The sequence below is a fragment of the Pseudonocardia sp. Ae717_Ps2 genome (genome assembly GCF_001932475.1).
GTDB lineage: Bacteria > Actinomycetota > Actinomycetes > Mycobacteriales > Pseudonocardiaceae > Pseudonocardia.
Genome location: NZ_MCIS01000018.1, coordinates 110,577 through 150,951, shown reverse-complemented (window position 1 = coordinate 150,951; position 40,375 = coordinate 110,577). Strand labels below are relative to the sequence as shown.

The 40,375-nt window shown below is 69.6% G+C and carries 37 protein-coding genes and 5 pseudogenes (1 of these 42 running past the window's edge); 15 read left to right on the top strand and 27 right to left on the bottom strand.

From position 1 onward, the window contains the following. Both Ae717Ps2_RS39760 and Ae717Ps2_RS34200 read right to left on the bottom strand, forming a co-directional pair. A partial coding sequence (locus Ae717Ps2_RS39760) for a hypothetical protein (RefSeq protein ID WP_233147895.1) occupies positions 1 to 449 on the bottom strand: 449 nt, incomplete at its 3' end. A 213-nt stretch (positions 450 to 662) separates the two neighbouring features. Next, positions 663 to 1,198: pseudogene (locus Ae717Ps2_RS34200) on the bottom strand (plasmid pRiA4b ORF-3 family protein). Positions 1,199 to 1,688: 490 nt separating this feature from the next. Between Ae717Ps2_RS34200 and Ae717Ps2_RS34195 the strand changes: the two are divergent. Then, positions 1,689 to 2,441 (top strand): annotated as a pseudogene (locus Ae717Ps2_RS34195) (transposase); the annotation flags it as partial. A gap of 145 nt (positions 2,442 to 2,586) precedes the next feature. On the opposite strand, the gene Ae717Ps2_RS40790 reads toward Ae717Ps2_RS34195, so the two are convergent. The 4 genes and pseudogenes from Ae717Ps2_RS40790 to Ae717Ps2_RS34180 form a co-directional block, all read right to left on the bottom strand. Beyond that, complete coding sequence (locus Ae717Ps2_RS40790; RefSeq protein WP_158071637.1) at positions 2,587 to 3,138, bottom strand: DDE-type integrase/transposase/recombinase; 552 nt, start codon at positions 3,136 to 3,138, stop codon at positions 2,587 to 2,589. Then, positions 3,126 to 3,533: an IS3 family transposase gene (locus tag Ae717Ps2_RS37015; RefSeq protein ID WP_143510949.1), complete on the bottom strand. Its 408-nt coding sequence runs from the start codon at positions 3,531 to 3,533 to the stop codon at positions 3,126 to 3,128. The genes Ae717Ps2_RS40790 and Ae717Ps2_RS37015 overlap by 13 nt, the downstream gene beginning before the upstream one ends. Further along, positions 3,530 to 3,841 (bottom strand): transposase, encoded by a 312-nt coding sequence (locus tag Ae717Ps2_RS34185; protein ID WP_158071584.1) that lies wholly within the window; start codon positions 3,839 to 3,841, stop codon positions 3,530 to 3,532. The genes Ae717Ps2_RS37015 and Ae717Ps2_RS34185 overlap by 4 nt, the downstream gene beginning before the upstream one ends. A 70-nt stretch (positions 3,842 to 3,911) precedes the next feature. Next, positions 3,912 to 4,300 (bottom strand): annotated as a pseudogene (locus Ae717Ps2_RS34180) (RtcB family protein); the annotation flags it as partial. A 6-nt stretch (positions 4,301 to 4,306) separates the two neighbouring features. On the opposite strand from Ae717Ps2_RS34180, the gene Ae717Ps2_RS34175 reads away from it, so the two are divergent. Both Ae717Ps2_RS34175 and Ae717Ps2_RS34170 read left to right on the top strand, forming a co-directional pair. Then, positions 4,307 to 4,843: an ISAs1 family transposase gene (locus Ae717Ps2_RS34175; protein WP_075313183.1), complete on the top strand. Its 537-nt coding sequence runs from the start codon at positions 4,307 to 4,309 to the stop codon at positions 4,841 to 4,843. A gap of 866 nt (positions 4,844 to 5,709) precedes the next feature. Beyond that, on the top strand, positions 5,710 to 6,681 hold the full coding sequence (locus tag Ae717Ps2_RS34170; protein WP_075313287.1) for an IS30 family transposase: 972 nt from the start codon (positions 5,710 to 5,712) through the stop codon (positions 6,679 to 6,681). 273 nt (positions 6,682 to 6,954) lie between these two features. Here the strand turns inward: Ae717Ps2_RS34170 and Ae717Ps2_RS34165 are convergent, their stop codons facing one another. After that, positions 6,955 to 7,287, bottom strand: coding sequence for a hypothetical protein (locus tag Ae717Ps2_RS34165; RefSeq protein ID WP_143510876.1), 333 nt, complete (start codon positions 7,285 to 7,287; stop codon positions 6,955 to 6,957). On the opposite strand from Ae717Ps2_RS34165, the pseudogene Ae717Ps2_RS37010 reads away from it, so the two are divergent. Continuing rightward, positions 7,270 to 7,419: pseudogene (locus Ae717Ps2_RS37010) on the top strand (IS5/IS1182 family transposase); the annotation flags it as partial. The gene Ae717Ps2_RS34165 and the pseudogene Ae717Ps2_RS37010 overlap by 18 nt on opposite strands. Here the strand turns inward: Ae717Ps2_RS37010 and Ae717Ps2_RS34160 are convergent. From Ae717Ps2_RS34160 to Ae717Ps2_RS34115, 10 genes are all read right to left on the bottom strand, one after another. Continuing rightward, positions 7,409 to 7,879, bottom strand: a complete 471-nt coding sequence (locus Ae717Ps2_RS34160; protein ID WP_075334812.1) for a hypothetical protein — start codon at positions 7,877 to 7,879, stop codon at positions 7,409 to 7,411. The pseudogene Ae717Ps2_RS37010 and the gene Ae717Ps2_RS34160 overlap by 11 nt on opposite strands. A 49-nt stretch (positions 7,880 to 7,928) precedes the next feature. Beyond that, positions 7,929 to 8,330: an RRQRL motif-containing zinc-binding protein gene (locus Ae717Ps2_RS34155; RefSeq protein ID WP_198932386.1), complete on the bottom strand. Its 402-nt coding sequence runs from the start codon at positions 8,328 to 8,330 to the stop codon at positions 7,929 to 7,931. Further along, positions 8,327 to 10,420, bottom strand: a complete 2,094-nt coding sequence (locus Ae717Ps2_RS34150) for a hypothetical protein (protein ID WP_158071619.1) — start codon at positions 10,418 to 10,420, stop codon at positions 8,327 to 8,329. The genes Ae717Ps2_RS34155 and Ae717Ps2_RS34150 overlap by 4 nt, the downstream gene beginning before the upstream one ends. Before the next feature lie 230 nt (positions 10,421 to 10,650). Then, positions 10,651 to 11,979 carry a hypothetical protein gene (locus tag Ae717Ps2_RS37860; protein ID WP_158071620.1) on the bottom strand — a complete coding sequence of 443 codons (1,329 nt, stop codon included), beginning with the start codon at positions 11,977 to 11,979 and terminating at the stop codon, positions 10,651 to 10,653. 7 nt (positions 11,980 to 11,986) lie between these two features. Further along, positions 11,987 to 12,418 (bottom strand): hypothetical protein, encoded by a 432-nt coding sequence (locus Ae717Ps2_RS34140; protein WP_075334824.1) that lies wholly within the window; start codon positions 12,416 to 12,418, stop codon positions 11,987 to 11,989. Between the two features lie 24 nt (positions 12,419 to 12,442). After that, the gene (locus tag Ae717Ps2_RS34135) at positions 12,443 to 12,883 is read right to left on the bottom strand and encodes a hypothetical protein (protein WP_075334806.1); all 441 of its coding nucleotides are present in this window, start codon (positions 12,881 to 12,883) and stop codon (positions 12,443 to 12,445) included. A gap of 124 nt (positions 12,884 to 13,007) precedes the next feature. Continuing rightward, positions 13,008 to 13,313, bottom strand: a complete 306-nt coding sequence (locus Ae717Ps2_RS34130; RefSeq protein ID WP_075334805.1) for a hypothetical protein — start codon at positions 13,311 to 13,313, stop codon at positions 13,008 to 13,010. Next, on the bottom strand, positions 13,310 to 14,707 hold the full coding sequence (locus Ae717Ps2_RS34125; RefSeq protein WP_075334917.1) for a hypothetical protein: 1,398 nt from the start codon (positions 14,705 to 14,707) through the stop codon (positions 13,310 to 13,312). The genes Ae717Ps2_RS34130 and Ae717Ps2_RS34125 overlap by 4 nt, the downstream gene beginning before the upstream one ends. A 5-nt stretch (positions 14,708 to 14,712) precedes the next feature. After that, positions 14,713 to 15,054: a hypothetical protein gene (locus tag Ae717Ps2_RS34120; protein WP_075334826.1), complete on the bottom strand. Its 342-nt coding sequence runs from the start codon at positions 15,052 to 15,054 to the stop codon at positions 14,713 to 14,715. Next, positions 15,051 to 15,368: a WhiB family transcriptional regulator gene (locus Ae717Ps2_RS34115; RefSeq protein ID WP_083702748.1), complete on the bottom strand. Its 318-nt coding sequence runs from the start codon at positions 15,366 to 15,368 to the stop codon at positions 15,051 to 15,053. The genes Ae717Ps2_RS34120 and Ae717Ps2_RS34115 overlap by 4 nt, the downstream gene beginning before the upstream one ends. A 548-nt stretch (positions 15,369 to 15,916) precedes the next feature. Between Ae717Ps2_RS34115 and Ae717Ps2_RS40785 the strand changes: the two are divergent. The 6 genes and pseudogenes from Ae717Ps2_RS40785 to Ae717Ps2_RS34085 form a co-directional block, all read left to right on the top strand. Beyond that, a pseudogene (locus Ae717Ps2_RS40785) lies at positions 15,917 to 16,096 on the top strand (helix-turn-helix transcriptional regulator); the annotation flags it as partial. A gap of 138 nt (positions 16,097 to 16,234) precedes the next feature. Beyond that, positions 16,235 to 17,164 carry a hypothetical protein gene (locus tag Ae717Ps2_RS34105; RefSeq protein WP_233147893.1) on the top strand — a complete coding sequence of 310 codons (930 nt, stop codon included), beginning with the start codon at positions 16,235 to 16,237 and terminating at the stop codon, positions 17,162 to 17,164. Positions 17,165 to 17,212: 48 nt separating this feature from the next. Then, positions 17,213 to 17,866 (top strand): dihydrofolate reductase family protein, encoded by a 654-nt coding sequence (locus Ae717Ps2_RS34100; protein ID WP_083702754.1) that lies wholly within the window; start codon positions 17,213 to 17,215, stop codon positions 17,864 to 17,866. After that, the gene (locus tag Ae717Ps2_RS34095; RefSeq protein WP_075334913.1) at positions 17,863 to 18,357 is read left to right on the top strand and encodes a deaminase; all 495 of its coding nucleotides are present in this window, start codon (positions 17,863 to 17,865) and stop codon (positions 18,355 to 18,357) included. The genes Ae717Ps2_RS34100 and Ae717Ps2_RS34095 overlap by 4 nt, the downstream gene beginning before the upstream one ends. A gap of 723 nt (positions 18,358 to 19,080) precedes the next feature. Next, entirely contained in the window at positions 19,081 to 19,599 is a 519-nt protein-coding gene (locus Ae717Ps2_RS34090; RefSeq protein ID WP_143510947.1) for a hypothetical protein, read from the top strand. Between the two features lie 70 nt (positions 19,600 to 19,669). After that, positions 19,670 to 20,323, top strand: a complete 654-nt coding sequence (locus Ae717Ps2_RS34085) for a hypothetical protein (RefSeq protein WP_075334911.1) — start codon at positions 19,670 to 19,672, stop codon at positions 20,321 to 20,323. A gap of 727 nt (positions 20,324 to 21,050) precedes the next feature. Here the strand turns inward: Ae717Ps2_RS34085 and Ae717Ps2_RS34080 are convergent. After that, entirely contained in the window at positions 21,051 to 21,596 is a 546-nt protein-coding gene (locus tag Ae717Ps2_RS34080; protein ID WP_075334910.1) for a hypothetical protein, read from the bottom strand. Then, complete coding sequence (locus tag Ae717Ps2_RS34075) at positions 21,596 to 22,498, bottom strand: ParA family protein (RefSeq protein WP_158071636.1); 903 nt, start codon at positions 22,496 to 22,498, stop codon at positions 21,596 to 21,598. Before Ae717Ps2_RS34075 ends, Ae717Ps2_RS34080 begins: the two co-directional genes overlap by 1 nt. A 182-nt stretch (positions 22,499 to 22,680) precedes the next feature. Here Ae717Ps2_RS34075 and Ae717Ps2_RS34070 point away from each other — a divergent pair, with 182 nt between their 5' ends. The 3 genes from Ae717Ps2_RS34070 to Ae717Ps2_RS37005 all read left to right on the top strand — a co-directional run bounded on the left by Ae717Ps2_RS34070 (position 22,681) and on the right by Ae717Ps2_RS37005 (position 25,196). Next, on the top strand, positions 22,681 to 23,913 hold the full coding sequence (locus Ae717Ps2_RS34070; protein ID WP_075334909.1) for a hypothetical protein: 1,233 nt from the start codon (positions 22,681 to 22,683) through the stop codon (positions 23,911 to 23,913). 10 nt (positions 23,914 to 23,923) lie between these two features. Then, the gene (locus Ae717Ps2_RS34065; protein WP_075334908.1) at positions 23,924 to 24,757 is read left to right on the top strand and encodes a hypothetical protein; all 834 of its coding nucleotides are present in this window, start codon (positions 23,924 to 23,926) and stop codon (positions 24,755 to 24,757) included. Positions 24,758 to 24,914: 157 nt separating this feature from the next. Next, positions 24,915 to 25,196 (top strand): hypothetical protein, encoded by a 282-nt coding sequence (locus Ae717Ps2_RS37005; RefSeq protein ID WP_075334918.1) that lies wholly within the window; start codon positions 24,915 to 24,917, stop codon positions 25,194 to 25,196. 273 nt (positions 25,197 to 25,469) lie between these two features. On the opposite strand, the gene Ae717Ps2_RS34060 is transcribed toward Ae717Ps2_RS37005, so the two are convergent. Together Ae717Ps2_RS34060 and Ae717Ps2_RS34050 are read right to left on the bottom strand one after the other, a co-directional pair. Next, the gene (locus tag Ae717Ps2_RS34060; RefSeq protein WP_075313287.1) at positions 25,470 to 26,441 is read right to left on the bottom strand and encodes an IS30 family transposase; all 972 of its coding nucleotides are present in this window, start codon (positions 26,439 to 26,441) and stop codon (positions 25,470 to 25,472) included. A gap of 376 nt (positions 26,442 to 26,817) precedes the next feature. Further along, positions 26,818 to 28,236 (bottom strand): CitMHS family transporter, encoded by a 1,419-nt coding sequence (locus Ae717Ps2_RS34050; protein WP_233147827.1) that lies wholly within the window; start codon positions 28,234 to 28,236, stop codon positions 26,818 to 26,820. 1,408 nt (positions 28,237 to 29,644) lie between these two features. On the opposite strand from Ae717Ps2_RS34050, the gene Ae717Ps2_RS34040 reads away from it, so the two are divergent. Next, positions 29,645 to 29,944, top strand: a complete 300-nt coding sequence (locus Ae717Ps2_RS34040) for a sigma factor-like helix-turn-helix DNA-binding protein (protein WP_075334906.1) — start codon at positions 29,645 to 29,647, stop codon at positions 29,942 to 29,944. A 2,767-nt stretch (positions 29,945 to 32,711) separates the two neighbouring features. Next, entirely contained in the window at positions 32,712 to 33,659 is a 948-nt protein-coding gene (locus tag Ae717Ps2_RS34035; protein WP_075334905.1) for a replication initiation protein, read from the top strand. A 444-nt stretch (positions 33,660 to 34,103) separates the two neighbouring features. Here the strand turns inward: Ae717Ps2_RS34035 and Ae717Ps2_RS34025 are convergent, their stop codons facing one another. The 6 genes from Ae717Ps2_RS34025 to Ae717Ps2_RS34000 all read right to left on the bottom strand — a co-directional run. After that, positions 34,104 to 34,946: an IS5 family transposase gene (locus tag Ae717Ps2_RS34025; RefSeq protein WP_075329730.1), complete on the bottom strand. Its 843-nt coding sequence runs from the start codon at positions 34,944 to 34,946 to the stop codon at positions 34,104 to 34,106. 161 nt (positions 34,947 to 35,107) lie between these two features. Next, positions 35,108 to 36,337, bottom strand: a complete 1,230-nt coding sequence (locus tag Ae717Ps2_RS34020) for a DUF3631 domain-containing protein (protein WP_233147892.1) — start codon at positions 36,335 to 36,337, stop codon at positions 35,108 to 35,110. Next, positions 36,334 to 36,753 (bottom strand): hypothetical protein, encoded by a 420-nt coding sequence (locus Ae717Ps2_RS36995; protein WP_143510943.1) that lies wholly within the window; start codon positions 36,751 to 36,753, stop codon positions 36,334 to 36,336. Before Ae717Ps2_RS36995 ends, Ae717Ps2_RS34020 begins: the two co-directional genes overlap by 4 nt. Then, positions 36,750 to 37,094 carry a hypothetical protein gene (locus Ae717Ps2_RS34010; RefSeq protein WP_075334902.1) on the bottom strand — a complete coding sequence of 115 codons (345 nt, stop codon included), beginning with the start codon at positions 37,092 to 37,094 and terminating at the stop codon, positions 36,750 to 36,752. The genes Ae717Ps2_RS36995 and Ae717Ps2_RS34010 overlap by 4 nt, the downstream gene beginning before the upstream one ends. A gap of 285 nt (positions 37,095 to 37,379) precedes the next feature. Then, the gene (locus Ae717Ps2_RS34005) at positions 37,380 to 39,695 is read right to left on the bottom strand and encodes an FtsK/SpoIIIE domain-containing protein (protein ID WP_075334901.1); all 2,316 of its coding nucleotides are present in this window, start codon (positions 39,693 to 39,695) and stop codon (positions 37,380 to 37,382) included. After that, positions 39,692 to 40,375: the 3' portion of a hypothetical protein gene (locus Ae717Ps2_RS34000; protein WP_075334900.1), read on the bottom strand. It continues 600 nt past the right edge of the window; 684 of the gene's 1,284 nt are visible here — the last part of the coding sequence; its start codon lies beyond the right edge, outside the window — the gene reads right to left on this strand; its stop codon occupies positions 39,692 to 39,694. Before Ae717Ps2_RS34000 ends, Ae717Ps2_RS34005 begins: the two co-directional genes overlap by 4 nt.

The following is a 40,375-nucleotide window of genomic DNA, read 5'->3' as shown; positions in this document are numbered from 1 at the left end:
AGCCGTCGGAGCCGGTCCAGTGTCCGTCGGGGGTGAACTCGACGAACGCTCGCCCTGCGGGTGGTGTCGTCCGCGGGGGTCCAGTGGCCGATCAGGGCCTGCTGCAGGGGATGCGCGGGGGGCATCGGTCGGCATCGGCAGCGTGGTAGCCGCGGCCGGGTCGGTCGGTGTGGTGAGTGCGGCGGGTGTGGCGGGGAGGGGTCCGACGGCGTGGGGGCCGTCGGTGTCGGTGGTGGTGGTGTCGGGTCGGGGCACGTGGACTCCTGCGGTGGGGTGCGGGGGCTGTGCTGTCCGGGTTCCCAGACCTCGTAGTAGGGCTGCTCGGCCGCGGCGGGCTGGGTGGCGTCGGCGGTGGCGGTGCTGGTGGTGAGTGCGCCGGCGGTGGTGAGGGCGACGGCGGCGAGGAGCGCTGCGGCACCGGCGCGTCGTGCGCGGGAAGTCGTGTGCATGGGTTTCATTCCAACACGGTTACTGACGGGTAGGTCCAGCCGACAGTAGGTGACCTCGCCGCCTGCGGCGGAGCGACGGTAGGTGACCGCGAAGCCTTCGGCGGTGTCGCTGCTGCGGGCCGCGTCTCGGGACGCGGGGGCGAGCCTCCTGGTCGCAGCCCCGGGCTCAGGCGGTAGGGCCCAGGTCGGCGTCCTCGGCACGGCCTGCGGGTGTCACAGCGTCAGGAGGGCGGTGTTGGTGGCGTCGAGGTCGAAGTGGTGGGGGTCGTACTGGTCTGATCCCCACCATTGGACTCGGTCGGTGTGTTCGGGGTGGTCGGGGTCGGCGAGTGCGTCGAGGAATGCGGCGTAGCCGTGGTGCCGCCGACGTCTTCGGGTGGGCAGGCGCCGCGGCCGTCGATACAGCGTGGGTAGCGCACTGCGGGCTCGGCGGTGGTGAGCGCGGTGACGGTCAGGGTGTGGTGCCAGTTGTCGCCGAAGTCGTAGACGTAGTCGGCTTCCTGCCCGACCTGGAAGAGCTGGGCGAGGGTGACGGCCTGCTCGTCGTGGGTACGGTCGCCGAGGTCCCAGGCGGGGTCCCAGTCCGGGTCGGGGATGCCGTAGCAGGTGTCGTTGATGGTGAACTTGTGCAGGTGGGAGCTCTCCCACCCCATTGCTTCCTGGATGACCTGGTGCAGGACGGCGAGGGTGACCTCGGCGGGGACCTCGACGGTCCGGTGGACCTCGAGGTCGACCTCGAGTAGTGCGATCCCGATCCGGAAGATCGCCGACCGACCCGCCTCGGCGCTGTCGAGGGAGCGACCGCGGGCACTGCCGCCGGTGCCGTGGTGTCTGTGTGGGGCATGGCTGCGATGGTCTCACCGTCTCGACCCAGCGGCAGGGCCTGGGTTCCGCAGTTGTCGCTCGGTGAAGTGGAGCAATGCTTGAGACCTGTGGATGACTGTGGAGGGGCCGTACCCTTCCGGTGATCTTGAAGGCTCTCAAGCAAGACCGGCGCAGCAACGCTGGTCGGAAGGGCACGACCCATGCTCAGCGTAGTCCCGAGGCCGGATCCGTGACGAGCCCGTGTGCAGGAGGGGCCGGCGTTGATCGACGAGCTCGTCCGCGAGGCGCCCGCCGGATGCTCGCCCAGGCTCTGCAGGCCGAGGTCGACGACTACATCACCCGCCACAGCAAACGAACGCGACGCCCACGGGCGGCGTCTGGTGGTGCGCAACGGCTCCCACGAGCCTCGCGAAGGTGGTGACAGCCGCGGGCGCGGTGGCGGTGCGGGCGCCGCGGGTCGACGACCGCCGGATCGACCCCCGCGACGGGCGAGCGGCGCCGGTTCTCCTCGGCGATCCTGCCGTCCTGGTGCCGCAGGACGCCGAAGATCACCGAGGTGCTGCCGCTGCTCTACCTGCACGGCCTCTCGTCGGGGACTTCGTGCCCGCGCTGGGGCAGTTCCTCGGCTCCAACGCGGGCCTGTCCTCATCGACGGTCACCAGGCTGACCGAGACCTGGAAGACCGAGCAGCAGGCGTTCTCCCACCGGGACCTGTCCGGGGTGGACTACGTGTACGTGTGGGCCGACGGCATCCACGTCACCATCCGCCTCGCCGAGCACAAGTTGTGTCTGCTCGTGCTCATCGGAGTCCGCGCCGACGGGCACAAGGAGCTCGTCGCCCTCGTCGACGGCTACCGGGAAGCGACCGAGTCCTGGGCGGACCTGCTGCGCGACTGCGCGCGGCGCGGCATGCGCGCCCCCGTCCTGGCCGTCGGGGACGGCGCGCTCGGGTTCTGGGGCGCGCTACGGGAGGTGTTCCCCGAGACCCGTGAGCAGCGCTGCTGGGTGCACAAAACCGCCAACGTCCTCGCCGCCCTGCCCAAGTCGGCGCATCCGGGAGCGAAGAAGGCGCTGACCGAGATCTGGAACGTCGAAGACAAACACAAGGCCCTCGACGCCGTGACCTGCTTCGACGCCGCCTACGGGGCAAAGTTCGGCAAGGCCGTGGCGAAGGTCCGTGACGACCTCGATGAGTTGCTCGCCTTCTACGACTTCCCCGCCGAAGCACTGGCAGTACCTACGCACCACGAACCCGATCGAGTCCACGTTCGCGACCGTCCGCCACCGCACCCGCGTCACCCGCGGGCCCGGCTCACGCACCGCCGGGCTCGCGATGGCGTTCAAACTCATCGAAGCCGCCCAGGACCGCTGGCGCGCCGTGAACGGCCCGCACCTGGTCGCGCTCGTCCGCGCCGGAGCAGTCTTCGAGGCCGGACGACTCGTTGAACGACCCGACGACCACACCCACACCGAAGCCGCCTAAAAGATCTTCATCCACAGGTCTTGACGATTGCTCGCCGGCGGATCCGGCGCGCGCCTGGGGTGCGGGCTGATCATGGTCTACCGCGACAGCATCGAGCGCCGTATGTCCGACGTTGGACCCGGTCGACGGGGCGACACCGGCGTCGACCAGGCGCTGGGTGAACCGCAGCGCTGTGTACTGGGCTCCCTTGTCGCTGTGGAAGATCAACTGGCCGGGGCGCAGGTCCCGCGAGCGCAGGGCGTGGTTGAGCGCGGTGAGCACCAGCGCGGTCGTCGCACGGGAGTCGGTGGCCCAGCCGACGACCCGGTTGGAGAACGCGTCACGCACCGAGGCCATCCACAACACGCCCTCGCCGGTGACGATCCGGGTCAGATCGGCCACCCACACCCGGTTCGGCGCGGCCGCGGTGAAGTCGCGTTCGAGCAGGTCCGGCGCCGGCCGGTGGGCGGGTTCTGCCGGGTCGAGCCGCCCTTCCAGCCGCGGCGCAGGTGGGCGCCCTGCAGGCCGTGCTCGCGCATGATCCGCTCGACGCGCTTGCGGCCGACGTGCACGCCTTGGCGGCGCAGCTCGAGCCAGACCCGCGGGGATCCGTAGGCGGTGGCGAACTCGCTGACCGAGCGGATCTTCACGATCTGTTCGAGGAGCACGGCGTCGTCGAGGTGGCGCTGAGAGGGGTTCGCGCGGCGGGTGCGCCAGTCGTAGTAGGTCGAGACCGGCACACCAAGGACCCGTAGTACGAGACCGGCGGGGAAGCCATGGGCGTCGACGAAGCTCATGACCACCTCCGGGTCGGGCCGATCTCGGAGGCGAAATAGGCGCTCGCCGCGCGCAGGACCTCGTTGACCCGCCGCAGCTCGGCGTTTTCCTTCGCCAGCCTGCGGTTCTCGGCGAGCATGTCGGTCGACGGCCGATCATGGCGCTCGCCGGTGTCGGCCTCGGCTTGGCGGACCCAGCTGCGCAGGGCCTCGTGATGCACCCCGAGCTGCTGCGCGAGCGTCCGGAACGTCGGGCGAGGGTCGGACTCCCGATACAGCCGAACCGCCCGTTCACGCAGCTCATCGGGGTACTTCTTCGGTGCAGTCACCAGTGCCTTCCTTCCTGGCTCTCAAGATCGAACCAGTGTTCAGACACTCCGGCAAAGCGGGGGAACCTCACAGCTCGATCATCACCCGCCGGTTGAGCCGCGCGTACTCCTGCGCCCAGTGCAGGTCGGCCCGGTAGGCGTCCATCTGCGGGGTGCCGGCGAGGAACACGGCCAGGTCGCGGTCGGGCAGCTCCTGGTTGTGCGGCAGCACCTTGGCCTTCTCGATGTGCAGGTTGGCCAGGATGTTGCCGATCCCCCGCGACCCGGAGTGCAGCATCAGCCAGACCCGGTCGTCGCCGTCGAGGCAGAGCTCCACAAAGTGATTTCCGCCCCGAGCGAGCCGAGCTGCTGGTGGGCCTTGCCACGCAGCTTGTCCTCGCTGGTCCAGGACGCATCGCGCAGATGGTGCAGCCGGTCGAAGCCGCGCCAGAACCCGGCCCAGTCGAGCTCGGTGGGCACTACCTGATGACGGTCAAGGCTAACCAGCCCACGCTGCTGGCCCGGCTGCGTGCGCTGCCCTGGAAGATGACCGGGCCGGCCGCCCGGCAGCGGGCCCGTGGCCACGGGCGGGTCGAGACCCGCACGATCAGCGTGCTCTCCCTGCAGCGGTGCCCGGACCGGGGCGGGGAGTTCTTCCCACACGCCGCCCAGGCCATCCGGCTCATCCGCCGGCGCCGCCCGCTACGTCCGGGCGCACGGTGGAAGACCGTGACCGTCTACGCGATCACCAGCCTGACCGCGTTCCAGGCAGACCCGATCTTGCTGGCCCGCTGGATCCGCGGGCACTGGAACATCGAGAACCGGCTGCACTGGGTCCGGGACGTCTCCTTCGACGAGGACCGCTCCCAGACCCGCACCGCAGCCGGACCGCAGGTCATGGCCGCCCTGCGCAACCTCGCGATCGCCGCACTCCGACTGACCGGGACCACCAACATCGCCGCCGGACTACGCCACCACGCCCGAGACGCCCACCGGCCCTTGACCACCTACAAGATCATCTGACGACTTTGCCGGGGCCCTGGCTGCGCCCCAGCTACACTCCAAGAACTATTCGAATCCCCCCAGGAGATCCAACTTCCGCCGCAGTCCAGGACAACGGCATGCGACCGGCAACGCTAACTCGATAGACCTTGTTTTTCAAAACGCCATCAACCTTAAAGCTAAATTGACACGAACTCCCCACAATGATAGAGTCGCTTAGTCGCCCGGAGCCTATCAATTGCCTCTTCGAGTTCAGCACGGAAATCAGTCCTCCCGCCCGCACTCCTTTGAATTCTCCAGACCCTGCGCAGCCACCGGAAGAGAGAGGGAAGAAGCCGTCCACAACCTTCCGAGAAGGCGATGTCATCAATCCCACGACCTTTCCCTCTACGGTGACTCTACCTTCTTCTGTCATGACCAGAAGTCCTGTCACTGCAAGCAAGATAAATAATATCGACCCGGTCGATACTGCGACAACTCGGAATCGCCTCGAGCGGCCACTAATGACTCTTAAGAGACGCTCCCGAGTTCGCAATGTAACCGTATCCTGATCATCACTTCGCAGTAGCCCCGAACCTTCTCCGCGACTCTCCGACCTCTCGCCTTGACCCATCGGATCAAAAAGACTCACTACTCAGTCCTCATTTCTTTACAGGACTCCATGCCATCTAGGCTGGCCGCTCGGTGTCCTGGGCTCGGTGCGACGGTGCGGTCAGTCGGATTGCGCGTTCTCGGTCCTGTCTGCTAGAAGGAATAGGGCCGCGGTGATTACTGCGGCGACTACAAGTAGAGTATAGGTGACGTCCCATCCGTAGCGTTCGGTGAGTTCAGCCGGTCGTAGCACTTGATCTTGGTTGTTCGGCGGGACAGGATGTTCCGTGCGTGAGATGTTGATGTTGTCGGATCGGGAGGAGATCTCGAGGGGTCTCGCGGAGGGCTTGTCCTACAAGCAGATCGCCTCGGTGGTGGGTCGTGATCGGTCGGTGATCTCTCGTGAGGTCCGTCGTCACGGCGGACGCTACGAGTACCGGGCCGCGGCAGCGCAGGAACGGGCCCTGGCGGCGCGGGAGCGGCCGAAGCAGTTCGCGGTGGACCGTCACCCGCGGTTGCGCGGGATCGTGCATGCTCTGTTGCGTGGTGGCTGGTCACCGGCCTCGATCGCGGGCCGGTTGCCGACCGAGCACCCCGATGACGAGGCTTGTCGGGTGTCTCACGAGGCGATCTACCAGTGGATCTATGCCACCCCGGTGTCCACGCTGGCCCGCGAGCTGCTCGCGCTACGGTCCGGGCGCACCGCCCGACGAGGCGGCGCCAAGCCCCCACCGGCCCCGCGGATCAAGGACCCGACCTACATCGACGCCCGCCCCGCCGACGCCCAGGGGCGCGCCGTGCCCGGCCACTGGGAGGGTGACCTGGTCATCGGCAAGAACGGCAAGACCGCCGTCGCCACGCTGGTCGAGCGCACCTCCCGGTTCCTGGTCCTCGTGCCCCTGACCGGCCGCGACGCGCTCACCGTCGGCCGTGGGGTCATCGCCGCCACCAGCGGTCTGCCCGCGCACATGCGGGCCTCACTGACCTGGGACTGCGGTGCCGAGATGGCCGGCCACGCCACCGTCACCAAGGGCTCGATGCCGGTGTACCTCGCCCACCCACACTCGCCGTGGGAACGCGGCAGCAACGAGAACCTCAACCGCATCGTCCGCGAGTACTTCCCGAAAGGCACGGACATCACCTCGGACCCGAAATACCTGGCGATGGTGGCTTGCGACATCAACGACCGACCCCGTAAAATCCACAACTGGAAGAAGCCCTCCGAGATATTCGCCGAACTCGTTGAGCTAGATGCTTCAACCGCCTGAATTCGCCCACAACTCGGATACGTTCGATACACCGCCGCGCCGACAGCCCGCGGCACGCTGCGGATCTGTAGCGTGCCGCGGGCTGCACCGTGGGCGGAGAACCGCGGGCGATCTCGACGCCGGCGACGTGTCCGGGCATGCCGGACCTCGGGCCGCCGCCCATCGATCACTCCACACCCGGCCGCGGTGAGCTACCCAGCCAGGCCACCGTCATCAACATCGGACGGGAAGCGCCGCAGTACCACCACTCGTACCTCGGCCCCGCGGGTTCGGCTACTCGAATTCTTCCTCGGTGGACCGCCACGCCACCCGGCCGGTGCCCACAGCCACGATTCGTACTTCGTCGATCTCGACGTCGTCGACGCCCTCGATCGCGACCGGGATCGCTGCCTCCACCGTCGGATAGATCGTCGTGAACGCCGCGGCTGGTAGCCAGCCTTTTTCAACCTGACCGAGGACCCGCCGCGAAGCGGCGGCAGGGGCCCCGTCGGCAGCGGCCAGATCCCCGATGATGCAGGTCAGGCCGCCGCGCGGTCGCGGTCCGGGGAGGCCCACTCGACGGCTTGACCAGCACAAACGCCAGGTTGAAAAAGGCTCACTGCCCATGCCGAGGCCATGATCCAGTTCGCGATGATCCGGCTGATGGCCGCCCGCCTGGCCGGCGAGGAACTCGCCCCACCGACCAGCCCGGTCGAGATCGAAGCCGCCCGCCGGCTAGCAGAGGACCTCAAGAACTGATCGCCCAGGTTCCACAACACGCTCTCAGGGGGAGCTGGCTGATGTAGTCGATCCAGGCCCGGGCGTGATCGCCCTCGGGGCTGAAACGGGTCAGCGGGTGCTCTGAGTAGGCGAGGGCGGCCAGGCAGCGGTGCGCGGCGACCCGGGCGGCCGGATCGGTCCCGCGCCACCGCCAGGTCCTGAACAGGTCGTGTACCAGCCCTGCCGCCTCGATGAGGGTTCGTCCCTGCGGGGTCGTCGCGCCGTAGTTGGTGACCGCGTCGAGCAGCAGGAAGTGGACGTTGCTCAGGTCCTCGGGGTGGTCGACCTGTAGAAGTCGGGTCTGGCCGCCGAGTGCGTCGAGGACCGTGGTCCGGGTGTCGGGCGTGCGCCGACGTCCGAGCAGTCGTGCAAATCCGTTTTCCATGATGCTGCCTTTCTTGATTGCGGAAATGTTGGCGTGTGTGTTCGTGCTGTTCATCGGTGCTCCTCGGGTTGGTGGGCGGGCCGGGTGGCGCTGGGCTGGTCGGTCAGGCGGCCGTGGGGGTGGCGGTGCAGGGGGAGGCGCACTCCAGGCAGGAGCCGATCGAGCGGGGGATGCAGTAGCCGGCGTCGAGCCGGCAGATCGGGCAGCGCCGTCGTGCGGCCAGGGCCCGGTCCAGCGCTGCGAGCTGAGCCGGGGACGGGACCCGCTTCGGCCCCAGTTCGGCGGGATCCCACAGCAGCGCCCACCGGCGTCCGCGGCGGCACACGACCTGCGCGACCGGGGCGGCTCCGCAGGGTGCCAGTCCGGCGGCACGCATCTGGCGGCGGGTCATCAGCCCGGCCGGAGCGGCGCGCCACCGCCAGGTCGGGAGCCCGTCCTGCAGCCACGCCGTCGGCTGCCAGCCCCACCGCTCGGTCATGACTCCGGCCCCCCGTCGCGCGCTCATCGCTGCTGCCCGGCACCGGCGAGAGCGGCGTCCCACTGGCCGTGGCCGGCCTTGGTGACCAGTCCGAGGTCGGCCAGCGCGCTGAGGGCCTTCGACGCCGCCGACGTGGTGACCTCGGCCGCCCCGGCGATCGCGCCGGTGGCGCGCTGCCCGCCGCGCACGGCGTCGAGCACGGCGCGCTGGGTGCCCGAGAGGGCGTCGAGGTCGGCGGGCACCGCGCCGAGGACGGGAAGCGAACCCCGGACGGGCATGGGGATGATGTTGTCCCCGGTCAGCGCCGCGGGCACGGTGATCTGCGCCGGGTCGGCGAACACCGAGGAGACCGGGGAGCCCGGGGTGCTCGGCGTGGCCGGTGTGCCGCCGGGTGCGGGGTGGCCGGCCGCCTGCCGCCAGGCAGCGAGGCGGGCCAGCTGCTCGGTGAGCGCGTCGTCCTCGTCGACCGGGACCGGGCGGTGCGGCGCCATCGCGAGCTCGGAGTCCGAATCGAGGGTGGCCGAGTCGAGACCCTCGGCGTGGCGGGCCATGTCGGGGGCCCAGGCCACCCGCAGCATGGCCAGCCGCCCGGCGCCGGCGGAGAAGGCGTACCCGCCGCCGGTGGGCAGGACCGACGGGCTGATCTCCAGCCCGGCGACCACGGCGCGCTCGGACTTGTTGCTGTTGCGGAAGGCGAACAGGTTGCGGTTGGCGAGGTAGCCGCGCAGCGGGGACCGGTTGCCGTAGTCGGCCAGCAGCAGCGACTGGGTCCCGACGAGCAGGCCGATGCCGTACTTGCGCCCGATGCGCACCAGGCGCTCCAGGCGCTCGGCGAACTTCACCGAGACCAGCAGCGGGTCGCTGACCAGGCGCTGCAGCTCGTCGAGGATCCACTGCACGCCGGGGAAGGCGGGGCAGGGGTGGATCTCGCGGGCCGAGGGCTGGCGGGGGTCGGTCTTGGCGACGGGCCGCCCGTCGGTGCCGATGGTCAGGGTGGCCTTGACCATCGAGCGCACCTCCAGCAGCACCTCCAGCGCGGTGAGCTGGGCCAGGACGCCCTCGGGGCCGGCGGCCGACCAGTGCGCGACCTTCATCAGCAGCGGGGAGGACCCGCCCTCGGGGTCACCGTCGCCGAACATCAGGTGCCAGCTCCCGGAGCTGAGCAGGCCCATACCGACCGATTCGAGGAACGCCGACTTCCCCGAGCCGGGCTCCCCGGTGGCCAGGCCGTTGCGGGCGCCGGCACGGTCCGCAGCGGTGTAGGTGGCGGTGTCGTCGCCGTCGGCGAACGCCCCGATCTCGACGCGGCCGTCGTGGTAGACGGGGCCGGTGTAGGGCACACCGTCGGCGAGCACGTCCCGCGTGATCACGGTCAGGTCGAACATCGACTCGTCGACGTCGCTGGGCTCCAGCACGATGCGCGAGCTGGGGCGCTGCAGCCCCGAGGCGATCCGGCCCCGCAGCGCATGGGCGGTGTCGAAGCTGGTCGAGCCCGGCACGGTGGCGACGGTGAAACGCACCGCCGCCGGCAGGACCTGCGGCTCGACGAGCTGGGAGTCCGGGATCGGACCGCGCTCAGCTGCGATGCGCTCCTCCCACCGCTGAACCATCTCCGCGATCTCCACCCGGCTCGTACCGGCGGCGGAGGCGGCCGTGCCCCGGGACCAGCGCGCGGCCTGGGCAGCCGCGTCCGGGCCGGGCTGGGGTACGGCGTGCGCGGCCTGCCAGCGCGAGCACAGCCCGATCGCCCCCAGCACCAGGACCGCCATCGCGGTCCACGACGCGGGCGAAAACAGCGAGACCACCCCGACCCACGCGGCCGCGGCGGTGGTGACGATCGCGAACCGGCGGTGGTGACCACCCAGCTGGCGGCGCCAGCCGATCGCGACCGCCGCGCCGGCCGCGCCGGTCACCCCGACCGCGACCGGTGCGGCCAGGATCGCGGCGGCGTCGCCGGCCCCCAGACGCAGCAGCTCGTGCAGGCCCCAGCCGACCCAGCCCAGAACAGCGACCCCGCCGACGGCGAGGAACGGCGCCCGCCGAGCCCGGACCCCCTGCTCGATCCGCGCCTCACGCACCAGGTGCTCACGCAGCGCCGCATCACCACGACGAGCCACCGTCCCCACTGACCGGCGCACCAGTTCTGATCCGGGCTTTGAGCTGCTAGGCGTGACGCTCATGCGAGTGCGCTCCTCCAGGTAGAAGAACCTTGCAAATCGTGCATCGACTGACGCAACGGTAGGCGTCCAGGGGAAATCTGGCAATCCTTGCGTTTGTGGCTTGGTGCCCCTGCTCCGCCACGCCGCGGATGTCCATCCTGTTGCTGGAGGCAGGGGCTGTTGTCGGGCTAGGAGGCGGTGCCCACGTAGGTGCCGTTGACGGTTCCGGCGATGGTGTCGTCGCTGAGGAGCTGGTCCTGGTGGGCGATGTGGCGGTCGAAGTGCTCACCGGCGCTCGTGGCGGTGCCGGCGGCGGTCTGGAAGCTCTCCAGCATCTGGCTGAGCTGGGCGATCGGCTCGCCGGCCACCCCGCGGCCCTCCAGGGCCGCGATGCTCTGCTCGATCTGCTGTGCGGCGTTCTCGGCGAGGGTGCGCATGGAATCGGCGAAGCGCTTCGCGGCGTGCGGGTCGAGGGTCTCGCCGCTGGCCATGTCGGTGGTGCTGGTGGTCATGGTGGGTGCCTCCGTGTTGAGGGTGTCGCCCCGGCCGGGGCTGGCCGGGGTGGTCTGGGGGTCCTGGATGATCTCCGCGTCGAGGACCTCCGCATCGCCGGCGTCAACCGCCACGACGTCGTCTCTCTCGTCCTGGCGGCCGCCGGCCATGAGGGTGAGCGGCGGGCGAGGGGTGTGCGGCTCGTCGACGATCTCGGCGTCGATGATCTCGTCGAGGTCGAGGTCGAGGTCGAGGTCGAGGTCGAGGTCGTCTGCCTCGGAGTGGTCGGCGGGGTCGTCGCGGTGGACCTGGGTGGTGGGGTCGACGTGGTGGACCTCGTGCACCTGCGTCACTCGCACGTCGATCGGTTCGCGGTGGTCCTCATGCGAGCCCGGGTCCGCAGCCCGGCCAGCCTGGTCGCCCGCGGCGCCGGTCGCGTAATTGCGGGTGCCAGCGGTTTCATATTCGTCGTCGTTATTGCTGGCAGAATTTTCGTGCTGCTCCGGGGTGCTTTCTGCGCCGCGGGCCGCCGGTCCGGTGGGGTCGGGTTCGCTGGTGGGGTTGTCGTTGTTGGTTCCGGTGGCGTCGGTCGGTTCGTGGTCGACGATGTGGACCTTCTGCGTGTGCTCGCTCGGGACGTCCCGCTCGTCGGTGCTGGTGGTGGCGTTGGGTGTGGTGGTCGGGTCGGTCGTGGCGGGTCGGCGGGCGGCGGCGCGCTCGCGGTGGCGTTCGGCGGCCTGGTCCCAGGTGTCGGCCCACAGGCCGGCGAAGTAGGACCGGGCCGGGCCCCGGGGCTTGTCGGGTCGCGGGTGCGGGTGGGCGATCCGGTCGGCGATCCGGGACCCGATCGCGCTCCCGACGGTCTGACCGCCACGGGCCATGGCCCGCTCGTGAGCCTGCGCTGAACGCTGGCGGTGCGCGGCGATGCGCGGGGACTCGGTCCCCCTCGCGGTCGCTACGAGGTCGGTGACTCCGTAGCGGGTCAGGCCCCAGGCCATAAGCAGGGAAAACAGGACGATCTCCATGCTCTGATCACCCGAGCCCGTTGAACGCCGCGCCGACGTTCGCCATGCCGGTGGAGAAGGCGTCCATCACCGTCGAGAGCAGCGGTACGCCGGCGTCGATGACGATCGTGGGGAGAGCGAGTGCGAGGAAGGCGTGCCAGCGCTTCGGCCGGGCCTTCCGCGGGTGGATGCCCTTGATGGCGACCTCCAGGGTCGCGACCAGGGCGAGGCCGGCGACGAGGGTGGAGGTGCCGATCCCGATCAGGGACCCGGTGGTGGTGCCGATGGTGCCCATCGCCCGGTTGATCAGGGCCCCGAGGACGCCTCCCACGACTCCGCCGAGGCCGAGGCCGGCGATGAGGAACAGGAGCACGGTGAACTTCGGGGCGTCCTTGTGGAACCACAGCCAGGCCCCCACGACGAGGGAGAGTCCGGCGATGGTGAGCAGCGATCCGGTCATGATCGTTCCTTTCGTCGTGGCAGGTCAGAGACCGAGCCAGTAGGGGATGGTCAGCCAGTCCGGGATGAACCAGCCCAGGACTGGGAGCCCGTTGAGGGCGGTGGCGGTGGTCGAGACAGCGGCGACCGCGGCCGCGGCCCGCCCGGGGCGGGCGACGGCCCAGACCGACAGGTAGGCGACGGTCGAGACCGGGATGGCCGCGGTGTAGGTCCAGGCCAGTGCGACGCGGCGCTGCCAGCCGTCGGTGCGGGTACTCCACTCGCCGTGGCGTGCGTAGGCGATGTGGTCGAGCAGGGAGTTCGGGCGCTCGCGCACGAACCGCAGCTCGGAGACGAACTCGCGCCCGGCCCGCTGCATGCCCGTGTGCACCCGCTCGTGCAGCGAGCTCACCGCGCTCGACGTCGTCTCCGGGGTCGAGGAGGTCGGCTCGATCTCCTGGCCGGGCCACGCCGGCCCTGGCGCCACCGGTGCCCGGTCGGCCCGGGCGGGCTCGGCCGGACGGTCGGCGACGACGTGCAGGTCCGGGCGGGCTGGCGGCGGGGTGGACCGATCCGCTGGCGCAGGGGTTTCCCAGGGCAGGGGGTGGGGCTCATCGTGGGCTCCTCTCCACGCCGCCGGGCTGGTGGCGACGGCGCTGCTCGATCAGGGCCTCCCCGGCCCGCCAGACGTGGCGGGACAGGTCGTTGAGGGCCAGGTCCACGCCCTGGGGGTCGTAGACCTGCTGTGCGGCGGCGGCTGAGCGCAGGAAGTCCACGGCGGCGGCGAGCCGCTCGTGGCCGCTGTGCGCGGCTGCGGCGCGGTCGCGGGCCTTGTGCTCGATCCGATCGGCGAGGGTGGCCTCGGCGTGGGCCCGGCGCTGGCGCCGGCCCGCTCGGTTGCTGGTCGGGGTGCTCATGCCGCCTCGCTCCCGGCCTCGATGGCCGCGCTCTCGCAATTCTGCTGGCCGATTTGCTTGCTGTTCTGCACGCGGTCCTGCCTGCTGGTGGCGCTGTCGAGGTCCTCGTGAAGCACGGCCAGCAGGGCGCTGGCGCGGTCGGTGCCGATCGCGTGCCCGGCGGCCCGCAGCCCGCTGATCAGGGCCGACCGGCTGATCCGGCGGCCTTCCTCGAGGTGCATCCGCTCGGCGATCGCACGGCCCGCCTCGACCAGCTCCGGCTCGAACCCCTCGCTGTCGAGTGCGCGCTCGGTGCCCCGGCCGGAGTGCTCCGTGCTGGGGCCGGGCTGCTCGCCCACGGCGTTCGCGCCGGGCCGGTCCAGCTCCGACCGCAGCGCGGCCGCCTCGGTGAGGACCTGGTCGTGGGCCTGCTTCAGGTGCTCCAGCTCCTCGCCGGCGGCGGCGAGCCGGACGTGGGCCTGCTCGGCGGCGGCGAGCAGGCTCTGCTCACGCTCGACCAGCTCACCGCGCACAGCCGCGACCTCGCCCACTGCCCGGTCCCGTTCGGCTGCGACGTCGGCGAGGGCCTGGTCCCGCTCGGCCGCGGTGGTCGCGGCGGCCTCGACCTCGCAGAGCAGCGCGTCGACGACCTCGACTTCGAGCATCCCGGCGCGGGTGAGGGTCCAGGCGTGGTTCCAGGCGGCGTCGGCGTCGACGATCGGGTCGGCGCTGGTGGGGCCGAGCTGCAGGCGCCGCGACCACGCCCGCCACGACACGATCGGGAACCGGGCGGCGCGGGCCAGGCCCGTGAGCCGGCGCCGGCGACGGAGCCCGTCGGCGCGGGCGGTCCGCTCGTGCTGCGACAGCAGCTCGACCAGACCGAACCCGACCAGCGACGCGACCGCGAACACGGTCCCGACCTGCCAGTTCGGCAGGTAGTGGCTCAGGTTCAGGCCCGCGGCGGTGAGCGCGATCGTCCACATCCCGGCCGCCAGACTTCCGGCCGGCTGACCGGCCCGCTCGGCCTGGTGACGACGCCAGGCCAGCAGCCACGCTGCGCCCTCCAGCATCAGCGGCACCAGCGCCGGCAACAGCCCCGGCAGGTGCATCACGTCCTTGCCGAACTGGTACTGCCCCGAGGTCGCGATCAGCGTCGGCGCGGCGCAAGCCACCAGGCCCGCCACCGCGGGCGCCGAACGCCGCCCCGCGACCCCGCGGGCCCGCCACAGGTCACGGCGGCCCTGCTGTGCGACTTGCCGGTCGACGCGCCGCTGGGTGACCGTGGCGGCCGCGCGCTCGGCGCGGCGCGCTGCGGTCTCCTCGCGGATCGACTCCGCGCGGGCACGGCGCTCCTCGGCGTCAGCCGCGGCGCGCTGGCGCTCGACGCGCGCGGCGGCCCAGTCCGTCGTGCTCACGATGCTCAGTCCTCCTGCGTCGATCCGGTGGCCGGGGCGTCCTGCTCGCGCCGGACCTGGAACTCGGCCTCGTCGAGCTGGGTGTGCTGCTCACCGAGGGCGTCGGCGAGCAGCTGCAGCGTCTGGCGCCGCCGGCGATGACGGCGGTTCAGCGCGGCGACCTCGGCGGCGTTCTGAACGTCCTGCTCGGCGATGGCGGCCTCGACGATCCGGGCCAGCTCGTCGGTCTGACGGGCGTAGGCGCCGACCAGGTCCGCGCCCGACACGACGTCGCTGACCTCGGGTACCTCACGGGCCGCGGGCACCAGGGCCAGCAGCTCCTGCAGAGAGGTGCGCTCGATGCTCACGCCGCCACCGCCGGATCCGCGGCCGCGGGACGCGGCATCCGCCGGTTCGCCCGGTTCGCCCGGCGCTCCTCGCGGGTCGTACCGCCCCAGACGCCCCACTCCCCGGCGTCGCTGGCCCACTGCTCGCACAGCGCCCGCACCGGGCACCCCGAGCAGATCGAGCGCGCCTCGGCGACGGCCTGTTCGCTCTCCTCGATCGGGAAGAACACCTCGATGTCGACGCCGAGGCAGTGGCGCCCCGGGTCGTCGAGGTGACGGGGGCTGGGGCCGGCGGCCTCGTAGGCCCTCCCGACCGCGTACGTACCGTTGGACATGCGGGTCGTCTCCTTCGTTCGACTTGGTGTGCGACCTGCAAGGGCCTCGACGGGATGCAGCCCGTCGGGGCCGTCGCTGTACGAGCCTTGTAAACCTTGCATGCGTTGCGCCATGGACGATAGAGGCTGACCCTGAAGTCTTGAAAGGGTTGCATGGCTGGTTTTTTTTGCGGATGTTGTGGGATGGTGGCGCCGTGGCGGTCCAAGGGAAGCGACGACTGGTCGGAACCGGTGTTGCGGCTACAGAGCTCGGAGTCGATCCGGCCACGTTGTGGCGCTGGGCGAAGGCGGGGGTGGTCGAACCCGAGCTGCGCACCGCCGGAGGTCATCTGAGATGGGACCTGGAGTCCCTACGTCGCCAGATCGACGCTCTTCCTGACGAAGTCCCCGGTGAGCCTGTCGAGGGCTCGTCGCCCGCCTCGGAAGGATGATTTGAAGGCGCCACGTCATAACAATCGGTCGATTCGTGGACGGTGGCTAGACCTTCGTGATTGCCAGGCGTTGACAACACTTTGGAAATTTTGGCAATTCGGCTCCGGTGATCTGTCATGACGTTCGGGGAAGCCCTGCGTGAGGCGCGCCTTCGAGCTGGACTGAAGCAGTCGCAGCTAGCCCGACAGCTGTACGTATCCCCAGCTCAGCTATGCCGCATCGAGAAGGGCGAGCGGAGGGCAAGTCCTGAACTCGCAGGGCGTGCAGACGACGTACTGGGTACCGGGAAACGGCTCCGGGAGGAGCTGGTCGGGCGCTCGCACTCAACCGCTGACGCAGTAGCGTCGGGGGAACTCGGACCCTTGGTTGCGAGTCAGACGCCCAGAGGGGAGACAGTTTTCGTGCCCGCATCGCGACGAGATTTCCTGGCGGGCATGTTCGGCGCCGCTTTGGCCGGCCTCGGGCACTCACCGGCTTTCGGCGGCGAGAGCATCAAGCCCGCGGCCTACTTCCGAGCGGCTCGGGACACCCTGATCTCCATCGACAACCTGATGGGCCCCCGACGTGCCATCCCAGAGGTCCTCGGACAGCTTCGTGAACTTGACGCCGCGCGTCGAGCTGCGCGCGGGATCGACGGCAAGGAGCTGGTCCACCTGCAGGCGAACTTCGGTGAGCTGTGCGGATGGATGCACCAGGACCTGGGTGACCACCAGGGCGCAAGGCTCTGGACCGACCGTGCGTTGGAGTGGGCCCACATTGCTGGGGACCCCGAGCTGACTGCCTACGTCCTCAGCAGGAAGGCGCACCTGGCCAGCGACATGGGCGACGGCCAGAGCGCCCGCGAGATCGCCGATGCGGCTGTCCGGATCGCTCCGAACAGCCGGCTGGAGAGCACCGCTCGGGTCTACGGAGCTCACGGGTTCGCGCTCGAAGGCGCTGCTACTGAGACGGATCGGGCATACGACTTGGCACATGCGGCTGCTGCGAAGCCGAAGGGCGACGCCACACGAGGCAGATGGCTCGATGGCAACTACATCGAGGCCCAGCGCGGCCGATCGCTCGTTGCCTTAGGCCGGTACCACGCAGCCGTGGACGTGTTCGAGACCGCCATCGCCACCCTGCCCCACGGCTACCGGCGTGACCAGGGGGTCTATCTAGCCCGCCAGGCACTGGCCCATGCGGGGAACCACGACGGCGATGCAGCAGCGACCGCGGGTATCGAGGCTCTGCAGATCGCTCAGGAGACCCATTCCGGGCGGATCGCGACCGAGCTGCCCCAGCTTGCTCGTGTGCTTCCCCGAGGTGCCACGGGCATTGCTGGCACGTTCCACGATCGATTCTCCGCCGCGGTGTCGGCGGAGTAGGACGAGAGGAGTCCAGCTGTGCGCCCGTATGTCCTGCTCAGCGTGGCGATGTCCATCGACGGCTATATCGACGACGCCTCCGACGAGCGACTGCTGCTGTCCAACTCGGCTGATTTCGACCGTGTCGACGAGGTCCGCGCCCAATCTGACGCGATCATGATCGGGGCCGGGACTCTCCGTGCCGACAACCCACGTCTGCTGGTCAACAGCGAGGAACGGCGAGCTGCTCGACTCGCTCGGGGGGCGTCTGAGTACCCGCTCAAGGTGACCTTGAGCGCTTCAGGTGCTCTCTCCCCGGATGCCAAGTTCTGGCACCACGGCGGGGCGAAGGTCGTCTACACGACCGACGCCGCGTATCCGGACCTGCTCGACTCACTTGGATCATGGGCCGACGTGGTGAGCTTGGGGGCCAAGACCGATCTCGGACGCATGCTCGACGATCTCGGCAGCCGCGGGATCGAACAGCTGATGGTCGAGGGCGGCAGCTCGATCCACACTCAGTTCCTCGCACAGGGCCTAGCCGACGAGCTGCAGGTCGCGGTCGCGCCGCTCCTGGTCGGGGAGGACAAGGCCCCCCGCTTCGTCCAGCCAGCAGCTTTCCCCGGAGGCCCGACACATCGTCTGCGGCTGGAGAACGCGGCCCAAGTCGGCGACGTCGTCGTGCTGCGGTACCTGCTTCGTGAGAGCGAGAGCGCCGCATGACCGCGCCCGACGCTCACTACCTGGAGATGAGCATCGCACTCGCAGCGAACTGCCCTGTCTCGTCGTCGGCGTTCGCGGTCGGGGCCGTCCTCGTAGGCCCTAGCGGCGCTGTACTCGCGAAGGGCTGGTCCCGGATGAACACTCCCCATGATCATGCGGAGGAAGCCGCGCTACACCTGGCGTCGCAGGACGGGGCTGATCTGACCGGGGCGACGATCTACTCCTCGCTGGAGCCGTGCGGGGACAGGGCGTCTCGGCCTGTCAGCTGCGCGCAGCTCATCGTCGAGGCGGGCGTCGCCCGCGTCGTGTACGCGGCGAGGGAGACCTCCCAGTTCGTCGAGGTCCCACGTGGGCGCGCGGTGCTCGCCGCCGCTGGCGTTGACGTCGCTCAGATCGAGGAGTTTGCGGAACGGGCACAAGACGCTGCGCGGAGTCGCCAGGGAGGTACGCCTACGATCGACCCCGAAACGACCTTCGGGGCGGCCTCGTAGAGACTGCCCCGAAGAAGTCATTCGGACGAAGTTGGCGCTTCGTCTGAGTGGCACCCGGCCTGCCAGCCGGATCCCAAGAAGCCACCCATTTCCCAAGGTGAGACGACATGACCCCAGTGACCACCAGAGCCTCACGGCTCCACGTGGCACCCGAGCTGCGTCGTATCTGCGGCTCCGAACCACCCCCAACCAAGGGGGTCGTTCGTGTCTGAAGATACGCGGACTCTGGAAGAGTTGCGACCCCCGGGGCCTTCCTCCGGGTACTCGGCTGGCTCGGATCACTCGCCCGCCGACGCGGAGCGCGGCCGGGATTTGTCCCAGACGTTGCTGGATCTGGCAGAACTTCCACTGGCTGCGCGGTTGGTGCCGTGGCAACTCAACGATCTGACCGCCAGCTCACCCGAGTCCGGCCAGTCGGAATTGGACCTGGGGAGCCGGCCGCACGTCGGGATCGATGGCGGTCCGGACCGGGACCAGGAGGTCCTCCCGCTGGAGCCGGCTCCAGCGGTGGCTCGTCGTCGTGGGCTTCGCGCGGCGCGTGTGCTGGCGTCGCTGGGACGTCGGGCTCCGGACCCGGACTCGTTGCCTGCCTACCGGGCGTCGCGGCTGCGACAGGCCCGCTGGGCGGGCCGTAAGAGAGCCGCTGCAGCGGTGGACCGGCAGGGACCGGGTCGGTGGGAGCGGGGGGACCTGGTCGCGGCGGTCCGAGTCCAGGGCGGCTGCGTGGTCGATCAGCGGGAGGCCGCTGAGCTCGTCGAGCGCGAGGTGCTGTCCGAGCGCTGGACCGGTCCGCACGCCGAGCGGGTGCGGGTGATCCTGGCCTGTCTGGTGCGGGCGATGGACTGGGAACACGGCCTGGTGCAGGGCGTGACGCGGGCGGCGATGGCGGCCGCAGCCGGCTGTAGCGAACGCACTGTGAGCCGGACGCTGGCCTGGGCCGCTGCCGCGGGTCTGGTGCTGGTGGTCGAGGAGGGCGCCAGCGGGGACTGGCTGCGGACCAGCACGGGCCGCAGCCGGACCCCCACCTACGCCATCACCGACCCAAAATCCCAGGTCAGAGACCTGAATTACAACATTGTCACCCTCCCTACGGGTTCTGTTCAGGAAAAGAACCCACACCCCGACCAAGGGCAAGAGAGATCTCCCGACAAGAAGCCGGGATCCCCGAAGACTGCGCTGAGAGGGCGGTGGCCGCTCTACGGGGCGCCCACCGACCCCGATCACCCGGACCCGGGCCCGTAACCGCCTCCTAGAGCGTCTGGGGCGGCCGCACGGGCGGCTGTCGCGGCGGCAGCGGACGCAGGTGTCGGGGATGTTGGCGTCGTGGTGGGACGCGGGGATGTGCCCGGCCGGAATCCTGCACGCCCTGGATCGCCATCCCGACCGGCCCGGGGTGGCGCGCGGTGACGCGGTGAGCGGTGCCCGGGACCTGGCCGCGGTCCTGGGTGCCCGGCTGGCGCCGTGGCGGGGCCGGCTGCACGAGCTTCCGACCGTGGTCTGGGGCCGGCCGGTCCTGGCCGAGGGCCACGACCCGGCGAGCGGGCAGCGGGCGGTGCGCTACGGACTGCCGATCACCCCCCGGACCGGAGCACGGGCCGACATCGACGACACGGGCGGCGAGTCGGACTGGTGCGCTGTGGACCTCGGACCGGATCGGACCTCGGACTCCGGACCGGACTCCGGACCGGAGCCTCCCGGTCCGCGGGTGCGGTCCGCGGTCCCGGACCGGTCCGGGGAGCCGATCACTGCGGCGGGGTCCGGTCCGCTCCGGTCCGGTGCCCCGGACTCGGTCCCGGTCCGGTCCGGGCCCGGCGCGACGCCGGTGCCCGGTCGGTCCGCGGCGAGGCCGGGCTGGCGGTCGAGCGCCCGGCGCGGGCGCGTCAGCGGGGTGCATGCCCGAGCGTTGAACCGGGCCGCCGCTGAGCGTGCCGCCCGGGCCGAGGCGCCCGGCCGCGACGGGGACTGATCGGCCGCCCGGGCCCGGCCTGGAGCTTGATGCATAGGTGTTGGGGGTCGTGGGGGCTGTCGCGGGTTCTGGCAGCAGGCCGGGGCTGCGACAGCGGCCGTGGGCGAGCCGGGCGGAACGTGGGACGGGGAGCGCGCGGGATCGATCCGTGGGGCCGTGCGCGGGTGCGGCCCGTACGGAGGGAGCCCGGGGCACGGAAATTTCCGCCGGAGCCGGTTTGCGGCCCAAGGCGCGCGCATGTACGCGCGCACGTACGCGCGCCCGACCGGAAATTTCCACCCCGAACAAGATCAAGTTTCCGAGCGGCGGCCCACCATCAAGATCAAGTTTCCGGGCCGGGAACGGCCCCGTGGCGCCTCCTGACGACGTCCGAGGCCGGACCAGTCACGCTCGGCCCAGGCGCCTCTCCAGTGGCCGGGCTCGCCGCGCGGTGGTCCGCCGCTCGCGGGCGACCGCCCGCCGTCCGGGACGCCGGTGCGTGCCGGGGCCCCCTCCCCCGGCGACCACCCTCACCGCGCGGGCCGGGGCTCGATGAGCGGGAGCCGGCCCCGCACCCGGCTGTTGCCCCACGGTGAAGGTCCGGGCGCGGCCCGCGCGGGCCGGGCGGGGCCGATCTGGAGCGGGGCGGGGCCGCCCGGGGACCGGACCGCACCCGCACCCGCATCCGGTCCTCTGCGGCTGGCTCGGACCTGGCCAGGCCGGGACCGGGACAGGTCCGGACCGGGGGCTACCGAGGTCCGGCGGCGTCGGTCCCGGTCCGGCGAGGTCCGTCGCGCTCCGGCGGCGTCGGCAGGTAGCCGTGGGAGGTGAGCCAGTCGCGTAGGGCCTCCTCGACGATCGGCTGGGGGGAGAGCCCGGACCGCTCGACGGCGTCGGTGAGGGCGGCGTCGAGGTCGACCAGGATGCGAGTGGAGAGCTGGACCCGCTCCGGTCCGCGGGGCCGCCCGACCCGGCGGGGCCGGCGCCCGTTACCGGTCCGGTCGGTCGCGGACCGCTTCGCCGCCGACCTGGCGGCCGGCCGCGGGGAGCCGGCCCGCTCGCGGTCGGTCCGGCCATGCTCACCGCTGTCGTTTCCGCGTGCGGAAACGACAGCGGGCCCGTCGACGGGGTCGGGGGTGGGGTCGGCTGCAGGGCGCTCCGGTGCGGCGTCCGGGTGGTCCCGCTCGGGCACCGCCGTGGCTGGGGCCGGGGGGAGGTCGGCGGGGTCGCGGTCGGCGTCGGCGGCCCGGCGCAGTCGCGGCTTGCTCTTCGCCTGGTCGATCAGGCCGGCCATCAGCGCACCTCGGCAATCGTGGCAAGGGTGTTGAGCACCAGGGTGTAGGCGGTGATCAGGTCTTGGGCGTCGCGGCCGGGGGCGGTGGTGATCGGCACGCACGCGGTGCGGGCCTCGCGGCGCACCACCCGCTTGGGGATCACGACGTCGACGACGTCGTCGAAGCTGTCGAGGTAGGTGGTGTCGCTGAGCTCGCCGAGGCGGGTGCGGGGCTCGACGATGGTCCGCAGCACCCCGACCTGGTGCAGTGTCCCCGGATGGGTGCGGGCCAGCCGCGAGGCGGTGCGGCGGGCGTCCTGCACCCCGACCAGGCCGTCCTCGTCGAGGGTCCCGGGGAAGACGACGTGGGTCGCGGCGAGCAGACCGGCCCCGACCAGGCGGCCGCCGGCGCGGGGCGGGAGGTCGATCACGACCAGCCGGAAGCGCTTGGCGACACCGTCGAGGGCCAGGGCCAGGCGGTGCTCCAGGTTCGGGGTGCTCGTGTCGGCCTCCCGGTGGGCCAGGACCCGCTCGGCCGCTAGGACCTGCACCGGTCTCCACTTCGGTCCGGCCGGGCGTAGGGCTTGCTCGGCGAGCCCTCGTAGCTCGGGTAGCTCTTCGGGGTCGGCGTCGGGGGGCTCCCAGAGCAGGTCGTTGACCCCGAGGGCCTCGGGGTCGGTGCTGACCGCGTCGAGCTCGGCGGTCAACGTCGCGCGCGGGTCGAGGTCGATGGCGAGGACCTCGTGCCCAGCCGCGGCCATCACCGCGATCAGCCCGGAGGCCAGCGAGGACTTCCCGACCCCGCCCTTCTCGCTGTCGATGGCGAGCACGACGGTGCCCAGCTCGGCCGGCCACCGCAGGCTCGCCGGGCCCGCCTGTTGCTGGCGCTCCAGCGCCGCCCACGCGCTCACGGGTGCGTTCACGCCGCAGAGCATGGCCGAACTCGGCGTGCAATCTCAACACCGACTTCGTGCGCATTTCCGCACGCGATAAAGAATGCGGGTACGGAAGTGCGCGATCGGCCACGGCCGTTCGGCGCTGTCGGCACACTGACGTCCTGCTGGTGACGGGATCTCCCGTCACGTGATCGTGGAAGGCGGCGACGTTGGCCGAGGAGTCGTATCTCGACCTGGACCGGTGCGCGGAACTGCTCGGGGCCAGTCCTCGGGTGCTGCGCAGAGCGGTGCGCAGCGGCGGGTTCGCCGAGCCGGCCGGTGACGACGCCGGTCAGCCGTACTGGGATCCGGAGACGGTGCAGCGGTGGTGGGCAGCCCAAGGTCCCGACCAGGCGGCGTCGGTGTCGGTCGAGCTGTGGCCGGCGACGACTGAGCCGGCGGAGTTTCTCGGGGCGACTCGGCTGCAAGACCCTCGCCGCAGACACGACGAGGTCGTGCTGCGGTGGTCGTGCCCGTCCGGGGTCGTAGGGATGCTGTGGCGGCCGGACCCGAGCCACGCCGCGAGTCGACACCTCGCCGCGCTCGTCGACGAGGTCGAGGTGGCGGTGCTGCTGCGGGTCGCTGCGGACTTCGGCCTCTACGGGCCGTCGCTGACCGCGGTCAACCGGACCCGCCCGGGCGAGCGCTACGACGGGTCCTGGCCGGCCCTGGCGCTGGTCCTGGGGCAGCCGCTGCCCTACTGGCCGTTCGCGCTGCGGGACCCGGACCTGATCGCGGCCTGGGAACCAGGAGCGGCTCCGGTCGAGGCCCCGGCCGCTCCGGACATCGAGGTCGAGCCACTGCTGCGGATGGCGTCGCTGTTCGACCCGGCTCACGCCACCCATCGCGCCCTGATCGCGCTGGTGGGGAGGGTGCAGCACCGTGCCACCCGCTCTGCCGTCGCCGACTTGGAGATGCTCGCTGAGGTCACCGCCCGGACCGAGCAGTACCCGATGCGCTGGCCGGGCCTGGGGTCGGCCACGGTGGTCGCGGCCCACCCGTTCGACGGTGGCCCGTTGACCGGAACCGACGGGCTCGACCCCACCGTGGCCCGGATCGGGTGGGGTGAGCTGTTGGAGCGCACCGACCCGCTGTCCTGGGCGTGTGTGGTCCAGTGTCTGCGCTGGGACGGCGGACGCTACTTCCCGTTCGCGCAGCTGCTGCGTCTCGACCCGGACGACAGGGTCGGTGCCGAGTGGCGCCTGCGCCTGGAACCCACCACCGGCACCGCAGCGCAGTTCGCTCTGCTCACCGGTCCTTCCTACGAGATCGAGGGCCCCTGCTACCCGCGTGACGGCAAAGCCGATCTGATCGTGATGAAGACCCGAGGCGGATCCGCGCCCACCGTCGCTGTAGGCCACCAGCTGCGCTACAGCTGCTTCGCCGGCCTCGGCCGACGATGAGACCACCAGCATGAGCACCGAGAACAGGAAGACCACGATGGAGTCCGAGTCCGAGTCCGAGCTGGTGTCGTTCCCGTTCGGGCCGGGGTCGATGCGCCGGTTCCAGGCCGGGACGAAACGGGCTGCGGTGGTGCCGGCAGCGCAGGCGGTGTTGCTGGGTACCAGGTCGTCGTTGGTGGCGCGCTCGTCGTTCGGTGACGCCCGACTGCCGTTGCAGGTCATCGCCCGTCACGACCTCCCCGCTGGCCTTGACGGCCTGCCCAAGCAAGCTGAGGCGGTGGGCCTGACACTCGCTGACTTCACGAGCGAGACGCAGTGGTCCAGCTATATCGAGATGACGCGGGAGAACGTTCCGGGCGCGGCGGTGCTGCTGGTCATGGAACCGACCGGCCCGATGACCGGGACCCTGTACAACAAGAAGAAAAAGACGTGGGGCGGACTAGGGGCTTTGGCGTGGTATCGGGTGGATCTGGAGTTGCTGGCCCCGCCGGCTGCGCCGATCTACTCAGCTGATCAGGAAACCCTGGCCGCGCGGATCACGACCGTTCTCGATCACCTCGCTCCGGCAGCAGAAACCCGGGAGGCAGCCGAGGCCGTCGTCGAGGTGCTGCTGCAATCAGGGCGGGCCCACGGGAAGATCACACCCGAGCTGACCGCCGCGCTCGGGCATACCCGCGTCAATGCGGCGGTGGACTGGCTACGACGGAACAAGCTACTGGTCGGGCTGGCCCGGGAACGGGTGTGGAGCCCACGCCTGCTCGTCGGGTTACGGGTCCGGATACCGGTCTCACAAGCCGGCGACCGCACCCCCGAACCAGACCGACCGCCGCCGGCTCGGCGATAACCGCGGCCCGCCATGTCGTCCCATTCCGAGCCCTGGGCTTTCGAAGCTGGGCCCGAGGTTGATGCGGTGAGCCGCGGGTATCGGATCGAGGCCGATGTCGAGCTGTCCAGCGACTGAGCCTTTTTCAACCTGGCGTTTGTGCTGGTCAAGCCGTCGAGTGGGCCTCCCCGGACCGCGACCGCGCGGCGGCCTGACCTGCATCATCGGGGATCTGGCCGCTGCCGACGGGGCCCCTGCCGCCGCTTCGCGGCGGGTCCTCGGTCAGGTTGAAAAAGGCTGGCTACCAGCCGCGGCGTTCACGACGATCTATCCGACGGTGGAGGCAGCGATCCCGGTCGCGATCGAGGGCGTCGACGACGTCGAGATCGACGAAGTACGAATCGTGGCTGTGGGCACCGGCCGGGTGGCGTGGCGGTCCACCGAGGAAGAATTCGAGTAGCCGAACCCGCGGGGCCGAGGTACGAGTGGTGGTACTGCGGCGCTTCCCGTCCGATGTTGATGACGGTGGCCTGGCTGGGTAGCTCACCGCGGCCGGGTGTGGAGTGATCGATGGGCGGCGGCCCGAGGTCCGGCATGCCCGGACACGTCGCCGGCGTCGAGATCGCCCGCGGTTCTCCGCCCACGGTGCAGCCCGCGGCACGCTACAGATCCGCAGCGTGCCGCGGGCTGTCGGCGCGGCGGTGTATCGAACGTATCCGAGTTGTGGGCGAATTCAGGCGGTTGAAGCATCTAGCTCAACGAGTTCGGCGAATATCTCGGAGGGCTTCTTCCAGTTGTGGATTTTACGGGGTCGGTCGTTGATGTCGCAAGCCACCATCGCCAGGTATTTCGGGTCCGAGGTGATGTCCGTGCCTTTCGGGAAGTACTCGCGGACGATGCGGTTGAGGTTCTCGTTGCTGCCGCGTTCCCACGGCGAGTGTGGGTGGGCGAGGTACACCGGCATCGAGCCCTTGGTGACGGTGGCGTGGCCGGCCATCTCGGCACCGCAGTCCCAGGTCAGTGAGGCCCGCATGTGCGCGGGCAGACCGCTGGTGGCGGCGATGACCCCACGGCCGACGGTGAGCGCGTCGCGGCCGGTCAGGGGCACGAGGACCAGGAACCGGGAGGTGCGCTCGACCAGCGTGGCGACGGCGGTCTTGCCGTTCTTGCCGATGACCAGGTCACCCTCCCAGTGGCCGGGCACGGCGCGCCCCTGGGCGTCGGCGGGGCGGGCGTCGATGTAGGTCGGGTCCTTGATCCGCGGGGCCGGTGGGGGCTTGGCGCCGCCTCGTCGGGCGGTGCGCCCGGACCGTAGCGCGAGCAGCTCGCGGGCCAGCGTGGACACCGGGGTGGCATAGATCCACTGGTAGATCGCCTCGTGAGACACCCGACAAGCCTCGTCATCGGGGTGCTCGGTCGGCAACCGGCCCGCGATCGAGGCCGGTGACCAGCCACCACGCAACAGAGCATGCACGATCCCGCGCAACCGCGGGTGACGGTCCACCGCGAACTGCTTCGGCCGCTCCCGCGCCGCCAGGGCCCGTTCCTGCGCTGCCGCGGCCCGGTACTCGTAGCGTCCGCCGTGACGACGGACCTCACGAGAGATCACCGACCGATCACGACCCACCACCGAGGCGATCTGCTTGTAGGACAAGCCCTCCGCGAGACCCCTCGAGATCTCCTCCCGATCCGACAACATCAACATCTCACGCACGGAACATCCTGTCCCGCCGAACAACCAAGATCAAGTGCTACGACCGGCTGAACTCACCGTCAGCTCGACGCGTGAATGGACCGGGCCGTCCGCGCACAGGACGGCGTCACAGAGCTCGAACAGCGCATCCGCCCGCGCGGTCAACGAGTCGTAGAACTCCTGCCGGAACCCGGCGAGATCGCCCCGCCGAGCCGGAGTGTCGCCGAGCACCACCGGCCCGGCCACGGCACCGCCCCAAGGTTAAAGATCAAGCTGAGGAGCCTCGACCTCGGCCGCGCCAGAAAACCCGCCGTCGCCCTACACGCCGGTGGGGCGGCCCCCGGGGAGTCGGGGCCGCCCCACCCGGGGGAAGGCGGTCCAGCGCTGCTCAGCCCAGGGGAATGACTCCCAGCGCGATCGCCGTTGCCATCATCACCAGCGAGCACACCGCAGCCCGCCAGATGACCTTCTTGTGGTGATCAGCCAGATCGACCTTGGCCAGCGACACCAGCAGCAACATCGCCGGGACCAGCGGGCTGGTCATGTGCACCGGCTGCCCGATGATCGACGCACGAGCCATCTCCACCGGCGAGATACCGTAATGCCCGGCCGCTTCGGACAGGATCGGCAGGATCCCGAAGTAGAACGCGTCGTTAGTCAGGAAGAACGTCAACGGCATGCTCAGCACACTGACGATCACCGCGAACCACGACCCGATCTCCGGCGGCACCATCGCGATGATCCCGTTCGCCATCGCCGCGACCATCCCGGTCCCCGACAACACCCCGACCAGCACCGACGCAGCGAACACCATCGCGACCACCGCCACGATCGACGACGCGTGCGCGGTCACCGCCGTGACCTGATCAGCCGGGCGGGGGAAGTTCACGACCAACGCGATCGCCGACGCCGCAACGAACACCAGCGACAACGGCAACACATCCAACCCCAGCACCACCAGCAGCGCCACGGTCAACACCAGGTTGAACCAGATCAGCTTCGGCCGCAACGTCGGGCGGGTCGGATCCAGAACCCCACCCGCATCGATGAACCCCACCCCCGACGCAGACTCCGCCCCACCGACACCCCCGGCACCGGCACCGGCACCGGCAACCTCGGCGGCGGCGACACCGGCGGCGGCGTGCTCGGGAACCCGGTCGAACTCCGAGGCCACGACCGGCAACGGCCGCCCCGCGGCGGCGAGCCTCTTCCGCTCCGAACGGCCAAGGAGCCAGGCCAGGACCAGCACCGTGACCATCCCCAGCACCATCCCCGGGATCATCGGGTTGAACAACTCCGAAGGCGACACGTTCAACGCCGTCGCCGCCCGCGCGGTCGGCCCACCCCACGGCAAAATGTTGAGGACCCCGTTGGCCAGGTTCGCCACCACCGTCAACGTCACCGGGCTCATCCCCAGCCGCAGGTAGATCGGCAACAACGCCGACACCGTGATGATGAACGTCGTCGACCCATCACCGTCGAGGGACACCGCGCCGGCCAGCACCGCGGTCAGCACCACCAGCCGGACCGGGTCGTTGTTCACCGCCCGCAACACAAACCGGATCAACGGGTCGAACAACCCGACATCGATCATCGTCCCGAAGAAGATGATCGCGAAGAACAGCAACACCGCCGTCGGCGCAAAGTCCTTCATCGCCGACGTGATCGCCTTGACGACCCCGTCCTCCCCCGACTCCGCGACCCCCGTACCGACCGCGACCAGAGCAAACGTCAACGGCACCAACACCAGCGCCAACGTCGGAGCAAGCCGCTTCGACAAGATCAAAAACATGAAGACCGCGATCATCGCGGACCCCAGAGCAATAAGCACGTGGACCCTCACCATTGTCGGTCGATGTGCGAACACTGGCCAGCCAGCCCCCCCACCCGCAACATATGATCACAAAGAAACCAAAGATCACGTTGCAGACCGAAACTCCCCGGCGTCCTCACCACCCTCACCGGCCCGACGAAAACCCCCGTCACGCCCCCAGCACCGCAGACACCGACGACGGCGGCGGCGACGACAGAGCCCAGTAGCGGCCGGTCTTGGTCGCCAGCCCTGCGGCGGCGAGCGCGGTCAACGCTTTCGACACCGCCGGCGCCTTCCGCCCTGTCCGGGCAGCGATCTCCCCGGTCCGAGAACACCCCGCAGACAGAGCGGCGTACACCTCGGACTGCGCAGGCGACAACCCACTCACCTCAGCACTCACCTCAGCACTCACCTCAGCACCGACCTCAGCACCGAGGTCAGCGCTGCTCCCGAGGTCATCGAGGCTGGGTCCATCGCCGGCCACGGGCTCCCCACCCCGAACGGGCACAGCCACGACATCGGCGGCCGTCAACGCCGCCGGCACCGACCCACCCGACCACCCCGGCAACACCACCGAAGCCGCAGACTCCACGACCGGGGCGACGCACCCGCCGCCACTGGCGCCGGTGGCAGTGCTGGTGGCAGTGAGCCTTTTTCAACCTGACCGAGGACCCGCCGCGAAGCGGCGGCAGGGGCCCCGTCGGCAGCGGCCAGATCCCCGATGATGCAGGTCAGGCCGCCGCGCGGTCGCGGTCCGGGGAGGCCCACTCGACGGCTTGACCAGCACAAACGCCAGGTTGAAAAAGGCTCAGTGCCGGTGGCAGTGCTGGTGGCAGTGCTGCGGCGCCAGGCAGCCAGTTTCGCCGTCTGAGCCTCCCACCGCGCCCTCGGCGACAGCCCCTGAGCCGGCTGGAACCGCAGAACCGCCGCCGCGGTGTCCGGATCCAGAGCGGCACCGGGCACCGACCGCACCCACTCCCCCAGATCAGGCGCCCACGCCACCCGGCCCATCGCTATCCGCCCACCCGAACTCGCGAAGCAATACCCACCACCGGCCGGCAAGGGGCGACGCCGAGGGTTACCGGGCCGCGATCGCCCGGGAAGTCGCCATCCGCAACGCCGACTTCGGTGTCCCCCTCGGCGCTACTGAACTCGGCCACATCTCCACATCCATCGGCGACTGGACCATCCGCTACTCCCGGATGTGGAACGACGGACCCGCCGCCTACGACCAAGCCTTCCGAGCCATCCAAGCCGCACGCGGACGAAAAGGCGGCGTAAAAGGATCAGGACGCAACGGCGGACTCGCCGGAAACAGCCGACCCGGAGGACTTGCGCGGGGAGAGCGTCGCACAGAGGAAAAATTTCAACACCATGCGGCGATTGCGCGACGAGCCTTCTGATGTCTGCGCTCACGCCGCGCCGCCGGAACAGGACCGCTCGTGAGATCGCCGCGCAAGTCGGCCTCTCCGAGCGAACTGTCGTCCGAATGGTCGCCGAACCACGCGACAGCTACGAGCGGCGAGCCAAGAAGCGTCGAGCCACGGCTGTGAGACTGCGCCTCCGAGGGCTCACTTACCGCGAGATCGCCGACAACACCGGTGACAGCGTTGGCACCGTCGGGCGCCTCCTTGCCGACGCCCGACGCCGCGGCGAATGGGCCGCGGCCGCGGAGCGCCACGACCTCAATCACGCAGAGTGAGATTCCGGGGGATATCCCGAAGTGGCCCCCTAGCCGTCACAAGCCGTCACAGCCGTCACAAAATTATGGTTTGAGCAGGTCAGGTGTCGATTTTCCCTGTGACGGCTAGGGGGCCACTTCGGGATATCCCCCGGAATCTCACTGTGCGTGACTGTCGTGGCAGTGGCCTTCGGTGGCGGCTCATGTGCTGTTGCGGCGGGGATTTCCGGATGGTGCACGGAAGCGTCTTCGTTGTGGCATTACCACCGGACTGGTCGTCTCTTGGCGCGTTTCTTCTCTGGATATCGGATTTCCGCTGAGGGCGCTGAGAGCTGCCTTCTGATCCGTGTTGTACTATTCCTGATCTTTCGCCGCAGGATCACCTTTTCCGCGGCGTCGTTTTGAATCTGGTGAGCGGGTTTCCGTCGCGGTGGTCAGGTGTCCTGGACTCGGGCTGGTGGGGCTGGGAGGTGTCCCGGATTTTCTTATTATTGTCCCGGATTTCCCCGGATTGGCATAGATCATCTCCGGGGGGATGATCGGAGATTGGTGGTGTCCTCGTGGCTCTGTGAGGGGCGTCGTCGGTCGGTGGGCTCGGGGGCGGGCGGGTGGTGGCCTGATGGGGCCTGGGTGCCCCGAGAGTTCCCAGGTAAAAGCCGATAAAGCCCGACCAGGCCAGTGAGGGGTGCTCGGGTCTGGTCGAGGGACCTGGGAGGGGATTTAGAAGGCCGGTGGTGGGTGTGACCTGGGGGGATGGCTGGTGTCGCTGGCTGCTGCTGCGCGCCGGACACCCAATCCCTCCGCTTCGCTGCGTGATCGGGTGTCCGGCGCGCAGCAGCAGCCAGCGGTGTGGGGTGTGGCGTGGGATTGGAAGATTCAGTACGAAGTTCAATGGGTTAAAAAAAGCAAGGCCAAAGAGGGGGAAGGTCAAAAGAAAAGTGATGTGTGGGGTTGGCGTGGTGTGTGGTGGGGCGGGTTTCCAGTTTGGGTGAATTGCCGTATTAGGTGGAGGATCTAGGTTCCCATGTATCGAGTACTGAGTGTGGTCACATGATTGCTTCTGGTAGTGGTTCTTGACCGGTGGGGGGGGGGGCGTGTTCGGATGCGCTCGTGAGTGCGAAGAGGTTTGTCTACCGCGGTATTGGCGCGGTGCTGGTCGTGGCTGTTTCGATGGGGTCGGTTACGGGGATTGCTGCGGCTGAGGTTCCGGCGGCGACTGTGCCTGTCTCGAATTTCAGTTCGTCTGACATGCAGATTAGCCGAACTCCTCCAGGTTCGGGCGGTAGATTAGATGAGCTCGTTGAGAGGCTCCGCTCTGTTCCGGCTGGTGCGCCTCCCGAGCAAGCGGCAAGAATTATTTACCCGAATGACCCGGCAGGGCAGGCTGAGTATGTCAGGCTTGCGCGGGAGGTCGATAGAGGATCTGGGGGCAGAGCACTGCCAGCTGTTTTATCGCCTTTTATTGTGCCGCTGGGGATATGTGTGGCTGGTGGAGCTATTGGGAGCGAGATTGGCTCACTGATAGTTTCGGGAAAGCATGCTACAGTGAGGGGAATGGTGGAGCGCGCAGTAGGGACGTGCATTATTACGGTAGTCCCGCCCCCACTTCGCGTTGCCGCCAACGCTGCTAAGCCCGCTATTGTCACAGCGATTATGGCCTTCATTATTCGCCATAGTGCTCTCTGATAGAGTCTTTGTCTCATGAGAGCCTGGGGGGATAGAGCTGCTTTATTTATCCGAACTCACTGGAGGCTGACTGTTCTGTATCGCGGCATACTCCTTGGAGTGGTCGTCCTCTTCGTTCAGCGCGAGACGCTTTTTTCCGGGCGCCCCGCACTTGAGCTTCGAACATTTGCTGCCGCCTTATTTGTAGGACTCCTTTTCTCGCCAATTGTCTACTTCTCCGAAGTTAAGTTTATGGAGTGGTGGGGGCGGATAAACGGAAAGAGTAAGTGACTCACGCTGGCGGGGAGCCGCGCCTCTGGGCGGGTGTGGCCCGGAAGCGGCATCGGTAGCGGGTGGTCTTCCGGGGCTGGTTCCGGCCCGGAGGTCATTGGTGGATGCATAGGTCCTGGCGGTTGTTGATCGGTCGATCGCGCCGCCGTCGCGGTGTCGCGTGTCGGTCGGTGCGGCTGTCGCCGTTCAAGGTCAAGTCTGCCAGCACCTATGCATCATCTGATGATCTTCGGTCGGGTGTGTGTCGGGCGTGGTCGCCGGTGGTGTCCGGGTGGTGGTTCTGCGGAGTGGCTTCGGGTCCGCCTGCGGCGGAGCAAGTTAGGCGTTTCCCTAAGGAAAACGCCCGGCCCGTCCGGCCCGGCTCGGTGTGCTCGGCTGCTGGGAGTGGTCGGTGGTGGCGCCGTCGGCTCGTCGGGTCACTGCCGGCCCGGCCGGTCGGTACTGGAAGGCGCGCTGGTCGAGTCCTGGTGTGGGGTGGTGGGGTGGGTGACACGCGGGCTGACCTGGGGGTTCGAGACAGGTGGGCCCGCGACCTGGGATTATGCAAGTGAGGCGCAAGCAACAACCAAGTCAGTACTTCGCCCGAGCGGCAGCGAGGGCGGACCGTTCGCGGCTAGCCGCGAACCACCAGACACAGGGCGAAGCTCAATGCCTTGAAGCCGCGCCCCGCACCCCTCGACCGGCACCGCCCCTCGGACCGGCCCCGTCACCGGCAGGAGCCCCACCCCGTGCCCCGTTCCGGTCTGCTGGGTCCCCCCACCGCCAGGCAGGAAGCCCTCAGAGGCTCCCTGAGCGACGAAAACCTGGGCCCCGGCTACCTAGAGTCGGGGGCATGCCGTTCGAGGCGGCTACGGCGATCTGGGAGCGTTTGTGGACGTCGCGGTACCCGCTCGCCGCGGACGCCTTCGACGACGGCGTGTGGCGGCAGACGAGGGCGGCGGCGATGACCCGCCTCCACGTCGAGCTGCACCCCCGCCAGGTGTGGGGTCTGATCGGTGTCGACGTCGACCACCCCGACGCGGTCCTGCGGATGGTCTCCACCGTCGACAACCACCCCCAGCCGAACGTGATCATCGAGAACCCCGTGAACGGTCACGCACACGCCGCCTGGGCCATCACGACCCCCATCAAGGTCACCAACTACGGATCCCGCCGATCGGTCCGCTACGGCCTGTCCATCGAAGAAGCACTACGCCGCGCCGTCGGTGGTGACCCGCACTACCCGGCCCGGCTGATCAAAAACCCGTTCCACCCCCGCTGGATGACCCACTTCATCCACGCAGACACCTCCACCCTCGACCGATTCGGCGGAACCCTCACCCCGGCCGGGCACATGCCCGGACGTGGCTGGCACAACCAACGCCGCCGCACCCCCGTCGGGCACTCCCGCAACGAAACCCTCTTCCACGGCGTCCGGCATTTCGCCTACCGGGAGATGCGCCACCACTGGGGCGACCCTGAGGGCTACCGCGCCGCGATCGCCCGTGAAGTCGCCATCCGCAACGCCGACTTCGACACCCCCCTCGGCGTCACCGAACTCGGCCACATCTCCACATCCATCACCGACTGGACCATCCGCTACTCCCGAATGTGGAACGACGGACCCGCCGCCTACGACCAAGCATTCCGAGCGATCCAAGCCGCCCGCGGACGAAAAGGATCAGGACGCAACGGCGGACTCGCCGGAAACAGCCGACCCGGAGGACTCATGCGTGGCGCAAATCGCTCGGACGAGGCTTGGGAGCTTCACAAAGCGATCGAAAAGGCAGGTCTAGTGTGACCGCGCGAACCCCAAAACGTCGCGCCCGGACAGCCCGTGAGCTTGCCGAGCAATTCGGTGTAACCACTCGGACGGTCCGGGCGATGCTCGCTGAACCTCGGCCTGCGTATGAGCAGCGCGCTCGAGATCGCCGTGAGGTAGCTTCCCGCCTCCGGCTCCGAGGGCTCACCTACCGAGAGATCGCCGATCGGACCGGAAGCAGCGTCGGTGCCGTCGGGCGCCTTCTCCACGATGCCCGCCGCAACGGCGAATGGGGCGAAGCCCTAGCGCGCCACGCCGACCACCCCCGTAACAGAGAGTGACTTTTCTGGGAGTGTCCCGAAACAGCCCTCAACCCTCCTCAATCCTCCTAACCCTCCTAACCGCCACCAGGTACGCAGGCCAGAACCCAAGTTGATCTTAGGAGGATTGGAGGGCTTAGGGGTCGCGCGGATTGATGGATGATCATGGGCGGCGGTGTGGTCGGCTGTCCCAGCGGTGCGTGGTCCAGGCCTGCCGGATCAGGCTACGGAGTGTGATGATGGTGTCGGCGAGGTCGAAGAACGCGTCGACGACGGTTTCGCGGCGTTCGTAGCAGCGCTGCAGCCGGTTGAAGCTGTTGTGCCAGGCGTTGGTGCGCTCGATGTGCCAGCGTTGGGTGGCCTGGATCGGTGCTTTCTCGCCCTTGCGCGCGATCTCGCTGTGCAGGCCCCGTTCGGTGAGTGTGTCGCGGGTCTTACCGGAGTCATAGCCGGCGTCGAGGTGCACGGTGATGTCGTCGGGCAGCGGGCCGAGAGCGTCGAGGTGGTCGAGAGTGGGGCCCAGTAGCGGGGAGTCGTGGCGGTGTGCCCCGGCCAGGACCCGGCCCAGTGGGATGCCATGGCCCTCGACGAGCACCGATCGCTTCATGCCCTGTTTACGCCGGTCAACCGGTGACGGTCCGGCGACCTCACCGCCGCCGGGGGCCTTGGTGATGGCGCCGTCGACGGCAACGTCGTCAAGCAACAGGCCGACGATGCGGTCGTAGGCGTCCAGGGCGATCCGGCGTAGCTGGGCGAAGACCCCGAGCCGGATCCACTCGTCACGGCGATCGCGGATGGTGGTCGCCGAGCAGGTGCTGTCGGAGACGCCCTGATACGGGCAGCCGAACCGCAGCACCTGCAGGAGCTTGTCGAACACGACCCGATCCGCGATCCGGCGGCGGTGACAGCCCCACGGATGAGTGGGATCGAACTCGACCCGGGGCGGCAGCAGCGCGGCGAACTGGTCCCACAACGGCTCGGTCAACCATGATGGCAGGGCGGGCACGCGGCCTCCAGACGATCACGAAGAGTCAACAACTTCATGATCGACAGGCCCGTGCCCGCCCCTCACCATCGACACCCGGCCGCGACCCAGCTGTGATCAATCCGCGCGACCTCTTAGGAGGATCAATCCTCCTAAGCCCTCCGGGTGTCACCGCCGCCGGGTCAGTCTGCGACTGGGTGACCTGCGGAAATGGCCGATTCAGGCGCGGCGCCCTTGTTGTCACTGGCGGTGATCAGGTCGGGCGCGTATCGCTGCCAGGCGTCGCCGAAGGCGCTGCGCCGGTAGCCCTTGGTCTGGCCGAGGCCGGGGAACCCGATCTTCTCGGACCGGATGCCGTACTCCTTGAGCAGCTCGCCGAGCTTCTTCGCCGAGAGCCCTTCCCCGCGTGGTCCGTAGTCGCTCCACGGGGCCTCTGGGTCGGCCCGGAGCAGTTGGAGTAGCCGTGCCGTCGGCAGGGCGGCCTCAGCGCCGAACGCGGCATGGCAGTCGGCCAATAGGCGGATGGGTTCGGACTGTTCCTCGTCGCCCTGGTCTTGCAACGTGAGGAGTGCTTGACGTGCGCGGTGGGGCCAGTCGGCTCCGGCGTGGTCGGCGATGGCGATCAAGGGTTCCCAGGTGTCAGCGGCGCGGTCTTCGACGGGCATGACCGGCTCGGCCGCCTCCAAGGTCGGCAGGTCGTCACGTAACCAGCCGTGCAGGCGCTCAGAGAGCTTCTGAAGGCGTGGGCGGTCGCGTCGGTGCCGATACGGCGCGACCTGCTCTGTGGGTGTTCTGCGGCGCATCTGGACGACCACAGCGCGGTCTTCGATGGTGTCGGGCATGCGTCCGATCCCGGCGAGGGCTGCCATGGCGAACGTGGAGATCGTCTGGACCTGGTTTTTGTGCTGGTCGTAGCGTTTCGCGGGCCGGTTGCGTTGGTGTCCGGCGTTGAGCAGGCCGCGGAGGTCTTCGTGGTTGTCGGCTTTCGGTCCGAAGATCGTGTCGGCCTCGTCGACCAGCATCGTCGGTGGATCTTGCGTGATGGAGCGGTAGACCGCGGCTGCGGTGGCGTTGACGGTGATGAACGGCTGGTGGCAGGCGCCTTCGACGACGTCGAGGAGCCTTGATTTGCCGCAGCGCTTCTCCGGGGCGCGGATGACCAGGCGGGGTGCGTGCGCCCAGGCGGGTTGGGCATGTGTGGCGGCGATCCAGAGGACCACGGCGACCCCAGCGGCGTCTGAGGGCAGGGACACGTAGCACCGGAGGGCGGTTTCGAGGTCGTCGAGGATCACCGCCCCGACCGGGGCGGGCCCGGTGGTGTCGGACGCTGCCAGGGGCGTGGTGTCGGTCTTGGTGCCCGTTTCGGCACCTAGACCCTGACCTGCGGGTTCGCGGCCGTCGTGGGTGTTCACGCGGTCCTCCTGGTGATCGTCGCGGTTCGGGTGGTGTGCGGGTGGTGTCGCCAGACGCGGCCGGTCACCTCGGGCTCGGTCGGGTGCTCGGTCCAGGTACCGGTCGGGGCGTAGGCGCGGAGTTCCGCGGCGGGATGTCCGTGCGGGTAGCGCCCAGCCGCGGTTTGCAGGGCGTCGAGGTCGGCCCGCCAGTACCAGCGCCCCCGCCAGGGCCCGTCGAGCAGCACAGCCAGCTCACGGCCGTCAGCGACCTGGACGGCGAGCCGCGACGAGGTCCGGGGCGAGGCAACGCGGTGCTGCCGCGTCGCTTCCGGTCCTCGCCCGCCCTGGGGGCGGGCTGTGGTCCGGGTCGACTTGCCCACGACCAGCTGCTCCCCGGTCGTCGTGGCCGTCGTTGTTGTGGCTGGGGTGGTCATGCGGCGGCCTGGCCGTGGATCCATTCGTCGATGTCGCCGTGCGGTGGGTAGCGGCGCCGCATCAACTCGGCCAGGGACGGCTGCCGGGCCAGCCCGGCCTCGGCGTAGGCGGCGGACATGGCCTTGCTGGCCTCACGCAGGGCGATCCAGTGGGCGTGCCGCAGGTCGGCGACCTCCACCCCGACCCGCGCTGCGACCAGCAGCGGCGCGGTCGGCTGGGACCGGCCCAGCACGGCGGCGAGGACGGTCGGGTCGACGAAGGCGATCACCTCCAGCGCGTCAGCGCGGCCGGCCAGGGCTTCGTCACGGGGGTCGGACAGGTGCGGCGGTGGGTGCGGCAACGCTGACTGACCCACCGATATCGGTGACTGTGTGTGACTATGTGTGGGCATGGTTGTCTCCTGTTGTGGGCATGCCGAAGGGGAGGGAGGGAGGCGCGGGGGTGCCTTCTCCCTGGTCAGATGAGGGGTTTGGAGGGGGAGGGGTGGGTTGCCTCCCTGGCCTCCCTGAGACTCCCTGGGTGACTTTCTGTGCAGGTCAGGGCGGGGAGGGAGTCAGGGAGGGAGGTCAGGGAGGCGGTCAGGGAGTTCTCCCTGCCTCCCTGACGCCTCCCTGACGCCTCCCTGTCAGAACTGGGGCTTCTGGGGGCCTTCGCATCCATCACTGTCGGTGATGGGTTCGGTGGTGGGTTCGGTGTGGTGGTGGGTGTGGGCGTCGTGGATGCGGTGGGTGCTGAGGACCATGACGCCGTCGGATTTGTAGGGGCGTGCGGTGGTGGGGAGTTCGTCGGTGAGGCGGGCGAAGGTCCAGGCCTGGTAGTGGGCGCGGTCGAGGGCGGCGAGCGCGGCGAGTGCTTCCTGGGTGCGCATCCGGGTGTGGCCGGCCATGACGTGGAGCAGGTCGTCGAGGAGGTCCCGACGTGGTGCCGGTGGTGTCGCCGTGCTGGTGCCGAGGCTGGTGTCGAGCCCGGTGTCGTGGCGGAGGGTGAGGGCTCGTTCGATGATCGGGGTGAGCTGGTCGACGCCGTCGCCGCGTGGGATGTGGTGGCAGCGGATGAGTCCGTCGTGGGTGGTGAATCCGCTGGTCATGGCGGTGCCGATGTCGCCGGGGTCGAGGCTGCCGTCGGGGTTGGTGGTGGCGGGTCGGAGGCTGGTGGCGGTGATGCCTGCGGTGTGTTTCCCGGTGCCGAGGATGGCGTCGTTGCCGTGGTGGTCGCCGATGGCGAAGCAGGCCCGGTTGGACTGGACTTTCGCTACTGCCCGGGGTAGGGACTCCGCTGAGGGGACGGGTGTGGCGAACAGGAGTGTGACTCCGTACTTACGGCCCTTGGCGACGATCTTCGTGACCAGCTCGGCGGCTTGCTCTCCGATGTCGGAGAGGAACAGTTCTTGGCATTCGTCGATGACCACGACGCGGGGGCGCATGGTCGGGTCGGCTGCGGCGAGGCGGCGGGTGAGTTTCGGTTCGCCGGCTGCGGACAGTTTCCGTCCTCGTTGGGACAGTTCGGAGAGCAGTGTGGTGAGGCTGTCGAGGACGGTGGGGAGGGCGTCGGGGTCGTCGGAGACGTGCAGGGTCCGCGCGACGGGGGCGAAGGGGTCGTAGTCGGCGTTGTGGGCCATGCAGTAGATGTCGATCTCGACGAGTGGGTCGAGGATGGCGCCGGCGAGGGTGGTGATGATCAGGGCGGATTTCCCGGAGCCCATCATCCCGGCCACGCCCCAGTTGGTGGCGAAGAGTCGTCCGGTGACGAGGTTGGCGCGGGTGTCGAGGGCGATCGGGACGCCGGTGAAGTAGTCGGTGGTGCCGTCGGTGAGCAGCGGCCACGGCGGGACCGGTTTCGTGAGGCTGCCTTGGTCGGCGACCCAGAGGTCGAGGACGCCGGGGTGGTTGCGGGGTTCGGTGGGCCACACCTCGACGGGTAGGCGGAGCAGGTTGTGGGCGAGGACGTCTTTGCGTCGGTTGAGCATGTCGACGGTGACGCCTTCGGGGAGTAGGAACTGGCAGTGCCAGCCTCTGCCGTCGTGGACGGGGGGCAGGATCCAGCGCGGCTGCCAGCCGGCTTTGAACTTGGTGTTGAGGGCGGGCAGGGCGAGGTGGCGTAGTGCGTTGACCACGGCTCGTTCGTCGGGGATCACATCCCGAGCAGCGCTGTCGGTGTCGTCGTCGGCGGGTGGTGTGGTCCAGGTGGGGGGCTCGGTGCGGGCCTTCCCGATCGCCCACAGGCCGGCCACCAGCCCGGTCAGGACGAGCGCGCCCAGGGCGGTGGCGTAGACGGTCACGAACATGACCGTCCAGGCGACCGCGTCGATCACGGCGACGACCGGCGCGATGACCAGGGAGATGTCCTTCGCCGCGATGGCGAGGATCATGCCGAGTCCGACCAACACACCGAGCACGCCGAGGACAGCGGTCCCGGCCGCCTTCAGCCAGGCCAGGGGCGCGTTGATCCAGTCCATGACCCGCCCATGACGGCGGGCCTTCTCAGCGACGTCACGGGCCTCCCACTCCAGCAAACGGTCCTGGTCGCAGGCCGCTTCAGCGGCCCGCATCTGGCGTTCGTATCGGGTGGCGCCGTGGGTGTCGCGCCACCGGGTCCAGAGGACACCGGCCCCGGACAGCACGTAGAAGCTGTGTCTGACCAGCGCCTTCGATGTCGATACCGCTGTCGTCGAGGTGGCGACAGCGACGGTGTGACGGTGTGCCGTCGTGACGTCACAGCGGTAGAGCTCCCGCCGCGCCCGGACCGGCGACACCACCGCAGAACTACTGATGACCTCGCCCTCGACCACAACCGGGCTGCCGGTGTCGGTGGTGGGAGTGTCGGTGTGGTGGTGCAGGGTGATGACCGGCGCCAGCGCGTCGTCTCTGTCGTGGTGGGCCGGGCTGGCGCCACCGCTGTCCTTCCCGCGTCCGGTCTGGTCGTCTCGGTTGTCGTGGTTCATCGCTGGTCACCGCCGCTCTCGTCGCGGTGTTCGTCGCGCAGGTGGCGGGCGCGTGCGGCGGAGCAGCGCAGCACCCGCCGGATCGACTCGGCCGAGGACGGGTCGACCCGGCCGTGGCCGACGGCTGCCCGGAGCTGACGACGAAGATCGTTCAGGGACCGCGGAGTCGACCCGGTTTCAAGATCATGGTCGGGGTCGACCCCGGCCCTCGACGATGATCTTGTCGACCTCGACTGTTGCAGGTCAGGCCTCGACTCCCCACCCAGCTCCGGCGCCGGTGGGTCGAGGAGGTCGACTCCGCCGCCAAGATCATCGTCGAGGTGGGAGTCGACCCACGGGTCGACCCGTGAGGCAAGGTCGGGATCGGTCCACGGGTCGTAGAGGTGGCCGCGGGTGAGCGCGGTCAGGGCGGCATCCCAGTCACCGTCCCCGTCGCTGTCCTGGCCTTCGGCGGCTGCGGTCGCGGTCGCGGTCATCGGGCCGGTCGGGGCGAGGGCGCGTCGGGCGATTCGGTAGGTGCCGGGCCGGTAGGCCAGGGTCGCGGTGCCGTCCGGGCCGATGACCGCGGTGGCGTCGGCGACGGCGAGGCGGCGGGCGCGGTCGGTCTTCACCTCGACCAGCCGGTCCAGGCGCCCGGCCCGGTGCGCGGCCCGCCGCTCGGTCCGGGACCGGGGTGTCCC

Coding starts and splice junctions, on each gene's coding strand:
- Ae717Ps2_RS37015 (WP_143510949.1), bottom strand. CDS start 3,533: ATGAGCTTCGTCGACGCCCATGGCTTCCCCGCCGGTCTCGTACTACGG.
- Ae717Ps2_RS34175 (WP_075313183.1), top strand. CDS start 4,307: ATGACGGTCAAGGCTAACCAGCCCACGCTGCTGGCCCGGCTGCGTGCG.
- Ae717Ps2_RS34170 (WP_075313287.1), top strand. CDS start 5,710: ATGTTGATGTTGTCGGATCGGGAGGAGATCTCGAGGGGTCTCGCGGAG.
- Ae717Ps2_RS34165 (WP_143510876.1), bottom strand. CDS start 7,287: ATGGGCAGTGAGCCTTTTTCAACCTGGCGTTTGTGCTGGTCAAGCCGT.
- Ae717Ps2_RS34160 (WP_075334812.1), bottom strand. CDS start 7,879: ATGAACAGCACGAACACACACGCCAACATTTCCGCAATCAAGAAAGGC.
- Ae717Ps2_RS34155 (WP_198932386.1), bottom strand. CDS start 8,330: ATGAGCGCGCGACGGGGGGCCGGAGTCATGACCGAGCGGTGGGGCTGG.
- Ae717Ps2_RS37860 (WP_158071620.1), bottom strand. CDS start 11,979: ATGGAGATCGTCCTGTTTTCCCTGCTTATGGCCTGGGGCCTGACCCGC.
- Ae717Ps2_RS34140 (WP_075334824.1), bottom strand. CDS start 12,418: ATGACCGGATCGCTGCTCACCATCGCCGGACTCTCCCTCGTCGTGGGG.
- Ae717Ps2_RS34130 (WP_075334805.1), bottom strand. CDS start 13,313: ATGAGCACCCCGACCAGCAACCGAGCGGGCCGGCGCCAGCGCCGGGCC.
- Ae717Ps2_RS34115 (WP_083702748.1), bottom strand. CDS start 15,368: ATGTCCAACGGTACGTACGCGGTCGGGAGGGCCTACGAGGCCGCCGGC.
- Ae717Ps2_RS34105 (WP_233147893.1), top strand. CDS start 16,235: ATGTTCGGCGCCGCTTTGGCCGGCCTCGGGCACTCACCGGCTTTCGGC.
- Ae717Ps2_RS34100 (WP_083702754.1), top strand. CDS start 17,213: ATGTCCATCGACGGCTATATCGACGACGCCTCCGACGAGCGACTGCTG.
- Ae717Ps2_RS34095 (WP_075334913.1), top strand. CDS start 17,863: ATGACCGCGCCCGACGCTCACTACCTGGAGATGAGCATCGCACTCGCA.
- Ae717Ps2_RS34085 (WP_075334911.1), top strand. CDS start 19,670: ATGTTGGCGTCGTGGTGGGACGCGGGGATGTGCCCGGCCGGAATCCTG.
- Ae717Ps2_RS34080 (WP_075334910.1), bottom strand. CDS start 21,596: ATGGCCGGCCTGATCGACCAGGCGAAGAGCAAGCCGCGACTGCGCCGG.
- Ae717Ps2_RS34065 (WP_075334908.1), top strand. CDS start 23,924: ATGAGCACCGAGAACAGGAAGACCACGATGGAGTCCGAGTCCGAGTCC.
- Ae717Ps2_RS34060 (WP_075313287.1), bottom strand. CDS start 26,441: ATGTTGATGTTGTCGGATCGGGAGGAGATCTCGAGGGGTCTCGCGGAG.
- Ae717Ps2_RS34050 (WP_233147827.1), bottom strand. CDS start 28,236: ATGATCGCGGTCTTCATGTTTTTGATCTTGTCGAAGCGGCTTGCTCCG.
- Ae717Ps2_RS34040 (WP_075334906.1), top strand. CDS start 29,645: ATGTCTGCGCTCACGCCGCGCCGCCGGAACAGGACCGCTCGTGAGATC.
- Ae717Ps2_RS34035 (WP_075334905.1), top strand. CDS start 32,712: ATGCCGTTCGAGGCGGCTACGGCGATCTGGGAGCGTTTGTGGACGTCG.
- Ae717Ps2_RS36995 (WP_143510943.1), bottom strand. CDS start 36,753: ATGACCACCCCAGCCACAACAACGACGGCCACGACGACCGGGGAGCAG.
- Ae717Ps2_RS34005 (WP_075334901.1), bottom strand. CDS start 39,695: ATGAACCACGACAACCGAGACGACCAGACCGGACGCGGGAAGGACAGC.